Origin of the sequence: Roseinatronobacter ekhonensis, assembly GCF_900499075.1 — a bacterium.
Lineage (GTDB): Bacteria > Pseudomonadota > Alphaproteobacteria > Rhodobacterales > Rhodobacteraceae > Roseinatronobacter > Roseinatronobacter ekhonensis.
Window position 1 is genome coordinate 1 of record NZ_UIHC01000016.1, and the last position, 56412, is coordinate 56412.

55 protein-coding genes (1 of these 55 only partly in view) are annotated in these 56412 nt (G+C 61.6%); 29 read left to right on the forward strand and 26 right to left on the reverse strand.

All coding sequences use genetic code 11. From position 1 onward, the window contains the following. The first annotated feature begins 189 nt into the window (after window positions 1-189). The gene (locus ROE7235_RS09325) at window positions 190-564 is read left to right on the forward strand and encodes a peptidoglycan-binding domain-containing protein (RefSeq protein WP_121094942.1); all 375 of its coding nucleotides are present in this window, start codon (window positions 190-192) and stop codon (window positions 562-564) included. A 68-nt stretch (window positions 565-632) separates the two neighbouring features. Here the strand turns inward: ROE7235_RS09325 and ROE7235_RS09330 are convergent, their stop codons facing one another. The 7 genes from ROE7235_RS09330 to ROE7235_RS09360 form a co-directional block, all read right to left on the reverse strand. After that, the gene (locus ROE7235_RS09330; RefSeq protein WP_121094944.1) at window positions 633-2108 is read right to left on the reverse strand and encodes a Do family serine endopeptidase; all 1476 of its coding nucleotides are present in this window, start codon (window positions 2106-2108) and stop codon (window positions 633-635) included. A gap of 122 nt (window positions 2109-2230) precedes the next feature. Beyond that, window positions 2231-2434, reverse strand: coding sequence for a DUF2065 domain-containing protein (locus tag ROE7235_RS09335; protein ID WP_245963920.1), 204 nt, complete (start codon window positions 2432-2434; stop codon window positions 2231-2233). Between the two features lie 12 nt (window positions 2435-2446). Continuing rightward, window positions 2447-3451, reverse strand: coding sequence for a protease modulator HflC (gene hflC, locus ROE7235_RS09340; protein WP_121094948.1), 1005 nt, complete (start codon window positions 3449-3451; stop codon window positions 2447-2449). Further along, window positions 3451-4590, reverse strand: coding sequence for an FtsH protease activity modulator HflK (hflK, locus tag ROE7235_RS09345; RefSeq protein ID WP_121094950.1), 1140 nt, complete (start codon window positions 4588-4590; stop codon window positions 3451-3453). Before hflK ends, hflC begins: the two co-directional genes overlap by 1 nt. A gap of 65 nt (window positions 4591-4655) precedes the next feature. Further along, complete coding sequence (gorA, locus tag ROE7235_RS09350; protein ID WP_121094952.1) at window positions 4656-6020, reverse strand: glutathione-disulfide reductase; 1365 nt, start codon at window positions 6018-6020, stop codon at window positions 4656-4658. A 9-nt stretch (window positions 6021-6029) separates the two neighbouring features. After that, entirely contained in the window at window positions 6030-6818 is a 789-nt protein-coding gene (rpiA, locus tag ROE7235_RS09355; protein ID WP_121094954.1) for a ribose-5-phosphate isomerase RpiA, read from the reverse strand. Between the two features lie 60 nt (window positions 6819-6878). Next, window positions 6879-7265: a c-type cytochrome gene (locus ROE7235_RS09360; protein WP_121094956.1), complete on the reverse strand. Its 387-nt coding sequence runs from the start codon at window positions 7263-7265 to the stop codon at window positions 6879-6881. Between the two features lie 126 nt (window positions 7266-7391). Here ROE7235_RS09360 and ROE7235_RS09365 point away from each other — a divergent pair, with 126 nt between their 5' ends. From ROE7235_RS09365 to cutA, 3 genes are all read left to right on the forward strand, one after another. Continuing rightward, window positions 7392-8762, forward strand: coding sequence for an L-serine ammonia-lyase (locus ROE7235_RS09365; protein ID WP_121094958.1), 1371 nt, complete (start codon window positions 7392-7394; stop codon window positions 8760-8762). A 131-nt stretch (window positions 8763-8893) separates the two neighbouring features. Continuing rightward, window positions 8894-9865: a GT-B fold glycosyltransferase domain-containing protein gene (locus ROE7235_RS09370; RefSeq protein ID WP_121094960.1), complete on the forward strand. Its 972-nt coding sequence runs from the start codon at window positions 8894-8896 to the stop codon at window positions 9863-9865. Then, window positions 9862-10191, forward strand: coding sequence for a divalent-cation tolerance protein CutA (gene cutA / locus ROE7235_RS09375; protein ID WP_121094962.1), 330 nt, complete (start codon window positions 9862-9864; stop codon window positions 10189-10191). The genes ROE7235_RS09370 and cutA overlap by 4 nt, the downstream gene beginning before the upstream one ends. Here cutA and ROE7235_RS09380 read toward each other — a convergent pair. Next, window positions 10173-10586, reverse strand: a complete 414-nt coding sequence (locus ROE7235_RS09380; RefSeq protein WP_121094964.1) for a VOC family protein — start codon at window positions 10584-10586, stop codon at window positions 10173-10175. The genes cutA and ROE7235_RS09380 overlap by 19 nt on opposite strands. A gap of 209 nt (window positions 10587-10795) precedes the next feature. Between ROE7235_RS09380 and ileS the strand changes: the two genes are divergently transcribed. The 5 genes from ileS to ROE7235_RS09405 all read left to right on the forward strand — a co-directional run bounded on the left by ileS (window position 10796) and on the right by ROE7235_RS09405 (window position 17375). Next, window positions 10796-13672: an isoleucine--tRNA ligase gene (ileS, locus tag ROE7235_RS09385; protein ID WP_121094966.1), complete on the forward strand. Its 2877-nt coding sequence runs from the start codon at window positions 10796-10798 to the stop codon at window positions 13670-13672. Window positions 13673-13733: 61 nt separating this feature from the next. Then, entirely contained in the window at window positions 13734-13940 is a 207-nt protein-coding gene (locus ROE7235_RS09390; protein WP_121094968.1) for a DUF2798 domain-containing protein, read from the forward strand. A gap of 76 nt (window positions 13941-14016) precedes the next feature. Beyond that, on the forward strand, window positions 14017-14682 hold the full coding sequence (locus ROE7235_RS09395) for an SDR family NAD(P)-dependent oxidoreductase (RefSeq protein WP_121094970.1): 666 nt from the start codon (window positions 14017-14019) through the stop codon (window positions 14680-14682). Next, a complete protein-coding gene (locus ROE7235_RS09400; protein ID WP_121094972.1) occupies window positions 14676-16202 on the forward strand; it encodes a cryptochrome/photolyase family protein in 1527 nt (508 codons plus the stop codon). Before ROE7235_RS09395 ends, ROE7235_RS09400 begins: the two co-directional genes overlap by 7 nt. Window positions 16203-16244: 42 nt before the next feature. Then, entirely contained in the window at window positions 16245-17375 is a 1131-nt protein-coding gene (locus ROE7235_RS09405; protein WP_121094974.1) for a pyridoxal phosphate-dependent aminotransferase, read from the forward strand. Between the two features lie 32 nt (window positions 17376-17407). On the opposite strand, the gene ROE7235_RS09410 is transcribed toward ROE7235_RS09405, so the two are convergent. Then, on the reverse strand, window positions 17408-18073 hold the full coding sequence (locus ROE7235_RS09410; protein WP_121094976.1) for a flagellar hook capping FlgD N-terminal domain-containing protein: 666 nt from the start codon (window positions 18071-18073) through the stop codon (window positions 17408-17410). Window positions 18074-18112: 39 nt separating this feature from the next. Continuing rightward, complete coding sequence (locus tag ROE7235_RS09415) at window positions 18113-19561, reverse strand: flagellar hook-length control protein FliK (RefSeq protein ID WP_121094978.1); 1449 nt, start codon at window positions 19559-19561, stop codon at window positions 18113-18115. 32 nt (window positions 19562-19593) lie between these two features. On the opposite strand from ROE7235_RS09415, the gene ROE7235_RS09420 reads away from it, so the two are divergent. From ROE7235_RS09420 to ROE7235_RS09450, 6 genes are all read left to right on the forward strand, one after another. Continuing rightward, window positions 19594-19866, forward strand: coding sequence for a rod-binding protein (locus tag ROE7235_RS09420; RefSeq protein WP_121094979.1), 273 nt, complete (start codon window positions 19594-19596; stop codon window positions 19864-19866). Then, window positions 19863-20204, forward strand: coding sequence for a hypothetical protein (locus tag ROE7235_RS09425; protein ID WP_121094981.1), 342 nt, complete (start codon window positions 19863-19865; stop codon window positions 20202-20204). Before ROE7235_RS09420 ends, ROE7235_RS09425 begins: the two co-directional genes overlap by 4 nt. Before the next feature lie 212 nt (window positions 20205-20416). Further along, entirely contained in the window at window positions 20417-21610 is a 1194-nt protein-coding gene (locus ROE7235_RS09435) for a flagellin N-terminal helical domain-containing protein (protein ID WP_121095068.1), read from the forward strand. Between the two features lie 178 nt (window positions 21611-21788). Continuing rightward, window positions 21789-22166 carry a flagellar biosynthesis regulator FlaF gene (gene flaF, locus ROE7235_RS09440; protein WP_245963924.1) on the forward strand — a complete coding sequence of 126 codons (378 nt, stop codon included), beginning with the start codon at window positions 21789-21791 and terminating at the stop codon, window positions 22164-22166. Next, window positions 22163-22567, forward strand: a complete 405-nt coding sequence (gene flbT, locus ROE7235_RS09445) for a flagellar biosynthesis repressor FlbT (RefSeq protein ID WP_121094987.1) — start codon at window positions 22163-22165, stop codon at window positions 22565-22567. The genes flaF and flbT overlap by 4 nt, the downstream gene beginning before the upstream one ends. Further along, window positions 22564-23361, forward strand: coding sequence for a DUF1217 domain-containing protein (locus ROE7235_RS09450; RefSeq protein WP_121094989.1), 798 nt, complete (start codon window positions 22564-22566; stop codon window positions 23359-23361). The genes flbT and ROE7235_RS09450 overlap by 4 nt, the downstream gene beginning before the upstream one ends. A 148-nt stretch (window positions 23362-23509) precedes the next feature. Here the strand turns inward: ROE7235_RS09450 and ROE7235_RS09455 are convergent, their stop codons facing one another. From ROE7235_RS09455 to ROE7235_RS09470, 4 genes are all read right to left on the reverse strand, one after another. After that, window positions 23510-24607: an ABC transporter ATP-binding protein gene (locus ROE7235_RS09455; protein WP_121094991.1), complete on the reverse strand. Its 1098-nt coding sequence runs from the start codon at window positions 24605-24607 to the stop codon at window positions 23510-23512. 4 nt (window positions 24608-24611) lie between these two features. Further along, the gene (locus ROE7235_RS09460; protein WP_121094993.1) at window positions 24612-25502 is read right to left on the reverse strand and encodes a carbohydrate ABC transporter permease; all 891 of its coding nucleotides are present in this window, start codon (window positions 25500-25502) and stop codon (window positions 24612-24614) included. Then, window positions 25495-26364 (reverse strand): carbohydrate ABC transporter permease, encoded by an 870-nt coding sequence (locus tag ROE7235_RS09465; RefSeq protein WP_121094995.1) that lies wholly within the window; start codon window positions 26362-26364, stop codon window positions 25495-25497. Before ROE7235_RS09465 ends, ROE7235_RS09460 begins: the two co-directional genes overlap by 8 nt. A gap of 99 nt (window positions 26365-26463) precedes the next feature. Continuing rightward, a complete protein-coding gene (locus ROE7235_RS09470; RefSeq protein WP_183073443.1) occupies window positions 26464-27708 on the reverse strand; it encodes an ABC transporter substrate-binding protein in 1245 nt (414 codons plus the stop codon). Between the two features lie 186 nt (window positions 27709-27894). On the opposite strand from ROE7235_RS09470, the gene ROE7235_RS09475 reads away from it, so the two are divergent. Both ROE7235_RS09475 and ROE7235_RS09480 read left to right on the forward strand, forming a co-directional pair. Next, the gene (locus ROE7235_RS09475) at window positions 27895-28626 is read left to right on the forward strand and encodes a response regulator transcription factor (RefSeq protein WP_121094997.1); all 732 of its coding nucleotides are present in this window, start codon (window positions 27895-27897) and stop codon (window positions 28624-28626) included. Next, window positions 28623-30077 (forward strand): sensor histidine kinase, encoded by a 1455-nt coding sequence (locus ROE7235_RS09480; protein ID WP_121094999.1) that lies wholly within the window; start codon window positions 28623-28625, stop codon window positions 30075-30077. The genes ROE7235_RS09475 and ROE7235_RS09480 overlap by 4 nt, the downstream gene beginning before the upstream one ends. A gap of 2 nt (window positions 30078-30079) precedes the next feature. Here ROE7235_RS09480 and ROE7235_RS09485 read toward each other — a convergent pair whose 3' ends face one another. Together ROE7235_RS09485 and acuI are read right to left on the reverse strand one after the other, a co-directional pair. Next, window positions 30080-30973: a c-type cytochrome gene (locus tag ROE7235_RS09485; RefSeq protein ID WP_121095001.1), complete on the reverse strand. Its 894-nt coding sequence runs from the start codon at window positions 30971-30973 to the stop codon at window positions 30080-30082. 97 nt (window positions 30974-31070) lie between these two features. Continuing rightward, window positions 31071-32063 carry an acryloyl-CoA reductase gene (acuI, locus tag ROE7235_RS09490; protein ID WP_121095003.1) on the reverse strand — a complete coding sequence of 331 codons (993 nt, stop codon included), beginning with the start codon at window positions 32061-32063 and terminating at the stop codon, window positions 31071-31073. 184 nt (window positions 32064-32247) lie between these two features. On the opposite strand from acuI, the gene ROE7235_RS09495 reads away from it, so the two are divergent. After that, on the forward strand, window positions 32248-34023 hold the full coding sequence (locus tag ROE7235_RS09495; protein ID WP_121095005.1) for an SLC13 family permease: 1776 nt from the start codon (window positions 32248-32250) through the stop codon (window positions 34021-34023). A gap of 86 nt (window positions 34024-34109) precedes the next feature. Then, on the forward strand, window positions 34110-34928 hold the full coding sequence (locus tag ROE7235_RS09500) for an endonuclease/exonuclease/phosphatase family protein (RefSeq protein ID WP_245963921.1): 819 nt from the start codon (window positions 34110-34112) through the stop codon (window positions 34926-34928). A 63-nt stretch (window positions 34929-34991) separates the two neighbouring features. On the opposite strand, the gene ROE7235_RS09505 is transcribed toward ROE7235_RS09500, so the two are convergent. Next, a complete protein-coding gene (locus ROE7235_RS09505; RefSeq protein WP_121095007.1) occupies window positions 34992-36488 on the reverse strand; it encodes a fused MFS/spermidine synthase in 1497 nt (498 codons plus the stop codon). Window positions 36489-36548: 60 nt separating this feature from the next. After that, window positions 36549-36962, reverse strand: coding sequence for a metallopeptidase family protein (locus ROE7235_RS09510; protein ID WP_121095074.1), 414 nt, complete (start codon window positions 36960-36962; stop codon window positions 36549-36551). Window positions 36963-37028: 66 nt separating this feature from the next. Here ROE7235_RS09510 and gltX point away from each other — a divergent pair, with 66 nt between their 5' ends. Beyond that, window positions 37029-38360, forward strand: coding sequence for a glutamate--tRNA ligase (gene gltX, locus ROE7235_RS09515; RefSeq protein WP_121095009.1), 1332 nt, complete (start codon window positions 37029-37031; stop codon window positions 38358-38360). A gap of 60 nt (window positions 38361-38420) precedes the next feature. Here gltX and metK read toward each other — a convergent pair whose 3' ends face one another. After that, complete coding sequence (metK, locus tag ROE7235_RS09520; protein ID WP_121095011.1) at window positions 38421-39587, reverse strand: methionine adenosyltransferase; 1167 nt, start codon at window positions 39585-39587, stop codon at window positions 38421-38423. A 112-nt stretch (window positions 39588-39699) separates the two neighbouring features. Beyond that, window positions 39700-40419, reverse strand: a complete 720-nt coding sequence (locus tag ROE7235_RS09525; protein WP_121095013.1) for an arylesterase — start codon at window positions 40417-40419, stop codon at window positions 39700-39702. On the opposite strand from ROE7235_RS09525, the gene ROE7235_RS09530 reads away from it, so the two are divergent. The 4 genes from ROE7235_RS09530 (at window position 40418) to ROE7235_RS09545 (ending at window position 44718) form a co-directional block, all read left to right on the forward strand. Further along, a complete protein-coding gene (locus ROE7235_RS09530; protein WP_121095015.1) occupies window positions 40418-41119 on the forward strand; it encodes an ABC transporter ATP-binding protein in 702 nt (233 codons plus the stop codon). The genes ROE7235_RS09525 and ROE7235_RS09530 overlap by 2 nt on opposite strands. Next, a complete protein-coding gene (locus ROE7235_RS09535) occupies window positions 41119-43650 on the forward strand; it encodes an ABC transporter permease (protein WP_121095076.1) in 2532 nt (843 codons plus the stop codon). The genes ROE7235_RS09530 and ROE7235_RS09535 overlap by 1 nt, the downstream gene beginning before the upstream one ends. Window positions 43651-43910: 260 nt before the next feature. Further along, the gene (locus tag ROE7235_RS09540; RefSeq protein WP_121095017.1) at window positions 43911-44168 is read left to right on the forward strand and encodes a YjhX family toxin; all 258 of its coding nucleotides are present in this window, start codon (window positions 43911-43913) and stop codon (window positions 44166-44168) included. A gap of 13 nt (window positions 44169-44181) precedes the next feature. Next, entirely contained in the window at window positions 44182-44718 is a 537-nt protein-coding gene (locus ROE7235_RS09545; protein ID WP_121095019.1) for a GNAT family N-acetyltransferase, read from the forward strand. Between the two features lie 42 nt (window positions 44719-44760). On the opposite strand, the gene dxs is transcribed toward ROE7235_RS09545, so the two are convergent. From dxs to ROE7235_RS09565, 4 genes are read right to left on the reverse strand one after another with little or no spacing between them, the layout of a single operon-like run. Beyond that, a complete protein-coding gene (dxs, locus tag ROE7235_RS09550; protein WP_121095021.1) occupies window positions 44761-46677 on the reverse strand; it encodes a 1-deoxy-D-xylulose-5-phosphate synthase in 1917 nt (638 codons plus the stop codon). A gap of 30 nt (window positions 46678-46707) precedes the next feature. Continuing rightward, complete coding sequence (locus ROE7235_RS09555) at window positions 46708-47583, reverse strand: polyprenyl synthetase family protein (RefSeq protein ID WP_121095023.1); 876 nt, start codon at window positions 47581-47583, stop codon at window positions 46708-46710. After that, window positions 47580-47819, reverse strand: coding sequence for an exodeoxyribonuclease VII small subunit (locus ROE7235_RS09560; RefSeq protein ID WP_121095025.1), 240 nt, complete (start codon window positions 47817-47819; stop codon window positions 47580-47582). The genes ROE7235_RS09555 and ROE7235_RS09560 overlap by 4 nt, the downstream gene beginning before the upstream one ends. Then, window positions 47816-48751 carry a histone deacetylase family protein gene (locus tag ROE7235_RS09565; RefSeq protein WP_121095078.1) on the reverse strand — a complete coding sequence of 312 codons (936 nt, stop codon included), beginning with the start codon at window positions 48749-48751 and terminating at the stop codon, window positions 47816-47818. Before ROE7235_RS09565 ends, ROE7235_RS09560 begins: the two co-directional genes overlap by 4 nt. A 113-nt stretch (window positions 48752-48864) precedes the next feature. On the opposite strand from ROE7235_RS09565, the gene ROE7235_RS09570 reads away from it, so the two are divergent. The 5 genes from ROE7235_RS09570 (at window position 48865) to ROE7235_RS09590 (ending at window position 54481) form a co-directional block, all read left to right on the forward strand. Beyond that, window positions 48865-50337, forward strand: coding sequence for an AMP nucleosidase (locus ROE7235_RS09570; protein WP_121095027.1), 1473 nt, complete (start codon window positions 48865-48867; stop codon window positions 50335-50337). Window positions 50338-50522: 185 nt separating this feature from the next. Beyond that, the gene (locus ROE7235_RS09575; RefSeq protein WP_121095029.1) at window positions 50523-50813 is read left to right on the forward strand and encodes an HU family DNA-binding protein; all 291 of its coding nucleotides are present in this window, start codon (window positions 50523-50525) and stop codon (window positions 50811-50813) included. Between the two features lie 118 nt (window positions 50814-50931). Next, window positions 50932-52101, forward strand: coding sequence for an acetyl-CoA acetyltransferase (locus tag ROE7235_RS09580; RefSeq protein ID WP_121095031.1), 1170 nt, complete (start codon window positions 50932-50934; stop codon window positions 52099-52101). Window positions 52102-52103: 2 nt separating this feature from the next. Continuing rightward, window positions 52104-53672: an acyl-CoA synthetase gene (locus ROE7235_RS09585; protein ID WP_121095033.1), complete on the forward strand. Its 1569-nt coding sequence runs from the start codon at window positions 52104-52106 to the stop codon at window positions 53670-53672. Further along, on the forward strand, window positions 53669-54481 hold the full coding sequence (locus ROE7235_RS09590) for a PPC domain-containing DNA-binding protein (RefSeq protein WP_121095035.1): 813 nt from the start codon (window positions 53669-53671) through the stop codon (window positions 54479-54481). The genes ROE7235_RS09585 and ROE7235_RS09590 overlap by 4 nt, the downstream gene beginning before the upstream one ends. A gap of 98 nt (window positions 54482-54579) precedes the next feature. Here ROE7235_RS09590 and ROE7235_RS09595 read toward each other — a convergent pair whose 3' ends face one another. Both ROE7235_RS09595 and ROE7235_RS09600 read right to left on the reverse strand, forming a co-directional pair. Further along, window positions 54580-55800, reverse strand: a complete 1221-nt coding sequence (locus ROE7235_RS09595; RefSeq protein ID WP_121095037.1) for a CoA transferase — start codon at window positions 55798-55800, stop codon at window positions 54580-54582. Further along, window positions 55797-56412: the 3' portion of an HTD2 family dehydratase gene (locus ROE7235_RS09600; protein ID WP_121095039.1), read on the reverse strand. It continues 266 nt past the right edge of the window; only the last 616 of its 882 coding nucleotides appear in the window; the start codon falls outside the window, past its right edge; its stop codon occupies window positions 55797-55799. The genes ROE7235_RS09595 and ROE7235_RS09600 overlap by 4 nt, the downstream gene beginning before the upstream one ends.

Below are 56412 nucleotides of genomic sequence, written 5' to 3' on the forward strand. Positions count from 1 at the left end.
CGCAAGCCTCAAGCTCGAGGCGGGCTGGTGAGGAAAGAAAGTCAGGGCGGATCATAAGCAATAGCTGAATCGTTCCAAACCCAGCAGTCAAGTCAACAAATTCGGCTTCTGCAGGACTCGGAGTATAACCGATTTATCGCGCTGCACATTGGCGCTGTTGTTGCGCTGACAGCACTTGCAACTGCAGACATGGCACAGGCGACAGATGTCGACGCCTCGCGCGCGCGGGTCGAAACCGCCAGTTTGACACTGCCCGCCAGCCCGAACCGGGCTTGCTGGGCGCGCTACTCTACAAGCGGTGCGGCCCCGACAAATGGCGTGATTGAGGAAACTGCTTTCCGCGTGCCCTGCCCGGAAACGGTGACAAGCGTGTTCGTGGCAAGCCTGCAACGCGCTTTGCAGGCGCGCGACTACTATTCCGGACCAATCACCGGGCGACCGGATTCGGCCACCCGCGATGCGGTCCGCGCGTTCCAGCGCGCGACCGGGTTCGACAGCCCGATCCTCACCTTAGAGACCGCACAACGGCTCGGTTTGTCACCCCGCGACTTCGGCCGCAACTGAGCCTAGAATTTTCGCATGAAAAACGCGCGCCACTCTGGGCGCGCGTTTCTCGTTTCCGTTCGGTGGCGTCACTCTTCGAGGCTAAGCGCCACGAACCGGGGATCACCGCCACGGCGCAACAAGACCAAAAGCGACTTGCGCCCCGCCTCTCGGGCCGCTTCGGCCCGTTCGCGAAGGTCGGTGACGTTGTTCACAGGTTGCTGGTTGGCCTCTGTGATCAGATCACCGGGTAGAATCCCTTTGCTACCCGCGTCGCTGTCAGGCTCGACGGAGCCGACAACAAGACCGCGCATACCGGCGGGCAAATCCATTTCGACCCGCAGCGCATCGGTTATCGGCGCAAGCTCCATCCCCAGAAAGCTCGAGGGTTCGGGGTTCGGCTCTGGCATTCCGGGACCGTCGCTATTGGCCGCCGCCAGTTCGCGTTGACCCAATGTAACGGACACCGTCTGCTCCGAACCATCGCGGAAAACGACCACATCTACCGCGCGCCCCACACCGGCGTCAGCAACCCGACGCACCAGCATGTTGCTATCCGCGACATTGCCGCCGTCAAATTCGAGAATGACATCGCCGGCCAGGATTCCCGCCTCTTTGGACGGTCCATCCATCACCTCTGTGACCATCGCACCGCGGGCTTCTTCCAGCCCGACCGCTTCGGCCATCTCGTCAGAGACGTTCTGGATGCGCACACCCAGCCAACCGCGGCGCGTGCTGCCGAATTCGCGCAACTGATCAACCACGCCGGTCACGACGTTGGAGGACATGGCAAACCCGATCCCGATAGAGCCGCCGGTGGGCGACAGGATCGCGGTGTTCACACCGATGACATCGCCATCCATATTGAACAACGGACCACCGGAATTGCCACGGTTAATGGCGGCATCGGTCTGGATATAATCATCGTAATTGCCTTGCAGCGCACGTCCGCGCGCCGAGATGATGCCGGCACTGACCGAGAAGCCCTGCCCCAGCGGATTGCCGACGGCCATCACCCAGTCGCCCACGCGCGTGGCTTCGGCATCGCCAAAGCCGACATGGGGCAGCTCTTCGTCGTGGTCGACTTTGAGCAAAGCAATGTCGGTCGCCGGGTCGGTGCCCACCAATGTGGCTTCCAGCGTCAGACCAGAGAAAAACTCGATCTGGATCTCATCGGCGCCGTCAATGACGTGGTTGTTCGTCACGATGTATCCCTCGGACGAAATCACGAAGCCGGAGCCCAGCGCCTGACCCTGACGTGGCCGTTGTGGCGCGCCCGGACCGCGTGGATCATCCAGAAAATCGCGGAAGAAATCTTCGAACGGGGACCCTTCGGGCAGTTGCGGACGATCATCCATCCGCGCCGCTACAGTGGTGGTCGTGGTAATGTTGACCACGGCGGGGCTGACTCGCTCTGCAAGATCAGCAAAACTTTCGGGGCGGTCTTGGGCCAACAGAACGGTGGCTTGAGCCAAGGTCAGCACAAGCGCCAGCATGGTCAGACGGACCAGCCGGAACAGCCCCGCGCTGTCATGTTGGCGCGCTATCGCGACGGTGGAAGGCATATGTGAACTCCTCTTTCACTGTCATGATCGGCGGGCATTGGCCCACACTCTGTTGCATAGATATGGCAGATCAGGACAAACGCAATTCGTGAAATGATATTTCAACCAAAGGTGAGAGCAGGTTACGGCGCCGCGATCATCCCGGACAGGGTGAACAGAAGGACGCCCAAAACCAAGGCAAGCGCCCCGATCAGGCGGCGCGCACCTTCTGGCAACTGCGACAGCGCGCGCAACAGGTCTTCAACGCGGGAAGGGGCCAGTGCGAACACCAGCCCCTCCAGAATAAGCACCAATCCAAGGGCAAGGACGAGCGTGGATAAATTCACGCCGACCATCCCTTAATTGCTTATCATATCTTCAAGCTCGCGCACCGACTCCGGCTCTTCCGCGCTGGGTTCAGGCAGGCGTTCGCGCGCGGCTTCGGGGTTCTCCTCCAACTCGCGGGCAAAGGCTTCGGCAGCGGCGAGCGACTCTCCGCTCAGGCCATCCGTGCGCAGGAAGTTGAAGAACTCGCTATCCGGGCTGAGTACCATGGTCGAATTCTCACCCCGCAGCGCCGCCGCGTAGCTTTGCATGGAGCGCGAGAAGGCGAAGAATTCCGGGTCCAGATTATAGGCGTCAGCATAAATCCGGTTGCGTTCGGCATCGGCCTCACCGCGCACGATTTCGGCATCACGCTGCGCGCTCGACACCAGTTCGGTCACGGTCCGATCGGCCAGCGCGCGCACACGCTGCGCGGCTTCGTTACCGCGCGCGCGCTCGTCCGCGGCTTCGCGTTCGCGCTCGGCGCGCATCCGGGCAAAGGTCGCTTCAAGGTTCTCTTGCGGCAGGTCAGTACGCGTCAGACGCACATCGACCACTTCGATGCCCAAAGAGTCCGCCTGACGCCGCGCCAGATCGCGAATGCGGTTCATCAACCCGGTACGATCCTCCGACAGCACAGAGTTGGACGGCACCGAGCCCAAGACTTCGCGGATCGACGCGTTCATGATGCTTTCGATCCGGCCTTGCGCACCGCGCACACCGTCAAGACCCACCGCTTCGCGGAAGTCGCTGACATCGCGCAGGCGCCAGCGCAGGAACGCGTCAACAACAAGACGACGGTCATCCAATGGGGTGACTTCCAAGGGTTGGGTTTGCAGGCCAAGAATACGCGCGTCGTAGCGCACCACTTCCTGAATGAACGGCACCTTGAACCCAAGGCCCGGTTCCGTGATTTCCTGTTTCACCTGACCGAATTGCAGCACAAGCACGTTTTCACGTTCATCCACGATGAACAGCGACGAAAACGCAAGCACCACGGCCACGGCGATGACTGGCAATATAAGACCAGCTTTTTTCATCAGTTTGCACTCCTCTGGCGGCCAAGTTCATTCAGCGGCAGGTATGGCAGAACGCCGGTACCCGACTCGCCACCAGTTACGTTGTCCAGAATTGTCAGGTTCATATCGCCCAGAACCTGTTCCATGGTTTCCAGATACATGCGTTTGCGCGTCACTTCGGGCGCATTGACGTATTCGGTGTAGACAGACACGAAGCGGCTGGCCTCACCCTGCGCGGTGTTGACCACCTGCGCACGGTAACCTTCGGCCTCTTCGCGAAGCTGTGCAGCCTGGCCACGCGCCTCTGCAAGCACGCGGTTGGCGTAGGCATCGGCCTCACGCTCCAGCCGGTCACGTTCCTGACGGGCGGTCTGCACGTCGCGGAAGGCACTGATCACCTGCTCTGGCGGGTCGGCCTTGTCGAAGTTCACACGAATTACGTTGATGCCTGCATCATAGCTGTCGAGCAAATCCTGCACCGCGCCCTGAAGGTCGGCCGCAATGGCACCACGGTCACGGTTCAGAATTGGCGACAGTTCTGTACGCGCGATAATGTCACGCATCGCGGATTCCGCAGACGCGCGCACCGTTTCGCGCGGATCGGCCAAGTTGAACAGGAAGCGCGCGGGATCGGCAATGTTCCAGACAACCTGGAATTCGATATCCACAACCGCTTCGTCGCGCGTCAGCATCAGGCCAGTGTCAAGGTTTGACCGCCCGGTGCCCACTTCGGTCACACGTTCGGTCGTCACCTGCACCACTTCGCTGCTGACCACGGGCCAAGGCGCAAAGTTCAGACCGGGGTTGCCGGTCTGGTAATATTGGCCGAACAGCAGTTCGACCGACCGCTCTTCGGGGCGAACCGTGTAGAACGATGCAAATGCCCAAGCCGCCACCAGCGCGACGAGGCCCAACAACACACCGCGTTTGCTGAAACCACCGCCGCCGCCATCGCCGGACGGGCCGTTATTGCCACCACCGCGACCGCCCATCAGGACGCGCAGTTGTTCTTGGCCCTTCTTCACGATCTCTTCGATTTCGGGAACCTGCTGGCCACCACCACCGCGCGGGCCATTATTGCCGTTGTTGCCGCCATCGCCGCCGCGGTTTCCACCGCCGCGATTGCCGCCTCCCCATGGCCCTCCGTTATTTCCGGACATCTGGACTCCATTCCTGATTTACAGCTTTGTCTGACAAGTGGGTTCATAACCCTCGAATTCAACCCTTAGCGCGCATGGCTGCGGATGGCTTTCCGCATTGTGACCAGTTCCTCGGCCATTGACGGATGCACCGCCAAGGTCGCGTCGAACTGCGCTTTTGTCGCCCCCATGGACACCGCGACGCCGGCAAGCTGGATCATCTCTCCCGCGCCATCCGCGACGATGTGACACCCCAGCACGCGGTCGGTCGTCTGGCACACGATCAATTTCATCATTGCCCGCGAATTGCGGCCTGCAAACAGGCTATGCATGGGGCGGAACGCGGCACAATACACATCGACCGGGCCTTGGTCGCGGGCTTCTTCCTCGGTCATTCCGACAGTGCCGAATTCGGGACGTGTGAAAACCGCCGTCGGGATCAGCCCATGGTCGAAATAGCGCGGCGTGCCACCAAAGACGGTATCGGCAAAGGCATGCCCCTCGCGGATCGCGACCGGCGTGAGATTGGCACGATCCGTCACATCACCCACGGCATAGACCGAGGGGATTGCGGTCTGGCTGTAGTTGTCCACCGGGATCGCGCCGCCCGGCCCAAGCTCCAGCCCCAGCTTGTCCAGCCCCAGCCCGTCGGTGTTGGGCCTGCGCCCCGTGGCGAACATCACCGCATCGTAAGTGCCGTCATGGCCGGTGGTCGCCTTGACGAAGGTCTGGTCGCCCTCGGCGCGCATCTCGACCACATCCGTGCCCAGATGCAGGTCAACGCCATTGGCCGCCATTTCGTCCGCGATATGCCCACGCGCTTCCTCATCGAACCCGCGCAGGATTTGCGCGCCGCGATAGAATTGCGTGGTTTTTACGCCCAGCCCGTTAAAGATGCAGGCAAATTCACTGGCAATATAGCCGCCGCCCACGATCAGCATGGATTTGGGCAGGCGGTCCATCAAGAACACCTCGTTCGAGGTGAGAACATTGTGCCCCTGCCATTGGTCCGGCACGACCGGCGCGCCGCCGGTGGCGATCAGGATATGGCGCGCGGTGATCTTGCGGCCATCGGCCAGTTCCACCGTGTGGGGGTCATCGGGCGTGGCGCGGCAGTCGAAGACCGTCACGCCCGCGCTGTCCAGCCCCTTACGATACGCCGATTCCAGCCGGGTCAATTCCGTATCCAGTTTTGACCGGAACGCGCCCCAATCGAACGCGCCGATCTGCGCATCCCAGCCATAGGCCTGCGCATCGGCCACGCGGCCGGGAAATTCCGAGGCAAACACCATCAGCTTTTTCGGCACGCAACCGCGAATGACGCAAGTGCCACCCATGCGGTATTCTTCAGCCAGCGCGACCTTTGCGCCATGTTCACTGGCGGCAATGCGCGCCGCGCGCACACCGCCGGACCCGCCGCCGATCACGAACAGATCATAGTCGAATGGCATGGTGCCCCCTTAAATGTCGTCGAAGATATTGCTGGCCTCTGCCAGCTCCACCTGACGGTGGCTGACCTGCGCGGACCCGTCCGACAGATCGCGCAACTCTACCGCGCCATCGGGATGTCCGATTATGACCTGATCGGCGATGTCCACAAACAGCCCATTTTCAACCACGCCCGGCACTTGGTTCAGCACCAGCGACAATTGCCGCGCATTGCCGATTCGGCCCAAGGCAAGATCCAGAATGTAATTGCCTTCATCGGTCACATATGGCGCGTCACCATTCATGCGCAGACGGGTTTGGCGGTCCAGAACATCCATGCTGGCAAGAATTTCTTCGATCAAGGCTTTAGACGCCTGCCAGCCGAACGGGATCACCTCTACCGGCAAGGGAAAGGCGCCCAGTGCGTTCACTTCCTTGGCAGGGTCGGTGATGACGATCATCTGGTCCGACGCCGTTGCCACGATCTTTTCGTGCAGCAGCGCGCCGCCGCCCCCCTTTATCAGGGTCAGTTCGGCATCGAATTCATCGGCCCCGTCTATTGTCAGGTCCAGCCAGCGCGCTTCATCCAGCGAGACAACATTTATACCCACCTCGTGCGCAAGCTGCGCTGTCCGGGTCGAGGTCGGCACGGCAATAATACGCAAGCCCTCATTCTTAACCCGCGCGCCCAGACGGCGCACCAGCCAACTGGCGGTCGATCCGGTGCCAAGGCCCACGCGCATCCCATCCTTGACGAAATCTGCCGCGCAATAGGCACTGGCATATTTGGCACGATCAATCGGGGTCATCTGGTCGGTCATGGCGGGCCCTCACAATACTATTGGCCGGGTTATAGGCGCTTTGCCACCAAGGTTTAAGGGCTAATCGCCCGTGCGCTGGATGCTGCGCAGGTAACTGTCCAAAGCAACGATCTTTTCGGGCAGTTCGCGCGACATGCCATCCGGCAATGGCACCCGCGTCAATGGCCCTGTGAGAAGATATCCGAATTCCGGCATCTTGACGCCCGCATAGGCCGCCTGCCCACGGGCATATCCGTCAAGTTTGTCAAGAACCATCACCTGCGGATACGCGCCGCCCGCCCGCAGCGCGATGCCCGTCAGGTCTGGCACGGTATCACCGCCGCGGGCATCCGCGCCGTGGCATTGCACACAGTTTTGCGCGAAAAGACTGCGGCCCGCCTGCGGGCTGGTGGTAGGCGAACAGGCCGCGAGGGCCAAAAGCGGGGCAAGGACAAGCACAGGTTTCATGGCGCAACCCTGCCCCAGCGCGACGCGCCTGCCAAGGGGTCTTGTTTGGAAGGTGACATGTCGTTTCCCGTGTTGGGATTGGTGCAAACTAAGGTTAGCTTTATCCGAGAAAACGAGGGGTGTGCGATGTTTCTGTCGGTGTTCGACATGTTCAAGGTGGGGATCGGCCCGTCATCATCCCATACGATGGGGCCGATGGTGGCCGCCGCGCGGTTTCTGGATCACCTGCGCGGCCTGCCCTTCGGTGTGGCGGGGCTCAAAGCCAGTCTGCATGGCTCGCTCGCGTTTACCGGCGTGGGGCATGCGACGGACCGCGCTGTCATCCTTGGGCTGGCCGGCTTCATCCCGTCGGCCTATGACGCAACCCGCGCCGATGCCGCACTGGCCCGGATCAAATCCGAGGGGACGGTCGAGGTGGAGGGCCTTGGCACCCTGCACTTTGCTCCGGATACCGACCTCATATTCGACTACGGCCCGCCCCTGCCTAGCCATGCAAACGGGCTGCGCCTGATGGCGACCGACGCGCAGGGCGACGTGATCGCGCAAGAGACCTACTTCTCTATCGGGGGCGGTTTCGTTGTGACAGAGACCGAATTGGACGCGGAACCGCCCACGCCCGACGTGGCCTTCCCTTACCCTTTCGCCACTGCAAGCGAGATGCTTGAGATGGCACGCGCCTCTGGCAAGACGATTGCACAGATGAAACGTGCCAATGAGTTGGCCACCATGGGGCCAAACGCGCTGGATGCAGGGCTGCGACGTATCTGGGCGGTCATGCGCGCCTGTATCGACCGGGGTCTGGACAGCGATGGCACCCTGCCCGGCGGGTTGAATGTGCGCCGGCGCGCGAAGGCGATCCATCAATCCCTTAAAGCCGAAGCCGGGCTGAACCTGACCGCGCCGCATGTGATTAACGACTGGATCAGCATCTATGCAATGGCCGTCAACGAGGAAAACGCGGCGGGCGGACAGGTCGTGACCGCTCCGACAAACGGAGCGGCGGGTGTGGTGCCCGCCACGATCCGCTACTGGCTGGACCATGTGCCCGGCGCATCCGAAGCGCGTCTGGGCGATTTCCTGCTGACCGCCGCCGCAATCGGCGGGCTAGTCAAACACAACGCATCTATCTCGGGTGCGGAATGCGGCTGTCAGGCAGAGGTCGGCGCGGCCTCTGCTATGGCTGCCGCGGGGCTGGCTGCCGTTCTAGGGGCCTCGCCCGAACAGGTGGAAAATGCGGCCGAAATCGCGCTGGAGCACCATCTGGGCATGACTTGCGACCCTGTCAAAGGGCTGGTGCAGGTGCCGTGCATAGAACGCAACGGCTTGGGCGCGATCAAGGCAGTCTCCGCCGCATCATTGGCGCTGCGCGGCGATGGCACGCATTTCATGCCGCTTGACAACTGCATCGAGGCGATGCGCCAGACCGGGGCCGATATGTCGGAAAAATACAAGGAAACTGCCTTGGGCGGTTTGGCGGTCAATATCCCAAATTGCTGACACGGCAGGCTCTTCCCGAATTCTGCGCGTTTGGCCGAGACTGCGCCATGAGTATTTATGGCAAGATGAAATCGCTTTTCAGGAATGTGCCCTTGCCCTTACTGTAGCGTGACAAACAAAAAAGGGCGCGTATGGGAACGATCCGCAATATCCTGATTGTGGCGCAGAATGGGCGACTGCAATACGAGGCATTGCTTTTCGCCGCGAGCCTGCGGCATGTCGCGGCGAATAGCGGTTTGCGGCTTGTTGTGGCGGAACCGCAACCGGGGCCGCTTTGGGAAGATGACCCGCGCATCAGTCGCCCCGCGATCCGGCGCGAATTGCGGGCGTTGGGGGCAGAGATCGTGCCGCTGCACAACAAGGTCTTTGGGGCGCGCTACCCGCAGGGCAACAAGCTGGAAGCGCTGGCCCTGCTACCGGCCGGAGAGCCGTTTGCCTTTTTCGATACCGACACGCTTGTCACGGGTCCGATTGCCGACGTGGTGGCGGGGCCACCCACGGCTTCGACCATGGTCGAGCCAACATGGCCGCGCGAGCCGCTTTACGGACCGTCATTGGCGCAGATCTGGGGCGCGCTTTATGACCGTTTCGGGCTGGACATGACGCCCACCCTCGACACGCAATTCGGCGCGGATGACTGGCGACGCTACCTGTATTTCAACGCAGGCTGGTTTACCGCAGAGTGCCCGCATCAGTTGGGCACGCGGCTGTTGCATTACGCGCAGGACATCGCGCGCGATCCGCCGCCCGAGCTGGCCACGCAAACGCTCTACCCCTGGCTGGACCAGATTGTGCTGCCGCTGGCAGTGGCTGCTTTGGGCGGCGGGCGACGGAACACTGGTTTGGACGCGGAAAAATCGCTGCATTACCGCGCACTGCCGGAAATTTATGCCTATGGCTCCGACCATGCGGTGGACATTCTGGAACAGGTCACGCGCGCCCCGCACCTATGGGATATTTTTAACCAGCATGTCGCGTTCCGGCGCATGATCTTCAAGGAAAACGGCCCCAATTTGCGCCAGATCATGGCAGGCACCCCGCCGCCCTTCACATATTGGGGGCGCAAGAAGCGGATCATGGATGCGGGGCATTGGATACGATGACAGGCGTGATAGAGGTGGAAGTGACCTGCCCGGACGAAGACAGCGCGCGCGCTATTGCGCATGCTGCGCTACAGGCGCGGCTGGTGGCCTGCGCCAACATCCTTCCGGGGCTGGAAAGCCTGTTCCACTGGCAAGGGCAAATAGATTCGGAAAGCGAAGTGCTGTTGCGAATGAAAGCGCCCGCAACACGGTTTGACGCGCTCTGCACCGTCATCTCGGCCAAGCACCCCTACGAGTTGCCGGCAATCACTGCCCTTCCGCTCTCAGCCATCGGCCCCGGCGTGGCTGACTGGATCGCCGAAGAATGTCAGGTCGCAAAAACCTGAGCGGCGTCCGGGTAGCCCTTCACCTCTATCGGGTTGCCCGACGGGTCGCGGAAGAACATGGTCCATTGCTCACCCGGCTCCCCCTTGAACCGTAGGGTCGGCGGAATCACGAAATCGACGCCCGCCGCGTCCAACCGCTCGGACAGCGCGCGGAAGCGGTCCACATCCAGTACCAGCCCGAAATGCGGCATCGGCACCATGTGATCGCCGACCTTACCCGTGGGCGCATTGGCGAAGGGCTCTCCCAGATGCAGGCTGATCTGGTGGCCGAAGAAATCGAAATCGACCCATGTGTCGGTGCTCCGCCCCTCCGCGCACCCCAGAACCTTGCCGTAAAAGCCGCGCGCGGCGTCCAGATCATGGACATGATAGGCGAAGTGAAAGGGCATCAGCATGTTCGGTCCTCCTGTTTGTGCCAGTGCTATCCGCAGCGGCCAAAACAGACAAGCACCCCTCTGGACGCTGCGCGAACGCAACCCTATAAGGCGCGCATGGCATATATAGCGATCATCCAGCGAATTAGCGTCCCGGCACTCTGACGCGCCCGGAGTGCCGGGTCAAATTTGCGCTTGCCCGTTCCACAATTTGCGAAAGATCGCCGAAGATGACCGACTACAAAGACACGCTTTTCCTGCCCGAAACCGACTTTCCGATGCGCGCGGGCCTGCCTGCGCGCGAACCCGACTGGCTGGCCCGTTGGGAACGGCTTGGCATTTATGATCGACTGCGCGCTGGTGCCGAGGGTCGCAAGCCTTTCATCCTGCATGACGGCCCGCCCTACGCGAATGGCCACCTGCATATCGGTCACGCGCTGAACAAGGTGCTGAAGGATTTCATCACCCGCAGCCAGCAAATGCTGGGCCGCGACGCGCGCTATGTGCCGGGTTGGGATTGCCATGGCCTGCCGATCGAGTGGAAGATCGAAGAGAAATACCGCGCCGAAGGGCTGGATAAAGATGCGGTCGACGTGGTCGATTTCCGTCAGGAATGCCGCCGCTTCGCCGACCAGTGGATCGACGTGCAGCGCGAGGAATTCAAGCGTTTGGGCATCACCGGGAAATGGGACAAGCCCTACCTGACCATGGATTACCACGCAGAGGCCGTGATCGCGGATGAGTTCATGAAGCTGGTGATGAACGGCTCGCTCTATCAGGGGTCAAAGCCCGTGATGTGGTCGCCGGTCGAAAAGACCGCTTTGGCAGAGGCCGAGGTCGAGTATCACGAGCATACATCGCATACGATCTGGGTGCGGTTCGCGGTGCAGACTAGTGCGCTTGAAGGCGCGTCGGTCGTCATCTGGACCACCACGCCTTGGACCATCCCGCAAAACCGCGCGGTGTGTTTCGGCCCCGGCATCTCTTACGGCCTCTATGAAGTGAGAGAGGTGCCCGAGGGCGCAAAGATGGATGCAGCCGAAAAGGTCATCTTGGCCGATGCGCTGGCCGAAAGCGCCTTTGGGCAAGCCAAGGTCACGGCGCAGCGCTTGCGCGATGTATCGGCGGATGAACTCGGCGCGCTCACACTGGCCCACCCCTTCCGGGGCGTCGAGGGCGCAAACAGCGAATGGGATTTCGATGTGCCCATGCTGCCCGGCGACCATGTGACCGATGACGCGGGCACGGGCTTCGTGCACACCGCCCCAAGCCATGGCGATGACGACTATCAGGTCGGCCTGAAACACGGCCTGCCGATGACCTATAATGTGCTGGAAGATGGCAGCTACCGCGCCGATCTGCCGCTGTTTGGCGGCGAGGTCATCGTCAAACCCGATGGCAAGGAAGGCGGCGCAAACGTGGCCGTCATCAAGCAACTGGCCTATGCCGGCGCGCTTTTCGCCAAAGGCAAGCTGAAACACAGCTATCCGCATAGCTGGCGGTCGAAAGCGCCGCTGATCTACCGCAACACTGCGCAATGGTTCGCCGCCATCGACAAGCCGCTCGATGATGGCATGAATGAGCATGGCGACACGATCCGCGCGCGTGCGCTGGAAAGCATTGATCGGCTGGTGAAATGGACGCCGCAAACCGGGCGCAACCGCCTTTATTCAATGATCGAAAACCGTCCCGACTGGGTGCTGTCGCGCCAACGCGCTTGGGGCGTGCCGCTCACCTGTTTTGTGAAAAAGGGCGCGAAACCGACCGATCCCGATTTCCTTCTACGCGACGAACAGGTCAATGCCCGGATCAAGGCCACCTTCGAGGTCGAAGGGGCGGATGCATGGTATGTGCAAGGGTTCAAGGAACGTGTCCTTGGAAATCTGCATGACCCAGACGCCTATGATCAGGTTTTTGACATTCTGGATGTGTGGTTCGATTCCGGATCGACCCACGCCTTCGTGCTGCGCGACCGCGAAGATGGCAGCCCGGACGGGATTGCCGATCTGTATCTGGAAGGCACCGACCAGCACCGGGGCTGGTTCCATTCGTCGATGCTACAAGCCTGCGCCACCAAGGGCCGCGCGCCCTATCGGGGCGTACTGACACACGGATTCACGCTGGACGAAAAGGGCATGAAAATGTCCAAATCGCTCGGCAACACCGTCGCCCCGCAAGAGGTGATCGACCAATATGGCGCGGATATCCTGCGCCTGTGGGTCGCGCAATCCGACTACACGGCGGATCTGCGGATTGGCAAGGAAATCCTGAAAGGCGTGGCTGACAGCTACCGCCGCTTGCGCAACACGCTGCGCTTCATGCTGGGCAATCTGGACGGCTGGTCGGAAGATGAGCGCGTCGCCCCCGCCGACATGCCCGAACTGGAACGGCTGATGCTACACCGCATGGCAGAGTTGGACGGCATCGTGCGCAAGGGCTACGACGCCTACGACTTCCAAGGCGTGTTCCAAGCCTTGTTCAATTTTGCAACAACGGACCTGTCAGCCTTCTATTTCGACATCCGCAAAGATGCACTTTACTGCGATGCGCCGGATAGCTTGCGCCGCCGCGCCGCGCGCACGGTGCTGGACCTGCTGTTCCACCGCTTGGTGACCTGGTTGGCCCCGATCCTGCCCTTCACGATGGAAGATGTGTGGCTGTCGCGCTTCCCGTCTGACGATGACAGCGTGCATCTGCACGACATTCCGGCAACTCCGTCGGATTGGTTGGACGAAGCACTGGCCGAGCGCGCGAAAACCGTGCGGATGGTCCGCCGCGTCGTCACCGGCGCTTTGGAAGCCGAACGCCGCGCCAAAACAATCGGCGCCAGCCTTGAAGCCGCGCCAATCGTGCATCTGACCGAAGCGCAGGCGCAAATCGTGACCGACCCCGCGACCTTCGCGGACTTGTGCATCACCTCGGGCGTGACGCTGAGCACCGAAACCGCGCCGGACGGGGCTTTCACGCTGGACGATGCACCGGGCGTTGCGGTTGTGTTTGCACGCGCCGAAGGACAGAAATGTCAGCGCTGCTGGAAAATCAGCCCAGATGTGGGCAGCCACGCTCACCCCGACACATGTGCGCGATGCAGCGCAGCTTTGGGGTGACATTCCTTGTCCGATAACATATTCGAACTATTGATTATGTTATCGGACAAGAGAGCAAACCATGAAACTATGCATCTTAACGGGCATGCTAATGGGCACGATCATGTCCTTCATCGTGTCCGGTTTTATCACGGCCGTGAATACCGGGTTGGACGCAGGCTATTTCGGGCGTTGGTCTTATGCTTGGGCGGTGGCTTGGGCAATCGCCGTGCCGCTGGCGGTGCTGGTCGGCCCCTTTGCCCGCAAATGGGCAGAAAGACTGGCCTGATATTGATCAGGCTGCGCTTGCATCCGCTGGACCGTCGCGCCGCCCGTTCTAGCTACCGCGTTGAATAGGAGGCAGCATGCAACAAGCACTGGTGATCGGGGCATCGGGCGGAATAGGCCGGGCGCTGTGCGCGGAGCTGGTTCGGCGCGACTGGCAAGTAACGGGTCTGTCGCGCAGCAAAGACGGATTGGACGTCACCGATGCGGCCACCGTCAATAACCAGATGGGGGCGCTGGAAGGCCCCTTTCAGCGCATAATAATCGCCACGGGCGCGTTGGAGATCGACAAACACAGCCCGGAAAAGGCACTGAAACACATCACCCCCGAGGGCATGGCCGCACAGTTCGCGCTGAACGCGACCGGACCGGCGCTGGTGCTTGCCCACGCTGCGCGCCTTATGCCCCGCGATGCACCCTGCGTTGTGGCCACATTGTCCGCGCGCGTGGGATCAATCGGCGACAATCGCGCTGGCGGTTGGCATAGTTACCGCGCGGCCAAGGCGGCGTTGAACCAGATCATTCGCGGCGCGGCGATAGAGCTGGGACGCTCTCACAAGCAGCTTGCTTGTATTGCCCTGCACCCCGGCACCGTTGCCACGCCCTTTACCGAAAAATACCTTGGGCGCCATCCCGCTGTCGCGCCGGACCATGCCGCCACGCGCTTGCTGGACGTTATGGATACCCTTGGACCTGAGCAGTCAGGGCAGTTTTTCGACTATGCCGGAAAACCTGTGTCATGGTGAAACTGGTATTGGTTCTGGGCGACCAACTGTCGGATGGGTTGTCGGCGCTGTCCCATGCCGACCCGACGCAAGATGTGGTGGTTATGGCCGAGGTCGCATCCGAAGCGTCTTATGTCCCGCACCACCCCAAGAAGATAGCCTTCACCTTTACCGCAATGCGCAAGTTTGCAGCGTCATTGCAAGCGCGTGGCTGGCGCGTTGCCTACACCCGGCTGGATGACACGGAAAACGCGGGTTCGATTCCCGCCGAATTGCTACGCCGCGCCGAAGAATTCAGAACCGACTGCGTGCTGTGCACCGAACCCGGGGAATGGCGCCTGATCTTGGCGCTGCGCGATCTGCCCCTGACACTGACAATGTTGGAGGATACGCGCTTCATCTGCGCCCACAGCGAGTTCGAGGCATGGGCGGAGGGCCGGAAATCCTTGCGGATGGAGTATTTCTACCGCGAGATGCGACGCAAGACTGGCTTGCTTATGGAGGGCGACAAACCCGCGGGCGGCAAGTGGAATTTCGACCATGACAACCGCAAACCGGCCAAGGGCGACCTGTTTCGCAACGCCCCGCCAGAGGCGCAGGGCAATCCCGTTCTAGATGAGGTTCTTGACCTCGTCGAAACGCGCTTTCCTGACAATTTCGGCACGCTCCGTCCCTTGCGTTTCCAGACCGACCGCGCAGGTGCGTTGCGGGTGCTGGACCATTTTATCACGCATGCGCTGCCCGATTTCGGCACTTATCAGGATGCGATGCTGACGGATGACCCGTATCTCTACCACGCGGTGATCGGGCTCTATCTGAACGCGGGGCTGTTGGACCCGCTAGAGGTTTGTGCCCGCGCCGCCAAGGCCTATGACAACGGCAGAGCCCCTCTCAATTCGGTCGAAGGTTTCATCCGGCAGATCATCGGCTGGCGAGAGTTCATGCGCGGCATCTATTTTCTTGAAGGACCAGACTACACCGGCAGAAATACGCTGGCACATGACCGCGTGCTCCCCGACCTGTTTTGGGGCGCGGAGACGCGTATGAATTGCCTGAAGAATGCGGTCGGGCAAACCCGCGATCTGGCTTACGCGCACCATATTCAGCGCCTTATGGTCACGGGAAATTTCGCGTTGCTGGCAGGCGTTGACCCGGCGCATGTGCATGAATGGTATCTGGCGGTTTACGCCGATGCCTACGAATGGGTCGAAGCGCCCAACGTGATCGGCATGTCGCAATTCGCCGATGGCGGTGTGGTCGGATCGAAACCCTATGTAAGCTCCGGCGCCTACATTGATCGGATGTCAGATTATTGCAAGTCATGCGATTACCGTGTGAAAGACAAGACAGGGCCGCGCGCGTGCCCGTTCAACCTGCTGTACTGGCACTTTCTGATCCGCCACCGGGACCGTTTTTCGCAGAATCCACGCATGGCGCAGATGTATCGCACTTTCGACCGTATGGACCCCGATCGCCGCCGAACGGTATTGGCCGAGGCCGACACGTTTTTGCAAAGGCTCGATGACGGCGAAACGGTTTGACACAGGCTTGCCCTGCCGATGTCGCTCGCCTATCCCTGTCGCATGAAAACACCGCGCTTCACCCCGCTGGTCGCTGACCTTCCTGCTACGGTGCCATTTGTCGGACCAGACGCGCAAATGCGCGCCAATGGACGTCCGTTCAGGGCACGAATCGGCGCCAATGAAAGCGGATTCGGCCCGTCGCCCAAAGCAGTCGAGGCCATGCGCCGCGCCGCGCCCGAATCCTGGATGTATGGCGATTCCGAGTGCTATGACCTGCGCGCGGCTTTGGCTGAGCACCATGGTGTGACCCCCGCGCATATCATCATCGGGGAGGGCATTGACGGGCTGTTGGGAATGTTGGTACGCATGCTGGTCGCGCCGGGCGATCCGGTGGTCACATCGGACGGCGCTTACCCGACTTTCAGCTACCATGTCGCAGGCTATGGCGGCGTCTTGCACAAAGTGCCCTATCGCGACGATCACGAAGACCCCGGTGCGCTCCTTGCACGGGCGGATGAGACGGGGGCAAAACTGCTCTATTTCTGCAATCCCGACAACCCGATGGGCACTTGGCACAGCGCCAGAGTGGTGGAACGCATGATCAAGGCCGTTCCCCATGGCACATTGATGGTGCTTGATGAGGCCTATATAGACGCATCTCCCAGCGGCACCGCCCCTGAAATTGACCCGGATAACCCGCATGTTATCCGTATGCGGACATTTTCCAAACTCTACGGACTGGCGGGGCTTCGGGTTGGCTATGGCATCGGCTCGCCGGACCTGATTGCGATGTTCGACCGCATCCGGAACCATTTCGGTATGGGCAGGGTCGCACAAGCGGGCGCGCTGGCGGCACTGCAGGACCAGGCATGGCTGCAGAGTGTTCAAGGTGATGTGGCGCGCGCGCGCGCTCGGATTGCGCAGATTGCGGCCGATTGCGGGCTCTATGCGCTGCCCTCTGCCGCCAGTTTCGTGGCATTGGATACCGGGCGCGACGGTGATTTTGCCCGACGCCTCGTCGATGCTTTGATGGCGCGTGATATCTTCGTACGCATGCCCTTTGTCGCACCGCAAGATCGCTGTATCAGGGTCAGCGCGGCACCGGATGGCCCGCTGGATGCCTTTGAAACCGCTTTGCCAAAAGCGCTCGCAGACTGTGCACACGCCACTAAAGCCCCTCAAAAAACCTGATCCGCCCCTGTCGAACATATGAGCGCCCTCTATTAGGCAGGTGTCGGGGCGGGATCGCGTAGCCCGATCACATCTTCACTGTCGACAATCTGACCACCGTCAAGCACCAGCAAAGTATGCCCGCCATCAGAGCGCGCCTCGCGCACATTGGCATACCCAAGCACAGGGTTCTCGGCGATTTGCTCGTCATCGCGGTAACTCAGCATCGTGAAGCTGTAAAATTCGCCTGTTCCGAAAGCGCCCGCCTCGGGCGGAACCTCAAACAGAATTTCGGTGCTACGAGGGTCCACGTCATATCGGCCGATTTCGCGTCCATTGCTGTCGGTAACCACCAATTCTGCACGGTTCGCCTGCGACACCTCTGGTGGAATAAGCTGCAGGGGCGCACCGTTATATTGCACCGGCGCCGGGCTCAGAACATCGCGCCCCACCCATGCCGCAAGATCCGCCAGGCCCATTTGCGTTGCCAGACGTCCCAACAATTCATTCGTCTGAACCTGTTGTTCCACTCCGGAAAAGGTTGCAAGTTGTGCAGCAAAATCAGATGCTTCGATCGGTTCCAATGGGTTCTGGTTTTGCATTTGGGCCGTGAGCATTGTCAGGAATGTCTGAAAATCCCCCGCTTCGGTCTGATCTGCCGCTGTTTGCGGCACCGCAGAGCGTTGGGGGGTGTTCACAGGAGCAAGCGGGTCCAGCATAGGCAGATTTCCTCTATAAAGTTGCAACGCAGCTGCGGGCTAAAAACGCAGGTCCAAACCGTTCGTTTGGGTTTGGGGCGAAAGGCTTGGCGGCACATCGGTACCAAGCACGGGCATAATCTGAGCGGGCAAATCGGCATCGCTGGATCGCCCGTTATGCTGTCCGTCCTGATGACCCTGTTCGAATTCGAATCGCGCCCCCGCGAAGCCGAGATCGGACAGATCACGAGATAGGGCCGCGATATTTTTACGTAGAAAATCCAGTGTTTCAGGCCGTTCGGTCGCAATCAAAACCTGCAAACCGATCTCGGATTGCTGCAGGTGGATACGGACCCGCCCAAGTTCTTCCGGCGACAGCGTAATCTCGAACACGTCGCCTTTTGTCTGTGCGAGCATCTGGGCGATTTGCGCCGTTGGCGACGGTGGCGTGGTTGGCGCTGCGAAGTTTTGCGATCCGGAGTGGGCAACTTGGTTTGTCGCATGCGGCGTTGCAAGACCGATGGCATCACGCTCCCTCAGCGGCGCGTTATGCCAAGGTTCGGGCACTTCGGGAACCAGCAGCGCCGAAGCAGGCTGGGCTATCGGCTTTGTCCCTATGGTGGCCGGTGCGGTGGCGGCAACAGTGCCCGGCAGGGCTGGTTGCGGCCCCTGAACTGGCACCATGTTACCCGACCGATCCCTTGCAACGCGCTCGAACGACCGCTGGTCTGGCAGGCTTTGCAGTTTGCGCGGCTCTGGAACGAAAGCGTTCAACACAGCCAAAGCTGGCGCAGCAGGTGACAGGCGCGCGACACCTTGCGCCGTATCCGGACGCAGGGCGAGGGGTGCGACGGGAATGTGGCTCTCTGCAGAGCGAAAAACCGTTTCAGACTGCGCATTTTGGATTTTTCTGGTTTCCGAAACCTGTGGCATTTCCACTGCTACACCCTGATCTGGCCCGCCCGATGCGCCTGCGGCTGATCGATGTTCTTGCGGCACCAAGCTCGCTGAACCCTGCGTCAGCGGTAGAACGCGCGCGCCGTCCGCCTCTAGCGGATGACCGCCAACTTTTAGCGACACGTCTTGGCTATTGCCGGAGAGCGCCACTAGCTGCGCGCCGTCCTTCAACACCTCGCCCGACGCTGACAAATCGGTTTTCGCCATTTCAGTTTCACGCGAAGAACCCAAAGTCGGGTCAATCCCCTTCGGCAAGTGCCAGAGCGCGGTGTGAGAATCCCTGCGCGCGCTCCTCCGGTCCGCATCCAAGGTGTCCACCCCATCCTTTTCAACCACCCCGACACGGGTGTGAAGCGCGGCCTGTGGAGTCCCGGCAGCCTGCTCCGGATATAGATGCTGTGCGAAGCCTGTATCTTCCGACGGCTGCGTGTCTGCCTTCGTCTGCCGCCCCCTGTGTGGCGGTGTCAAATCTGTTTGCAATGTGAAATCAGGCATAGGCCCCTCCTCGTCAGCATTTTGACACCAACTGCTTACCGAATCTTTACCGACCATCAGGAAAATGGCTGGGTAAGATGGAGAGAATAATGATCGAATCTGTAACCGCTTTGTCGCGACCGACCCTGCCAGCGGGAAAGCTTCAGACAGTGGCCAACCAGTTTGAGGCTGTTTTTTTGGCTCAAATGCTTTCAGCGGCGGGTGCCGGCAGTGCATCATCGGAGGGTGGAATTGGCGAGGCGCAGTTCTCGTCATTTCTTTTGAATGCCCAAGCCCAGCAAATCGCTGACCGCGGCGGCGTCGGCCTGGCCGAAGTGATCATTCGCCACTACACGTCCGACAGCGTTGAGGGGGGCACATGATGCGCTCCACACCGTTCGAACAGATTCACGCGGTCCTGATGGCGGAGCAGGCCGCGCTTTTGTCGGGTGATATAGAGTCTCTCGATCAGATCGCGGACCGCAAGGACCGTGCGACCCAGCGCCTTGCAGAGACCCATCTTGCACCGGCAGAAATGGAGCGCCTTCGCTCGATCACCCAGCGGAATTCCGAATTGCTCCGCATGGTTGCGGACGCGATCAAGACGGCCCGTGCGCTTGTAACCCGTGACGCGCGCGGTCCTCAGACGCTGGCCTATAGTGCCGATGGAACGCGTCACCCGCTGCAACAATCCACGCGCCAGTTGGTTCAGAAAGCGTGATGGGGTGTGTTAACCATATGGATGAAAAACCACGCGCACTCTTTGTTTGCTTTGGCCCGGTTCACGACTTCTAAACCGTTCATAGCCAATATGAAGCCATCGACCGGACTGTCGACCGACCCAAAGCCGGGTCGCCTGCAGAATGCATCTAACCCGCCCGAAAAGGCGATTTATTTCATCGTGCAAAATGCACTCTTGTGAAAGTAAACACCATGTCAAGCATTCTGACCAACTCCAGCGCGATGGTCGCGCTGCAAACGTTGCGCGGCGTCAACAAAGGGCTCGCACAAACGCAAGCCGAAATTTCTACAGGCAAATCCGTCGGCTCAGCGCGCGACAACGCCGCTGTATGGTCCATTTCCAAAACCATGGAATCGGACGTAAAAGGCTTCAAAGCCATCTCCGACAGCCTGTCACTGGGCTCTTCCACCATAGGTGTGGCCCGTCAGGCATCCGAAACAGTTACCGATCTGCTCACGCAGATGAAAGGGTTGATCGTCGGCGCGCAGGAAGAAAACGTGGACCGCGGAAAGATCCAGACGGATATCGATGCGCTCAGCGAGCAGATCACATCGGTGATCGGTGCGGCACAATTCAACGGCCTGAACCTATTGACGAACAACGCGACCGTTTCCGTTCTCTCGTCGCTGGATCGTTCCGGGTCGGATGTCACGGCCAGTACAATTGATGTTGCTGGTCAGGATATGTCGACGGGCGGCTACGCCGCAAAAGCGGCGTTCTCGCTTGCAACGGGCACAGCATCCACAGACCAGGACCGGGCGGCTTTTTCGCTTGATGGGGCAGGCGGAACCGAAACCCTGACAATCGAAGATCCGACCTATGTCGCAGGTGACAAGATCGGCCTGCGCATCGGTGATCAGTCAGTCTCTTACACGGTCAGTCAAAGCGATGTCGATGCGACCACGACCGCAGACCTAGTGGCAGTCGGCCTGAAGAATGCGATTGATGCGCTCGGTGTCGACGGGCTTGAAGTTGACTATGACAGCGGAAGCCCGGGTGATTTGGTTTTCACCAATAACGGGACCGATGACGTCGCTGTAACCGCGCAATTCAAAAATGCCGGCGCCGGCGATCTTGCAACCCTGAGCACGATTGACGTGGAAACCGATGCAGCAGGGGCACTTGGTACGATCGAAACGCTGATCGAGACAGGGATTGACGCAGCAGCGGCCTTTGGCTCCATCCAAAAGCGGATCGACACCCAGGCCGAGTTTGTCAGCAACCTGACAGACTCTCTGACCACCGGCATTGGCAGTCTTGTAGATGCCGATATGGAAGCGACATCGGCGCGTTTGCAGGCACTTCAGGTGCAGCAGCAGTTGGCAACCCAATCGCTGTCGATCGCTAACCAGCAACCGCAGAACATTCTGTCCCTGTTCCGCTAATAATAACCGTCTGGACCCCAGGGACACCGGGGTCCAGACACCGACTTTCACGGTGAGTTCGACAGACGAAACGGGGCCACAGGCGCCGAAAACTACGAACCGGCACTAGATGGCAGCGTTTTCGACACCATGGCTGGAGGTCGGCACGCCCAATGCAACCATTTTCGGGGGACATGGAATGAACGCCCACGCTCAGGCTCTTGCGGCCTATGGAACACCAAGCAGTTCGCACAAGCCGCCACGGTCCATAGAATACGATGTTTTCGCACAAATCACGGCTCGCTTGCGAACCGCTATCGAAGGCGGGGCTACCAATTTTCCCGCGCTCGCAGAGGCTTTGACCGCGAACCGGCGACTATGGACCGAACTTGCGCTGGATTTGGCATCAGATGCAAACCGGCTGCCCAAAAACCTCAGAGGACAGTTGCTCGGGTTGGCGCAATTCACCATGACGCACACAGAGGCAGTGTTGCGGGGCGACGAAGATGCAGAGGTTCTGGTCGATCTGAACATCGCCGTCATGCGCGGCCTGAAAGGCCAGGGAGGGGTGTCATGACGGGTCTTGTCATAAGGCTGGCCCCGCGCGAACGGGTGCTTCTGAACGGTGCCGTCATCGAGAATGGTGACAAAAGAGCAAGCCTGTCAATTCAAACGCCGAATGCAAAAGTGCTGCGCTTGCGGGACGCGATCCATCCCGATGAGGCGACCACACCAGTGAAACGAACCTGCTACATGGCGCAGCTTCTATTGTCTGGCGATGCGAAGGTCGAAGACCTGCACACGCCGCTTCTGCGCGCGATCGAGCAACTCAGTCAGGTCTTTCTGGACCCTGATAGCGACCGATTGCTGAAAGATGCAACAGAGGCGGCGGTTGGTTTCGAGTTTTACCAAGCTCTCAAATCCCTGCGCGCGCTGTTACCACGCGAGGCACGTCTTTTAGCGGCGCATCGGGTATGAGCTTTCAACCATTTGTCCCGATTGGCGGTCTTGCCGGATGGGCGTTTTTGAAACGCACACAAGCCCGCCAAGAAGCCAGTTTTGCCAATAGCCCGCGAATGGAGCGCGTGACACAGAGCTTTCAGCGCGATTTTTCGGCGATGCGCACAGTTGGTGATCTGGTGGAGAACCTGCAGGCCCTCGATGTTGTGCTGGGCGCTTTCGGGTTGCAAGAGGACCTCGAAAACCGCGCATTTATTCGCAAGGTCATATCGGACGGCACGTCGGATCGCTCTGCCCTCGGCAACCGGCTGGCCGATAAACGCTATCTGGCGCTGGCACGCGAAATGGCACATTTAGCGCCAGGAGGAAGCGGCAGCGCGCCAGAGGGTCTGGCAGACCGATTGATCAGTCAATACCAGACCAAGGAATTCGAAATCGCCGTTGGTGACAGCGAAGAGACGATGCGCTTTTCCTTGGCATTCGAGCGCAGCCTGCCGGAAATCGCGGCTGGCACACGCTCGGACACAGCGCGGTGGTTCGCCGTCTTGGGCGATCCGCCGACGCGGCGCGTCGTCGAAACGGCCCTTGGCTTGCCCAAGGAATTTGCAGCGCTGGATATCGACGATCAAATCATCCGATTGCAGGACGCAGCCAGAAACCGGTTCGGAACCGATAGTATTGCCGAACTGGCCCAACCCGAGATGATCGAAACGATCACCCGGCGCTTTCTGCTGATGGATCAACTTCGCGCCAGCCAAGCGGGGATGAGTGGTGCCGCCGTTGCCTTAAGCCTGTTGTCGGCGACGGGGTGACACCGCAGGCGGATTGCCGCGCAAGGCTTGGAGGCGTCAGACGAGCCGCAAGCACGGATGCCGCGACGCAGTCAGACATTTCAAGCGACCCGCTTTTTGGCGCCGACAAGCCAGGTCCGGGCGATTTGCAAAACGCCCAGCCCCGTGATCAGGCAAGCCTTTCGCCAGTTTCGGGCGCAAAATACGACGCTTTCGACAAATCGAACCCAAATTCGAGCGCTGCGCCCGCACGGGCCTGCGTGTCGGCAGAAAGGCGCGAGGTCACTTCCTTGCCACCCAATCGCGCGACGACATATGTGTCGGCACCAGCAGGCTCCACCACATCGACACGCACGGCGCCGCCCTGCAACGCTTCTCCTGCGCGCGCGGTCGCTTCGTGCATGTCCTCGGGTCGCAGCCCCAAGAGTATCTCTCCGCTCAAACCAGCATGGCGCGGCTCGTCCAGCCGCAGTGGTTCCGCGCCCTCCCGCGCAATTTCGATCACGCTGCCCTGCCCGTTCGGCGTGGCGCGCGCTGGGATCAGGTTCATTGCGGGCGAGCCCATGAAATCGGCGACGAAGGTGTTGGCGGGACGCGTATAAATCTCATGCGGGGTGCCAATCTGCTGGATAATGCCGCCTTTCATGACCACAATCTTGGTCGCCAGCGTCATCGCTTCGATCTGGTCATGGGTCACGTAGACCATGCTTGCCCCGAGGTCTTGGTGCAAGCGCTTGATCTCTGTGCGCATTTCAACACGCAGCTTGGCATCAAGGTTCGACAGTGGTTCGTCGAACAAAAACAACGCCGGGTCGCGCACCAGTGCCCGGCCCATTGCGACGCGCTGGCGCTGGCCGCCCGACAACTGGCCTGGACGCCGGTTCAACAGTGGTTCGATCTGCAACTGGCGCGCCACATCGGCCAACTTGGCGGACTGTGTGGCCTTGTCCACGCCACGCACCTGCATGCCGAAGGTGATGTTCTTGGCCACGCTCATTGTGGGGTAGAGCGCGTAGCTTTGGAACACCATGGCGATATTGCGGTCCTTGGGGCTGACCTCGGTCATGTCCTGTCCCGCGATTCGGATCGCACCGCCGGTGATCGGCTCCAACCCCGCAATGCAGTTCAGAAGCGTGGATTTCCCGCAGCCCGAAGGACCAACCAGAACCAGAAATTCGCCCTTGTCGATGCTGACATTTATGTCTTTGAGGATCTCGGTCGCACCATAGCTTTTGAACAGGCCGTCGACCTCTAGGATATGGGACATGGGATTAACCTTTCACAGAGCCTGCGGTCAGCCCGCGGATGAAGTATTTCCCGGCGACGACATAAACCAGCAATGTCGGCAGCGCGGCGATGATCGCGGCGGCCATGTCGACATTATAGGCTTTCACGCCGGTGGTGGAGTTTACGATATTGTTCAGCGCAACCGTGATCGGCTGGGTGCCCGCCTGACTGAAGGACACACCGAACAGGAAATCATTCCAGATCTGGGTGAATTGCCAAATGACGGTCACAACGATGATCGGCAGAGACAGCGGCAGGAAGATCGACCAGAAGATGCGGAAGAACCCCGCCCCGTCGATTTTTGCAGCCTTGGTCAATTCTGCCGGGATCGTCACGTAGTAGTTACGGAAAAACAGCGTGGTGAACCCGATACCATAGACGACATGCACAAAGATCAGCCCCGGAATGCTACCCGCGATATTCAAGATGCCGAGCGTGCGCGCCATGGGCAACAGCACCACTTGGAACGGAATAAAACAGCCGAACAGCATCAACGCGAAGATGATATTCGCGCCGCGAAATTGCCATTGCGCAACGACATAGCCGTTCATGGCACCAAGAACCGTCGAGATCATGACAGCCGGAACGGCCAGCATGACCGAGTTCCAGAAATAGGGCTGCAACCCTTCGCACTGAATGCCGGTGCAGGCCCCTGACCAGGCGGTGCGCCACGCGTCGAATGTTACTTCGCGCGGAAGGGCGATCAGGCTGCCGGTGCGGATTTCTTCGAGGCTTTTCAACGAGGTCGTCAGCATCACGAACAAGGGCAGCAGATACCAGACCGCGAATACGCCCAGCATTAGGTAAAGCCCCCAGCGCAGCGCGATTTTCAGACCACGAGATTGGGTCGGCGGGGCATAGGATGTATCAGTCATGTTTCGCCCTCAGCTCTGAATAGAGGTATGGCACCACGATCGCGAAGACGATCATCATCATGATCATCGCGCTTGACGCAGCCTGCCCGATATCGCCGCGCGAAAACGCCATGGCATACATGTAGGTGGCGGGCAGGTCGGTCGCGTAGCCGGGGCCACCGCCGGTCAGTGCAATGACCAGGTCGAAGCTTTTGATCGCCAGATGCGACAGCACGATAAAGGCCGACAGGAAGATCGGGGCCATGCTTGGAATGATGATCGCGGTATAGATGCGGTGGGTCGGAATGCCGTCGACCTGCGCGGCCTTGATGATCTCGCCATCGACCGAGCGCAGCCCAGCCAGAAACAGCGCCATCACAAAGCCCGATGCCTGCCAGACACCGGCGATGACCACGGTGTAAATGGCCATGTCGGGATCAGTGATCCAAGTGAAGGAGAAGGTCTCGAACCCCCAGCCGCGCACCATGGATTCCAGCCCCAGACCGGGGTTCAGCATCCATTTCCACGCGGTGCCGGTCACGATCAGCGACAGCGCCATCGGATACAGGTAGATCGTGCGAAGCACGCCTTCGGTGCGAATTTTCTGATCCAGAAAAATCGCAAGAAGCAGACCCAGCAGCATCGCGACGCCGATGAACAGAACACCGAACACGAACAGGTTGTTCAGCGCGACTTCCCAGCGCGGAGAGGCGAAGAGACGCTCATACTGGATGGTGCCAACAAGGTCGTAATTCGGCAGCAAGCGCGAACGGGTGAAGCTGACCCATGCCGTCCAGCCGATAAAGCCGTAGACGAAAAGCAGGGCTGCGATGAAACTGGGTGCCAGAACAAGCTTCGGCACATGGCGTTCAAGCCATTGCATGGGAAGCCTCCCTTCGGTTGGGGAATGGGATGGCGCAAGGCCACTGGCGGCGCGGTGCCGCGCGTGGGCCGGGGGCAGATGCCCCCGGCCCGATTGGCGTTACATCGAGTTGGCGACTGCGTCGGCCAGCATTTGCACAGCATCGTCCGATGACATGTCGCTGTTGAAATGCGCGGTCACAACGTCGGTGATCGCCCCGGCCTGCGCGCCGCGCAGCGCCATGCCATGCGCGTAGGATGGCAGCAGCGAACCGGCTTCGGACGTGGCGGCCATGTCATTGGACGATGTCACAGCGCAAGAATCGAACTCGTCGAGCGACACGTCGCTGCGCACCGGGATCGACCCTTTGTTCAGGTTGAACACTTTCTGGAAGTTCTGACCGACGATCAGCTCTGCCAGCAATGCCTGACCGGCCTGCGCGTCTTCGCCGTCCACTTCGAACATCGCGAAGCTGTCGACGTTGTAAAGATAGCCGTCACCGGGGGTCGAGCCGCAAAGGAAGTCTTCGCCCGGAACCTGACCGGCGGCCAGGAATTCGCCCTTGGCCCAGTCGCCCATGATCTGGAAGGCGGCTTCACCGTTCATGACCATCGCGGTGGCAAGGTTCCAGTCACGGCCTGAGAAATTGGCATCGACATATCCGCGCATGGTGCGCATCTGGTCGAAGGCAGCTTTCATCGTGTCGGATGTCAGCGCGTCCATATCCAGGTCGATCAGCGCCGAGCGGAAGAAATCCGGCCCGCCAAGCCCCAGAACGACGGTTTCAAAAACGGTCGCGTCCTGCCAAGCCTGACCACCATGCGCCAGCGGCGTGATGCCTGCGGCTTGCAGCTTGTCGGCCGCGGCGTTGAACTCGTCCCACGTGGTGGGCATGGCAATACCGTGCTCGTCCAGGATCGCCTTGTTGGCCCAGACCCAGTCCACACGGTGCACGTTCACGGGCGCAGCACACCATGTGCCCTCGCACTGCATGTGACCGGCAATGGATGCGGGCAGGATGTCTGCCCAGCCTTCGGCCTCTGCCACATCGGAAATATCGGCCAAAACGCCCTCAGCGTACCACTCCTGAATGGCGGGGCCTTTCAGTTGCACAGCGGTCGGCGCATTGCCCGACAGCACACGGGCACGCAAGGCAGTCATGGCCGCATCGCCACCGCCGCCGGCCACGGGCATGTCGGTCCATTCGCCGCCACGGCTGGCGAATTCTTGCTGCAACACGGCAACAGCGCGGGCTTCGCCGCCCGAGGTCCACCAATGCAGAACTTCTGCCTGAGGCTCTGCGAGCGCAGCACCGGCCATGCAGAAAGAAGCGACCGACGTCGCAAGAATCGTCTTCATATTCATGATCATCCTCCCAGATGGTTGGCGGGACATCCGCCAGACCCTCGCACCATGACGCAAGCGACGGGCATCACGCAACGGCCTTGCAGTCCGCAATTGACGGATTTTGCGGCACCTTGTTACAGGCTGTTACAAAACCCGTGCGGATGGTGCTACACCAAGCCAGACGCGACGTGCAGGAGAGCGCGAATGGCCATTCCCCGCCTGTTGGTGGTCGATGATGACGAAGACATGTGCGCCATGATGGTCGGCTGGTTGCAACGCAACGGGTTTGCCGTCGCAGGCGCGCGTGACGGCGCGGGTGTGGCACAGCAAATGGCGGCGGGGCGCGTGGACCTGATCTTGCTGGATGTGATGCTGGGCGATGAAAGCGGGTTACGCATCTGCCAGCAATTGCGGCAGGAACACGATGTTCCGATCATCATGGTCTCGGCACTCTCCGCTGATGACAACCGCATGGCAGGCTATCGCTCTGGGGCCGATGATTATATCGCCAAACCCTTCAATCCCGATTTGCTGGTCGCCCGTGTGCGCGCTGTGCTGCGCCGCGCGCGGCGAGCCGCATCGCTCGCTTACCGCAGACAGGCGCGGGTTTACCGGTTTGCGGGCTGGCGCTTCGACACCAGAGAGGCCAGCGCCCACGCGCCGGGCGGCTACGAGGTGGCACTCTCGACGCGCGAACGCCAGTTGTTGCAGGTTTTTCTGGCCAACCCGGAAATCCCTCTTTCGCGCGACGAAATCGCAGAAGCGATGGATGTTCTGGGGGAAGGGGCCACCGACCCCGCTGAAGGCCGCGCCATCGACATGCTGGTGGGCCGCTTGCGCAGCAAGATAGAGGACGCGCCGAAAGACCCGGTCCTGATCCATACTGCGCGCGGTGTGGGCTATGTGCTGGCCTGTCCGGTCGAGGTCGAGGCATGATCCGCAGCCTGCGCGGCTGGGCCAGCCTGTGGATTCTGGCGGCCATGGGTGCAGGCGTCGTAGCAGCCTGGCTGTGGCTCTCCTCGACTCAGGCATGGCGGAGCCATCTGGACAATGCCGCCCAAACAGGCCGCGACTTGGCAGGAACCGTGTTGTTGGGCGCGCCCCTGTCGGGAGAAACGCGGCTGGTCGCACTTGGGCGCAGCGCCCCAACCGCGCCCCCGCCCGGTGCGACAGAGGCCGGGCTACCGTCCTCCGCGCGCATCACATCGCTGGCCTTTCGCCAGCCCGGCCCCGATGGGGCGGGCCAAGGCGGCGGGGTGCGTTTGCAGGTGCAAGTGGTCAGCGCCAGCCTGCAATACCCCGTTGCCGATTTGGGGGCGGAGGCCGGAGCCTATGGCGGCATGGCGGCGCTGTCGCGCAAGCTGGGCCAGCTTTGCTCGGACCCTGTTGTTTTCCTGCGCGCCGACAACGGTCCATGGTGGCGGGTCGAAAGCCCGCTATGGTCCTGCGCCGCTCAACCGCGCGACTGGCGCATCGGGGCCCTGGCACTCGCTGGCGTCGCATTGATGGCGCTGCTGTCGCATGCTGCTGACACTGCGGGCGGATTCCGCGATTTCGCGCGCGGGTTGGCCGCGCGCCGCCGGCCGGGCCAAACCGCAGATCTGGCCCTGACCGGCCCAGAGGAATTGCGCGCCACCATCACTGCCGTGAATGGCTATCTGGCCGACGAACGCGCTCGACTGGCGCGGCGTGCGATGGTGCTGTCGGGCGTCAGCCATGATCTTGGAACCCCTGCCACGCGCCTGCGCCTTCGGGCGGCGCTGATAGAGGATACCGAGTTGCGCGCGCGGTTCGAGGATGATCTGGACCGCATGGGCGCAATGATCGAGGAAGTCCTGACCTTTACCCGCGCCGAGATCGCCGCAGAGGGCGCGCGCGAATTCTGTCTGGCCGCCCTGACCGAAGCCGTGGTCGATGATTATCGCGACACAGGCCGTCCCGTCGGCATGACGCTCGCCGCGCCGGCCAGTATGGACACGGCACAAACCGTCTTTGCGCTAGGGCGCCCTCGCCGCATGGCATTGCCCGAAGCGCGGCGTTTGCTGTTCACCGGCCGCCCTCTGGCGCTGGAGCGGGCGCTGTCGAACCTGATAGAGAATGCCCTGAAATACGGTCGGCGCGCCGACATTACCCTGCGCGCCTATTCAGAGCGCGTGGTGCTGGAGGTGCAGGATGCCGGCCGCGAATTGGATGCTGACAGCCTGCGCCGACTGACAAATCCGTTCCAGCGTGGCGACAATTTAACCGATGCCGATGGCACACCGATTTCGGGTTTTGGCATGGGCCTGAGTATTGTGGCAACCATCGCGGCGCAGCATGGGGGCGAGCTGGAATTTGAGCAACGCCCCCAAGGTTTATGTGCGCGGCTGATCCTGCCGCGTGGCTAGGCTCAGTCCTGCGCTTGCGCAGCCAGAAACCCGATGATGTCGATACGCTCCTGCTCGGAGCGGACACCGGGGTAAATCATGCGATTGCCAGGGAGATAGTCGTCGGGGTTGGTCAGCCATGCATTCAGGCGCTCTGGGGTCCAGACGCCCTCGGCATCCAGCAACGCATCGGAATAACGCCAGTCATCGACCGCGCCGATGTCACGCCCGACAATACCCACAAGATGCGGACCAGCACCGTTGCGTTCATTCTCGTATTGGTGGCAGGCAGAACACTGGCGGAATGCGCTTTCGCCGCTCTCGATATCGGCACTGGCCAGAAAGGTGGACTCCGCCATCGGGTCCGCTGCAGAGGCGTCAGCCTCGGACGTGGCAGCATCCGCTGATGCGGCGTCTGCTTGTGCGACTTCGGCCTCTGCCACCGTGCCGCTCTCCGCCACTTCGGGCTCGGGTGCGGCGGCGTCTGCTTCGGCTGCCATTTCAGTCTCTTCGACCGCTTCGGCAGTCGCTTCCGGCTCGGCACTCTCGGCCTCGGGCGCGGCTTCGGTTGTCTCGGCCTCGGGCGCGGCATCAGCCGTTTCGACCTCCGCTTCTGCAACCTCGACCTCGGGGACTTCCTCGGCCTCAGGTGCCTCGGCAATGTCGGCAGGCTCTTCGGTCGCTTCCTCTTGTGGCGTGGCATCCGCCATTTCGGTCGCCGACGACTCTTCTGCCGTCTGGTCCGGCGCCTCTTGCGAGGCCTCTGCCACTTGCGGCGCGTCTTGCGGGCCGGGACCGTCGCTGAAGCTACGCACGGTCACCAGCAACAACAAGAGCGCGAAACCGCCAAAAGTGCCAACCCGCAGCAATTTATCTGCGGGGCTCATAGAGTTTATCGAATCATGGCGCTGGGGCATTTCATCCTCTGTGTTTACGCGACTGTTAGATAGGTGTTGGGCGAAACTAATCGCCTAAGCCGTTATGTAAACACCAAGCCATGCCCCGAGCCTGATTTTAGCCGTTCACGTCCACCACAACGCGCCCTTTAACCTGACCTTTCAGGATATCCGCGCCAAGCTGCGGCAGATCGGCCAGAGTGGCGGGCTGAACCATCGCGTCCAGCTTGTCCATTGGCAGGTCGGCGGCAATGCGCCGCCACGCGCGCAGGCGATTGTCATAGGGTTGCAAGACCGAATCGATCCCCAATAGGTTCACGCCCCGCAACAGGAAGGGAACCACAGTCGCGGGCAATCCCGCACCGCCCGCCAGCCCCACGGCGGCGACCGACGCGCGGTATTTCATCTGCCCCAACACACGCGCCAGCATGGCACCGCCCACGGCATCGACACAGCCTGCCCATGTTTCCGATTCCAGCGGGCGTTTGACGGTTTCGTTCAACTCTTCGCGCGGGACAATCTGGGTCGCCCCAAGTGCGCGCAGGTAGCCTTCGGTTTCTGGCCGTCCTGTCACCGCCGCGACCTCATGGCCCAGCGCCGACAGGATCGCAACTGCGACAGAGCCGACACCGCCCGCAGCCCCTGTCACAAGCACCGGCCCATGCCCCGGCACCAGCCCGTGATCCTCAAGGGCCATGACGGCGAGCATGGCGGTGAAGCCTGCAGTGCCCACGGCCATCGCCTGCCGTGCGGTGATCCCCTCTGGCAGTGGCACAAGCCAGTCAGCTTTGACGCGGGCTTTCTGGGCGTAGCCGCCCCAATGCGCCTCGCCCACGCGCCAGCCGGTCAGAACAACCGCGTCGCCGGGTTTATAGCGGGGGTCATCCGACGCCTCTACCGTGCCGGCAAAGTCGATGCCCGGCACATGCGGATAGGTCCGCACCAACCCGCCACCCGGCCCAACGCACAGGCCATCCTTGTAGTTCACCGTGGAATACTCAACCGCGACCGTCACCTCACCTGCGGGCAGGCGGTCCTCGGTCATTTCCTGCACGGTGGCCTTGGTCGTGCCGTCTTCCAGCTTGTCGACAACGAGCGCCTTGAATGTCATGCTTGGTCCCTTCCTAATAGTTGTGCGGAGCCTAATGCAGCACATCCGGCAAAGCCATGCCTACCCTGCGACTTTTTGCATCGCGCCGTTTTCCTACCGGTTTCCCTGCCCAATTTGCCATTGTGACGCCCGCCAATTTCAGACTTAACTGCCGAAAACCGCCCTCACATCTCAAAGGCCCTGCATGAGCTTCGAGCAGATCTTCGTCCTTCTGGTTCTGGCGGCTGTGTTGTTCAGCTTCTTCAAGGAAATCTACCCGCCGGAGGTGACGGCGTTGGGCGCATCTGCCGCGATGCTGGTCAGTGGCATCTTGCCGACGGGAGATTTCCTGCAAGTCTTCGCGTCGCCCGCACCGATCACGATTGCGATGATGTTCATCCTGTCTGCCGCATTGGAACGCACCGGCGTGCTGGAGATATTGGGCGCATGGTTGCGGACACAGGCGCGGGGGTCTTACCTGCGTGCCATCGTTCTGATGATGGGCGGGGCCATGGTGGCCTCGGCCTTCATGAACAACACGCCCGTTGTCATTTTGCTGACGCCAGTGATGATTTCTATTGCAGGGTCTATCGGGGTTGCGCCCTCGCGCATGTTGATCCCGCTATCTTATGCCGCGATCTTCGGGGGCACGCTGACGCTGGTGGGCACCTCGACCAATATCCTGATGAGCGGTGTGGCCACGGACGCCGGCCAGCCCCCGATCACCATGTTCGAAATGACCTTGCCTGCATTGGCCATGGCGACGGTGGCCCTGGCCTACATGATGGTCGCAGGCCGCTACCTGCTTCCCGACCGCACTTCGATGGCGTCGATGCTGGGGCAGGACGGCAAACGCAAGTTCATGGCGCGCCTGCTTATCCCGGCCGGATCGACCTATATTGGCCAAACGCTGGCCGACCTGCCCTTCAACAGCCGTGCGGCGCGGGTGCTGGACGTGGTGCGCGGCGAAGTGTCTTTGCGGCGCAAACTGGACGACGTGGTGCTGGAAGCGGGCGACCGCGTGGTTATCAAGACCGACACCGGAGAGATTCTGGGGCTGAAGGAAGACGGCGAGATCGAATTCCGCGACATGGCCGATAGCGGCTTTGCCCCTGTCACCGCCGACCGCACCATCACGATGGAGGCCAGTATCGGTCCCAATTCGCACCTGCGCGGGCGGCCTATCAAGGCGCTGAAACTGCGGCGGCGCTATGGTGTCTACCTGATGGCGGTCCACCGGCAAGAGCGCAACATCTCTGACGAGGTGCAGGAACTGCGTTTGCAGTTTGCCGACACGCTCCTGCTGGAAGGCCCCCCAGAGGGTATTCAACGCATGATCGAGGATGGTGGCATCGTCAATCTGACCCAGCCCTCGGAACAACCGGTGCGGCGCGGCAAGGCCCCGATCGCGATTGGCGTGGTTCTGGGCGTGGTGATACTGGCCGCCCTGAATGTCATGCCCATCGCCGGGCTGGCCGTGATCGGCGCGGTGGCGGTGATGCTAACGCGCTGCGTGGACCCAGAAGAAGCGTTTGACGCGATTGACTGGCGTATCCTGTTCCTGATCTTCGGCATGCTGGGCCTGAGCATGGGGTTGTCTGCAACGGGAACGGCTGAATTGCTGGTCAAGCAAACCGTCGGCCTTGTCGGCGGTCTGGGACCAGTGGCTATTCTGGCGGCGGTCTATGTGCTGACCAATGCGCTGACGGAAATGGTGTCAAACAACGCCGTCGCGGTGTTGGTCGGCCCCATCGTAATCGCACTGGCGCTGGAACTGGGCTACGATCCGCGGCCCTTCATCATCGCGGTGATGTTCGCGGCCTCTGCCAGCTTCGCCACGCCCATCGGCTACCAGACAAACACGTTCGTCTATAGCGCCGGGGGCTACAAGTTCGCCGATTTTCTACGCGTGGGCCTGCCTTTGAACCTGCTCTATGCCGCAATGGCGGTGTTTATCATCCCGCTGTTCTTTCCGTTTTAGGGCTACGTCACTCGATGCGGAATGCCCAAGGTCGGGTCAGAGCCCATCTTGCAGATTTGATTAAATGCAGCGAATGTCAGGTTCGGTTGCTGATCGGGGGCTTTATGGAAATTATGTGCCTAAACGGCTGGGGTGGAAAGCTCCACAAATACCTGCTGCCCTACGTCCAAGCTGCCTCTCCAGAAATTCTATGCTTGCAAGAGGTCGTCCATAGCCCAACCTCGGACAAAGATTGGCTGACGTATCGTGACGGGGACCACATTCTGCAGCAACGCGCAAATTTCTTCCGCGATGTATCCAGAGCTTTGCCAGATCATGTCGCTATTTTCTGTCCAGCCGCGCAGGGCGTTTTATGGGATGAAGACCAGTCCATCCCGTCGCAATGGGGGTTGGCGACATTTGTCCATAAATCCGTTCCGATCATTGGTCAGGTTCAAGATTTTGTACACAAGACATTTTCACCAGTTGGCTACGGTGAACACCCTCGGTCCCGCAGTGCGCATGGCGTGCGCGTGTACGATTACAATTCCAATCGTTCCATCAGTGTTACGCATATGCATGGCTTGCGCGATTTAGATGGGAAAATGGATACACCCGAACGCGCGGATCAGGCGCAGCGCTTGCTTGATCTTTCGGGGCGAGTATCAACGCCAGAGGACGTGCGAGTGATTTGCGGCGATTTCAATGTTGAGCCGGAAAGCGAAACGCTTCAGATTCTAGCCAATGCAGGTTTTTGTGAACTGGTGACAGGACACGGATTTACCAGCACCCGAAACTCTCAATACAAGAAACCGGGCAGATTTGCCGATTATATGATGATCAGCGATGCTGATGTGGTGCAGAAATTTGATTTGGTCTACGATCCAGAGGTTTCAGATCACTGCCCGCTTGTTTTGAACATTTGACAAGAGCAGCCCTTCAACTCTTTGACGCCAACGGCTACTTCGTCGGCAAAGCTGTCATTGCGCCTAGCTGCGCGCGCCCATCAGCCGCGCGATCGGGACATAGTCATCGGTCAGTATAACGGTGCTCTCGCGCGCGACCAGATCACGGATGGACGCTCCGCCCACCCGCACGACCTGCCGCGCTTCAGGGTGCATGTGGGTAAAGCGGCTGACCGGCGTTGGCGCATCGCCTGCCACCATGATGAACACGCGCCGGTCCTCTGACGGGTCATGCAGCGGGTCGGCCCAAACCTCTACCACGTCGAACACCTGCTCGGCGGTGGCGACCACGGATGCCAACGCTTCCAACCGGTCCATATGGTCAATCACGTTCATGATATACGCACCGCCGGTATTGAGCCTGTCATTGACGAGCGAAAAGAACTCGCGGGTGATCAAGTGTTCCGGTACTGCGATGTCTGTGAAGGCGTCGCCAATCACGATGTCATAGCTTGCGTTGTCCTGATACAAGACACGGCGGGCATCGGCATGGATGACATTGGCGGTGTCCGGGTCGAACCAGAATTGTTCCGCCGCGATCCGCGTCACTTCGGGGTCCATCTCTGCCACGGTTGCATCCACGGGTGCGCCATGCGCGGCCCATGCGCGTGGCAGAGCGTAATTGCCCCCGCCGATCAGGAAAGCAGACCAAGCCGAGCGCCCGTCCATCCGCAGGCGGGCAAGACCGTCGAGCATCATGGCATGTGGCGTCAGCATGGCGCGCGGGTCATCCGCGACCGAAACCCCGTGCACCAGATGGTCCAGCACCATCAAACGCTCTGCCACGGCACCAGAGGGTTCGACAACGCGGATACAGAAGTAATTGCTTTCGACGCTACATGGGTCGGGGCGCGTCAGCGTCGCGCCGGTCAGCGCCAGCGGCACAAGCGCGGCGATGGTGCCTTGGGTCATCCAGCGTCCGAACCCGCGCGCTGCCCACAGGCTATGCAGCCCCAAAAGGGTATAGACCACCGTCACCACCACCAGTGTGCCGGTGCTGCCCAGCCAAGAGATGAACACGAACCCTGCCGCCAAGGTGCCAAGAATCGCGCCCCACGCGCCTGCGGCAAACATCGCGCCCAGCGCGCGGCCCGCGCGGTCGGGGTGGCGCAGAACGGCCACATGGCTAAGGATGGGCGCGGGAATGCCGGCAAAGAATGACGGCAGGAAAAACACCAGCGTGGTCAGCACCACGATGACCGCTACAGGGTGTTCAAACGTGGTGATCACTGGACCGGCCACGCCGCGCAACAGGAACAGCGCTCCGCCCGTCGTCAGCGCTGCGGCAAGCATCGCCCAGCCATTCGCGCGCAACGCCTGATCGGGCGACAGTTCCGCCAACCGTCCGCCCGCCCAATGCCCCGCCGAGAACCCCGCCAGCACGACGGCAATGATAGAGGTCCATGTATAAAGCGACATTCCCACATAGGGGGCCAGCATCCGGCCCGCGACAATCTCTACCACAAGGCTCGCGGCGGCGACGGTGGCCTGCACCGCGATCAATATCCAAAGCTTGTGCATACGCGCCCCCAAAAGACCACTCGACGATAGAACCGCCCGCCCGGCCTGACAAGCCAGAGCCTAATCCATCCAAGGCGCGATACGTGCGATATCGGCATCCGACCAGCCAAAATGATGCGCCAGTTCGTGCAGGTAGACATGCGCGACCAGATGACCGAGGGGAACATCCCCCCGCGCGACCCATTCATCCAGAATTGGACGACGAAACAGCCAGATCGTATCGGGGCCAAGCGCCTGCTCGCCCAGTTTGTCGGGCAAGGGCGTGCCGTCATAGAGACCAGTCAACTCGAACGGGTCTTCGATGCCCATTTCGTCCAGAATGGCATCAGGCGCGAAATCGACGACCTGAACCGCGACCGCGCGGGCATGGGCATCGAAAGGCGCGGGCAAATCCGCGATGGCGGTCGTGACCAGCGCCAGAAACGCGGCATCATCCGGGGGCAGGCTGTTGGTCCATGGGGCTTGATCGCTCATGCCCATGGTCTTGCATGCGCGCGGGGCTTGTGAAAGAGGAAAGCGCATAGAAAAGGGGTTTCCACCATGTCCAGCATCGTCACCCGCTTCGCGCCTTCGCCCACCGGGTATTTGCATATCGGCAACCTACGCACCGCACTGTTCAACTACCTGATCGCGCGGAAACAGGGTGGCACATTCGTGCTGCGGCTGGACGATACCGACCCCGAACGCTCCAAGCAGGAATACATCGACGCCATCCAGTTCGATCTTGAGTGGCTGGGCCTGACATGGGACCGGGTCGAACAACAGTCGAAACGACTGGACCGCTACCAGGCCGCTGCCGACAAGCTGCGCGCGGATGGTCGGTTTTACGAGTGTTTCGAGACACCGTCAGAACTGGACCTGAAACGCAAAAAGCAACTGAATATGGGGCGCCCACCGGTCTATGATCGCGCCGCACTCGGGCTGGATGAGTCGGCGCGTGAACGACTGCGCGCAGAACGCGCGGGCTATTGGCGTTTCAAGCTGGACCAAAGCCGGATCGAATGGAACGACGGTATTCTGGGCCCCTTGTCAATCGACGCGGCCAGCGTGTCCGACCCGGTGCTGATCCGCGCGGATGGGCAGGTGTTGTATACTCTGGCCTCGGTGGTCGATGACACGGATATGGGCATTACCCATGTCGTGCGCGGGTCCGACCATGTGACGAACACTGCCACACAAATCCAGATCATCGAAGCATTGGGCGGCACCGTCCCCAGCTTTGCCCATCATTCGCTTCTGACTGGCCCACAAGGCGAGGCGCTGTCGAAACGGCTTGGCGTGCTGTCCTTGCGCGACCTGCGCGCGCAAGGCGTCACGCCGAATGCGCTTTTGTCGCTGATGGCGCGGCTTGGGTCCAGCCAGCCGGTGGAGTTGCGTGCGTCGCTCGACGAAATCGCCGACGGGTTCGACCTGTCGCAATTCGGCTCTGCCCCCACCAAGTTCGATGCCGAAGACCTGTGGCCGCTGACGCGTGGCGACCTGCAAGCGCGGCCGTATGCGGCGGTGGCCGATACCATCCGCGCGCTTGGCGTGCCGGATGACCTCGCCCCCCAATTCTGGGAGGTTGCGCGCGAAAACATCACAACATTGGATGACCTGTCCGGTTGGTGGGCGCTTTGCCGCGACGGGGCCACACCGGTCATCGCCGACGAAGACGCGGAGTTCATCGCTCAAGCCATGACCTTGTTGCCGCCCCCACCCTATGACGCAACGGCTTGGAAAGACTGGACCGATGCGGTCAAGTCCGCCACGGGGCGCAAGGGAAAAGGATTGTTCATGCCCCTGCGGCTGGCCTTGACCGGCCAAGCGCGCGGGCCGGAAATGGCACAGTTGATGCCGCTTTTGCAGCGCGTTCCCGCCCGCGAGGGCTGAACACGAAAAAAGCCGGGTGCAACGCTGCGCCCGGCTCTGCTTTCGATTGAAAAAGCCGCATTATAGCGATTTTTTCAGGGCCTCTGCCAGATCGGTGCGCTCCCAGCTAAAGCCACCATCGGCTTCGGGTTCGCGCCCGAAATGGCCGTAAGCTGCGGTGCGCTCGTATATCGGACGGTTCAGACCCAGATGGGTGCGAATGCCCAAGGGCGTCAGGTCCATGGACTTGGCAACGGCGCGCTCGATCTGAGCGTCATCCACCTGCCCCGTGCCATGCGTATCGACATAGATCGACAGCGGTCTGGCGATGCCGATGGCATAGGACAGTTGCAATGTGCAGCGTGTCGCAATGCCAGCCGCAACGATGTTCTTGGCCAGATAGCGCGCAGCATAAGCTGCGGACCGATCCACCTTGGTCGGGTCTTTGCCCGAGAACGCGCCGCCGCCATGCGGGGCCGCGCCGCCATAGGTGTCCACGATGATCTTGCGCCCGGTCAGGCCTGCATCGCCATCGGGGCCGCCGATTACGAACGTGCCGGTCGGGTTGACCCACCACTCGGTCTTGTCTGTCAGCCATTCGCTCGGCACAACCTCACGGATATAAGGTTCGACCATCGCGCGGATGTCGTCAGAGCTTTGAGCCTCGCTGTCATGCTGGGTCGATAGCACAAGCTGAGTCACTTCGACCGGACGGCCGTTTTCATAGCGCAGGGATAGCTGGGTTTTCGCATCGGGGCGCAGGTGGGGTTCGACGCCGGATTTGCGCGCCTCTGCCAGACGGCGCAAAATCTTGTGCGAATACTGGATGGGCGCCGGCATCAGTTCGGGTGTTTCATCCACTGCGTAGCCGAACATGATCCCCTGATCGCCCGCACCATCCCGATCCACGCCCTGGCTGATATGCGCGGATTGTTCATGCAGGAAGTTCAGCACATGACAGGTATTCCAGTGGAATTTTTCCTGCTCGTAGCCGATATCCTTGATGCAATCGCGCGCGATCTGCGGAATGCGCCCCATGTAATCCTTCAGCCGTTCCGGGTTCGACAGGCCAATCTCTCCGCCGATCACCACCAAGGACGAGGTCGCGAAGGTCTCGCAGGCGACGCGTGCATTTTCTTCTTCCGCCAGAAGTGTGTCCAGCACCGCGTCGGATATACGGTCACAGAGCTTGTCGGGGTGTCCTTCGGAAACAGATTCGGAGGTGAAAATATAGTCGTTCCGCGCCATGTCATTTCCTTCGTCGGGGCTGGATCGCCCACAGGTTCCGCGGCCCGCGCCGCCACAAAGTCCAACGCGGCTTACCAAAGCCCGTTTCAGGCCACAACTGGATTCAGCCGTTTCAGTCGCCCTGCGCGGTTGCCGCCTCTAAAAGCTGCATGACATCTGGACCCATCGCTTCGACAATCAAGTCAACACCCTGCGCGTTCGGGTGGATATTGTCGTCCTGCATCAGGTCGCGAAACGACATGCCGGCATCGGCCTTTTCCGACAGGGGGCGCAAGAAATCGGGATAGAGGGGCACGTCGTATTTCGCAGCCAGATCGACATACATGGCCTCGAACGCGTTCTTGAACTCCGGTCCGTAATTGCCGGGCGCGGGCAAACCGACCAGCAGCGCGGGAATACCTTCCAATTCCAGGCGGTTCAGAATACCGTCAAGGTTCTCGCGGCTGGTGCGAGGGCTTAGGCCGCGCAGCAGGTCATTGCCGCCCAGTGCCACGATCATAGCGTCAACGGGCTCTGCCAAGGTCCAGTCCATGCGCGCCAGACCGCCTGCGGTGGTGTCGCCCGAAACACCCGCGTTGATGACAGTCACATCTGCGCCGCGCTCTTGCAACCATGCTTCCAGCACGGGCACAAACCCTTTGCCCTCGGGCAACCCGTAACCTTGGGTCAGGCTGTCGCCCAGTGCCACCAGCCGGACCGGCTCTGCGATCGCGGGCGCGACGGAAAACGCACAGATTGCCGTTAAACCCAAAACCCCGGCCCGCACGCGGTTGCCAGTGGCGCAGAGCACACCATATGCGAAGGAAGTAAAATGACTCAGGACGATTTTCATGGCTGACTCCGTGCTCTCATTATCAAATGTTGGTTTGACCCTTGCAGGAAATGCGGGGGCGGTCACTATTCTGCGTGACATCACTCTCGACATTGTGCGCGGGCAGACTGTGGGTATGGTCGGGCCGTCCGGTTCTGGCAAATCGTCGCTCCTGATGCTGATGGGCGGGTTGGAACGCGCCACCGAAGGGCAGATCACCGCACTTGGCCACGACCTGACCACGCTGAACGAAGATGCGCTTGCCCGTTTCCGCAGGGATCATATGGGGGTGGTGTTTCAGTCTTTCCACCTCATCCCCACAATGACGGCACTGGAAAACGTCGCGACACCTATGGAACTGGCGGGCAAGTCCGACGCGTTCGACCGCGCAGCAGAAGAGCTGGACACTGTGGGGCTTGGCCACCGGATGGACCATTACCCCGCACAAATGTCGGGCGGCGAGCAGCAGCGCGTCGCGCTTGCCCGCGCCGCTGCCCCGCGCCCCGATATCCTGTTGGCAGATGAACCCACCGGAAATCTGGACGGGCCGAACGGACAGGCGATCATGGATCTGTTGTTCGGGTTGCGCGACCGGCACGGGGCGACGCTTATGCTGGTGACGCACGCGCCCGACCTTGCCGCACGGTGTGACCGCGTCATCCATCTGGCCGACGGGTTGGTTGCGCAGGATAATCCGCGCGCCGCAAAGGCCGCGGAATGATGCGGGTCGCATGGAACATTGCCCGGCGCGAATTGCGCGGGGGGCTACGCGGGTTCTGGGTGTTTCTAGCCTGCCTCGCGCTTGGTGTGGGTGCGATTGCGGCAATCGGGTCCATCCGAAGCGCGATCGACGCAGGGCTGGAACGCGAGGGTGCTACGCTTCTGGGCGGGGATGCAGAGCTGCGCTTCACCTACCGCAACGCCACGGACGAAGAACGCGCCTTCATCGACGACTTCGCCAGCGAAGTATCAGAGGTCTATGATTTCCGGTCCATGGCCGTTGCGGGCACGGGCGGCGAGGATGCCGAGCGCGCGATCACGCAGGTAAAAGCCGTGGACAGCGCCTATCCGCTTGTAGGCGAGTTACGGCTTGATCCGGCCATGCCGCTGGCAGATGCACTGGCAGGCACGGACGACCTGCCCGGCGGTGTGATGGAACCGATCTTGGCCGACCGGCTGGGTCTGGCGATTGGCGACACGTTTCGCCTTGGTGTGCAGGATTTCGTGCTGAGCGCACATATCACGCGCGAGCCCGACGGGTTTGGCGGCAATTTCGGCTTTGGCCCGCGCAGCTTGGTGCGGACATCCGACTTGGCCAATGCCGAACTACTGGGGCCGGGCACCTTGTATGAGGTGAATTACCGCCTGCTGCTGCCCGACAGCGATCTGGATGCCGCGCGCGAAGAGGCCCTTGAAGGGCTGGAAAGCGCGGGGGTTCGTTGGCGTGACAGCCGCAACGCGGCCCCGCAGGTGCGCCGGGTCATCGACCGTGTGTCGTCCTTCCTTGTGCTGGTGGGACTGGCAGGGCTGGCCGTGGGCGGCGTGGGCGTGTCTGCTGCGGTGCGCACCTATCTGGACGGAAAAACCAACGTCATCGCCACGCTGAAAACACTGGGCGCGCAAAGCCGCACCATCTTTACCGTCTACCTGATGCAGATCGGTGTTTTGACAGGCTTGGGTCTGGCCGTGGGGCTGACGCTGGGCGCGTTGGTGCCGTTCATTGTCGCGCCCTTGGTGGCCGACCAATTGCCGGTATCTTTGCAAATATCGCTATCGCCCTCTGCGTTGGCAGAAGCCGCGATTTACGGCGCGCTGACCGCCCTTATTTTCACGCTCTGGCCGCTTGCGCGCACCGAACATGTGCGCGCCGCAACCATTTTTCGCGGCGCGGCAGAGGCCACGCAAAGCTGGCCCCGCCTGCCGTATCTGGTTGTTATCGCCATGCTTGTGGTTGCACTTGTGCTGATCTCTGCGGCTTTTGCTGCGGCGCCGCGTCTGGCCTATGCCACGGCGGGCGGCGTGCTGGGCGCGCTGGTGGTTCTCGCTCTTGCGGCCATTGGCGTGCGGGCCTTGGCCCGGCGCTTGGCACGGTCGCGCGCGCTGCGCGGGCGGACAGCACTGCGCATGGCGATGGGGGCCATTTCCAACCCGCGAGAGGGCGCAGGTGCGGTTATCCTATCGCTGGGGCTAGGCTTGACGGTGCTGGCTGCCGTGGGCCAGATTGATCACAACCTGCGCAACGCCATTGCCACCGACCTGCCCGACCGCGCGCCAAGCTACTTCTTCCTGGATATCCAGAATGCTCAACTCGACGGGTTCCTTGGGCGCCTGGCCGAAGACCCGGATGTCGAAGATGTGCAAACCGCGCCCATGCTGCGCGGCGTCGTCACGGCACTGAACGGCATCCCGGCGAACGCGCACCCCAATTCCGGGCACTGGGTGCTGCGCGGCGATCGCGGCGTGTCCTATTCCGCAGCGCTGCCGGACAGTGCGACGCTGACCGCCGGGGAATGGTGGGCCGAGGATTATTCTGGGCCGCCGCTGATAAGTTTCGCACAGGAAGAGGCCGATGAGCTGGGCCTGACCCTTGGCGATACCGTCACAGTCAACGTGCTTGGGCGCGAAATTACCGCCACCATCGCCAGCCTGCGCGAGGTTGATTTTTCGACCGGCGGTATCGGCTTTGTCATGGTCATGTCCCCCATGCCGATCTCCGCTGCCCCGCACACGCATATCGCAACCGTCTACGCCGCAGAAGCGGCCGAAGGCGCGATCCTGCGGGATCTGTCCAACATGTTCCCGAACGTGACCGCGATCCGCGTGCGCGAGGCTGCCGAACGGGTGACGGAAGCCCTATCGACCATGGCCACCGCGACCAGCTACGCGGCGCTGGCCACATTGCTGACCGGCTTTGTCGTGCTGATCGGGGCGGCAGCGGCGGGCGAACGCGCCCGCGTGTTCGAAGCGGCGGTGATGAAAACCCTTGGTGCCAGCCGACGCGCGATCCTGACCAGCTTTGCCCTACGCTCGGCGCTCATGGGCGCCGCAGCGGGTATTGTGGCGCTCGGCGCGGGCGCGCTGGCAAGCTGGGCGGTCATGCGTTTCGTGATGGAAAGCCCCTACCGGTTCGAGCCCTACTCTGCCCTTGGCATCATCGCGGGAGGGGTGATCGCGACACTTGTTGCAGGGCTGCTCTTTGCCATGCGGCCCTTGAGCGCGCGCCCCGCCAGCATTCTGCGGGCGCAGGATTAACGCGGCCGAAGCCGACTGTCACCTTCGCGCAACAAACGTACCGTTCTGGTGATGGCGGCCAAAACCACGCTGAAACGGTCTAAAATCGGGTGTATCCTAATATCGCGCGGTTATTTGGCCACGCTACGGAGATTTTATGCAAGAGACCCGGGCATAAGCCCGTTCCCGGCCCAAGGCTAGGGGAACGCGAGACCGAGAGGCCACTCAGGCGGAGCGCCGAGTGACCCGTCTTTGTGTGTTCATAAAATCGAGACACTGCCGTGAATATTTCAAAGCACGAACAACGTGTTTTGCACGAACTCGCCCTTGGCGGGATGATCCACCATGAACGGTGCGACCGTGGCAAGATACGCGCCATCACCTGCGTTACACGCGAAGGGTTTGTCCTGTCGGACTGCACCCTCAAGCTGTTTCTTAGGCTGAAAAAACGCCGCTTCATCCGTTCTCAGAACGGTCAGCCCTACCGCGTATCGCGGCAGGGAATCGAAGCCGTGCGCGCCCAACTCAACCAACGCTGAAAAGGAAAACAGAATGGAATTCACAACGGAGACCACCCAAGCACAGGCCATTGTCGACCTGTTTCGCGCCACTTTCACCGACTCGGAAGGGGCGGATGAGGGCGCGGTGATCGGCGATTTCGTCGCGGCGCTTCTGTCCACCACCCCGGCAAGGGACATATTCGTGTTCTCTGCACTGGATGGCGACACGGTGCAGGCCAGCGCCATCTTTACCCGCTTGCGCTTCCAAGACGATGCGCGCACCGCGTTCATCCTGTCGCCCATGGCGGTCGCCACCGACCGGCAAGGCAAAGGGCTGGGGCAAAAGCTACTGCATCACGCCTTGCAACAGTTGCGCGACGCGGGCGTGGCTGTAGCGCTGACCTATGGCGATATCAATTTCTACGGCCGTGTGGGCTTTCGGCAGATAGACGAGACGGTGGCAAAGGCGCCCTTGCCCCTCAGCTTTCCCGAAGGCTGGCTGGCGCAATCGCTGACAGAGGCAGAGTTGACGCCGCTGAAGGGCGCATCCACATGCGTTGAAGCGCTGAACGATCCGGCGCTGTGGTAGAACCAGAGCATCCGGGCACCGCCCGGATGCTTATTGCCGCGCTCAGGCCGACTGCGCGCGGCTGTCTTCGCCCAGAACCGACAGAACCTTGTCCACGATCTGGGGTGCGTTCATGGCGGCCACGTTATACATCGCCGCCGGGCTGGCCTGGTCGATGAAAATATCGGGCAGCACCATAGAGCGAAATTTCAGACCGTGGTCGAACACGCCTTCATCGGCCAGTAGCTGCGCGACATGGCTGCCGAAGCCTCCGATAGCGCCTTCCTCTATTGTGATCAGCGCCTCATGGTCGCGCGCCAAACCCAAAATCATCTCGCGGTCGAGCGGTTTGGCGAAGCGGGCATCGGCCACGGTCGGGGTGACGCCCTTTGCCGAGAGTGTCTCGCAAGCCTTTTGCACCTCTCCCAGACGGGTGCCGAAGGACAGGATTGCCACGCGGCTGCCCTGACGGATCATCCGGCCCTTTCCGATTTCAATCGGCACCCCGCGTTCGGGCATCTCGACGCCCTCGCCCTCGCCGCGCGGGTAGCGAAACGCGATGGGGCCATCATCATGCGCGACGGCGGTGGCGACCATGTGGACAAGTTCCGCCTCATCCGCGGCGGCCATGACGGTAAAGCCCGGCAGGTTCGCCAGATAGGCCACATCGAAACTGCCGGCATGGGTCGCACCATCCGCGCCCACAAGCCCGGCGCGATCAATCGCAAAGCGGACGGGCAGACGTTGGATGGCCACGTCATGCACAACCTGGTCGTAACCACGCTGCAGAAAGGTCGAATAAAGAGCGCAAAACGGCTTCATGCCGCCCGCCGCCAGCCCTGCGCAAAAGGTCACGCCATGCTGTTCGGCAATCGCCACATCGAACATCCGGTCGGGATGGGCGTTCGCGAACAGGTCCAGCCCCGTGCCATCGGGCATGGCGGCGGTTACGGCGACAACATTGGGATCGCGCCCCGCTTCGTCAATCAGCGCCTGCGCGAAGACCTTGGTATAGCCGGGCGCGTTGGGCTTGGCTTTTTGCTGCTTGCCCGTGACCACGTCAAACTTGGCGCGGGCATGGCCGCGGTCAGCGGCATCTTCGGCAGGGCCATACCCTTTGCCCTTTTTGGTCAGCACATGGATCAGTACCGGTTCATCCGCGCGCGCCTGCACAGTGCGCAGAACCCAAAGCAGTTGGTCCATGTCATGCCCATCAATCGGGCCGATGTAATTAAAGCCCAATTCTTCGAACAGGGTGCCCCCGACCGTTGCGTGCTTCAGCAAGTCCTTGGCGCGCCGCGCCCCTTCCTGAATGGGCCCGGGCATGTAGGACAGAGCGCCTTTCACGGCATGTTTGAGGTCTTGCACCGGCTTGTCGGTATAAATGCGCGACAGATAGCTGGACATCGCGCCGGTGGGCGGAGCGATAGACATTTCGTTGTCGTTCAGGATTACGAACATACGTTTGCGCAGGTGGCCGGCGTTGTTCAGCGCTTCATAGGCCATGCCCGCGCTGATCGCGCCGTCCCCGATCACGGCAATCGCATCGCCAAGTGCCGGGTCTGGCGCGCCACCAAGCTCACGCGCCATGGTAAAGCCCAAGGCGGCAGAAATACTGGTCGAGCTATGCGCGGCCCCGAACGGATCATAGGGCGATTCCGAGCGTTTGGTGAAGCCCGACAGCCCGCCTTCCTGACGCAAGCTGCGCATCCGATCACGCCGACCTGTCAGTATCTTATGCGGGTAGCATTGGTGCGAAACATCCCAGATCAGCCGGTCGCGCGGCGTGTCGAACACCGCGTGCAGCGCGACGGTCAGTTCCACAACGCCAAGACCTGCCCCCAGATGACCACCGGTCTGCGACACGCTGGCGATCGTTTCGGCGCGCAGCTCATCAGCGACTTGCCGCAACTGGGCATCGGTCAACCCGCGCAGGTCTGCGGGGCTTTGGACCTTGTCCAGTAAGGGAGTGTCAGGCATCGGTCTTGGTCCTTCGCTGTCGCGCACGTGTCACGCTTTGCGGGCAATAACGAATTGCGCGGCTTGTCGCAAGATATCGGCCCTTGCGCCATACGGGGCAAGGGCATCTTGGGCTTGCGCGACCAAGTGGCGCGCGCGCGTCTTGGCACCCTCGACCCCCAGAAGCGACACGAAGGTCGCCTTGCCCGCTGCGATATCTTTTTGCAGGCGTTTGCCCGCAAGGGCCGCATCACCCTCTATGTCCAGCAGGTCATCGGCAATCTGAAAGGCCAACCCTAGCGCCTGCGCATAGGCTGCAAGCGGTGCGGGATCGGCCCCCGCCATGCGCGCGCCTGCGCAGGCCGACCACGCGATCAGCGCGCCGGTCTTGCCGCGCTGCAAGTCGGTAATTGCGGCCAGGTCCAAAGGGTCGATGGCGGTTTCAGCGGAAATGTCCAACGCCTGCCCCAGCACCATCCCAGCCCCGCCAGAGGCATGGGCGAGCGTGCCGAGCAGCGCCAGCCGTCCCGCATCATCGGGCGCGGCATCCTCACTGGCCAGCAGGCCGAAGGCCAATGTTTGCAGCGCGTCGCCGGTCAGGATGGCGGTTGCCTCGTCCCATTTGACATGAACTGTGGGTTGGCCCCGGCGCAGATCGTCGTCATCCATGGCGGGCAAGTCATCATGCACCAGCGAATAGGCGTGGATCGCTTCGATCGCTGCGGCAGCCGCCACCGCCCGATCCGGCCCGATCCCGTGCAGCCGCGCGCTTTCCAGAACCAGAAACCCGCGCAGCTTTTTGCCACCCCGTGCAGCATACGCCATGGCATCGCGCACAGTGCTTTGCGGCAGCGAAGCGATTTCGGCTTGCAACCGCGTTTCGACCCGTTCGGCAGCCGCGCTCAGGGCGGCGGGGAAGTCGGTCATGGGTTGAACGGTTCCGTGCCTTTGGGAGTGCCGTCTTCGGCCAGCCGGATCGCTTCTACGCGCATCTGGGCGGCGGCCAGACGTGCTTCGCAATGTGCTTTCAGTTTCGCGCCGCGCTCATACAGCGTGATCGAATCCTCCAAAGGCACATCGCCCCGTTCCAGCCGGGTGACAACCTGCTCCAACTCGGCAAGCGCCGCTTCGAAGGTCATATCGTCAATCGGGGTGTCGCTCATGCCGCGCGCTCCATCAAAACCTTGACATGCGCCGCGACGGAACGGCCCAGCGCCGGCAGGTCATAGCCCCCTTCCAACACAGAGACCAGCCGACCGTCACAGTGCTTTGCGGCGATGTCACACAGCGCGCCCGTGACCCATGCGAAATCCTCCTCCAGCAACTCTAGCTGGGCAAGAGGATCGTCGCGGTGGGCATCAAACCCGGCAGAGACACTGACAAGTTCGGGCGCAAAACGGTCTAGCTGCGGCAGAACCGCATCTTCATACACCCGTCGGAAGCTGGCCCCATCAGTGCCCGGCTTTAACGGCACATTCATGACATTGTCATGCGCGCCGCGTTCATCCGCCGCACCTGTGCCCGGCCAGAGTGGCATCTGGTGGCTGGAGATGAAGAGCGCGCCGCTTTCGTCCCACAACAGGTCTTGCGTGCCATTGCCGTGATGCACATCAAAATCCACCACCGCGACACGGCTCAGCCCATACATCTGCATGGCGTATTTTGCGGCAATCGCCACAGTGCCGAACAGGCAAAACCCCATCGGCTTTTCCGTCTCTGCATGGTGTCCCGGCGGGCGCATCGCAACAAAGGCATTTCCCCCTGTCGACCCCATAACACGGTCGACGCCGGCGCAAGCCCCGCCGACGGCACGCAATGCGGCCTGCATCGACATGTTCGAGACATGCGTATCGGCATCCAACTGATAAATTCCAGCGGCGGGCAACGCACGGCGAATACGGTCGATATAGGCTTGCGGATGGCACAAAAGCAGCCGTTCTTCCATCGCAAGCGGCGCGGATTGACGGTCAAGCATAGCAAAATCCGGCGCAGCAAGCGCTTCGGCTATCGCAGCAAGCCGCGCGGGCGCTTCGGGGTGGCCGGGCGGGGTCTGATGCGCCTCGCCATCGGCATGGGTAAAAAATGCGGTTGTCATGGCCAGACGGTATTCGATTGGGATGCGGGGGGGAAGGGCAATTTGTGGCGGCGACCGCTTGTCGCGGGCCGGGCCTTCGGGCAAGCTGCCCGAAAGCCCGAATTGGACATGACATGACCCCTTCCGACATTCTGACGCCACCCGATACGTCCCATGCCAGCTTTACCGATCCTGATGCGGCGGTGGCCCGGCTGGAGGAGCTGTATCACGATGCGCGACACTTCTTGATCACGTCGTTCAATGCGCTGGCAAAAGGCGGCGCGCCGCAGGGGCGCTACCGCGCATTCTATCCCGAAATCCGGTTTGTCAGCACACGGTTCGACAAGGTGGATTCGCGCCTGAGCTTTGGCCATGTGGCCGAACCCGGCGAATATGCCACCACCGTCACCCGCCCCGACCTGTTTCGCCACTACCTGCGCCAGCAGATCGCACTGCTGATGGAAAACCACGGAATGCCGGTCCAGATCGGCCCGTCCGCAACCCCGATCCCGCTGCATTTTGCCATGGCTGGCCGCGGCGATGTGACCCTGCCGGATGGCGGCGAGATGGCCCTGTCCTTGCGCGATGTATTCGATGTGCCGGATCTGGACACGACCAATGACGACATCGTCAATGGCGACCGGGTGCGCAACCCGGACGGGTCGCTGCCCTTGGCGCTATTCTCGGCGCAACGCGTGGATTATTCGCTTGCGCGGCTGGCGCATTACACCGCAACCACGCCAGAGCATTTCCAGAACCATATCCTGTTCACCAACTACCAGTTCTATGTCGACGAGTTCGAGGCCTTCGCCCGAGACATGCTACGCGACGAGAGCAGTGGCTACACCGCCTTTGTGGCGCCCGGTGACGCTGTTATAACAGAGGCGCACGCCCACATACCGACGCTGCCGCGCCTGCCGCAAATGCCCACCTACCACCTGAAACGCGCCAAGGGGGCGGGGATTACGCTGGTGAATATCGGGGTTGGCCCGTCGAACGCGAAAACCGCGACCGACCATATTGCGGTGCTGCGCCCACATGCGTGGCTGATGGTCGGCCATTGCGCGGGGCTGCGCAACTCTCAGGCGCTTGGCGACTTCGTTCTGGCCCATGCGTACCTGCGCGAGGACAACGTACTGGATGCCGATTTGCCGGTCTGGGTGCCCATTCCGGCGCTTGCGGAAATCCAGATCGCGCTGCAAGACGCCGTGGCGCAGGTCACGAAACTGGACGGCTACGGGCTGAAGCAGATCATGCGCACCGGCACGGTCGCGACCATCGACAACCGCAACTGGGAATTGCGCGACCAGTCGGGACCGGTGCAGCGTCTGTCGCAATCGCGCGCAATCGCGCTGGACATGGAAAGCGCCACGATTGCCGCCAACGGGTTCCGGTTCCGTGTGCCCTATGGCACGCTTCTATGCGTGTCCGACAAGCCGCTTCATGGAGAGTTGAAGCTGCCCGGAATGGCATCGAGCTTTTACAAAACGCAGGTCGCGCGGCATTTGCAGATCGGCATCCGCGCTATGGAATTGTTGCGCGACATGCCGCTCGACCGCATTCACAGCCGGAAGTTGCGCAGCTTCAGCGAGACTGCGTTTCTGTGACGCGGGCTTGGGTTTTTGCCTGTCGGACCATCAAAACAGGGCTGATTTGGCCATTTTCCTGACCAAAACCCGAAATTACGCGCTTCAAGGAATTGTCACCACCCCGAAAACAAGGCTAGATGCACCTCGCAAATCAGTTCACGGCTGCGCGAGTACTGCAGCGAAACGCTAACATGGAGAGAAGAATGACCGTCAAACCGATGACCAAGACCCAGCTTGTCGCCGCCCTGGCAGAAGAGATGCACGCCGACAAGAAAACCGCGAATGCCGCGCTGGATGCCATTTCTGCGCTGGTCATGCGCGAGGTCGCGGCCGGTGGCGCGGTCACGCTGCCCGGTATCGGCAAAGTCATGTGCCGCGCACGCCCCGAGCGTCAGGTCCGCAATCCCGCCACCGGCGAGACGATGACGAAAGAAGCCGACCGCGCCGTGAAGGTGACCATCGCCAAGGCCCTGAAAGACGCCGTCAACAGCTAAGCGCTGATTGACACGACAAAGGGCGGGTCAGCGCAAGCGGCCCGCCTTTTGCATGCGCGCGCCCTCTGGCCAAGGGGCAGGTCGCGGTCTAATCTCTGCCCAAACGGGAGGAGCGACAATGACCAAAGCGCAGATCATAGGCTGGAGCCATACACCCTTCGGCAAGTCCGAGGCAGAGACAACCGAAGCCCTCATGGCCGAAGCTCTGCCCCCCGCGTTGGAACATGCGGGCATCGGCGCAGAAGATGTCGACGGCATTTTTGTGGGCGTCTACAACAACGGCTTTTCCCGCCAAGATTTCCAAGGCGCACTCGTCGCCATGGCGGACACGCGTTTCGCCCATACACCCGCCACGCGCTATGAAAACGCCTGTGCAACCGGATCGGCAGCCCTGCATGGCGCGATGGATTTCATCGAATCCGGGCGTGGGCGCATTGCGCTGGTCGTGGGTGCCGAAAAGATGACCGCCACCCCGATTGCAGAGGTCGGTGATATCCTTTTGGGGGCCAGCTACCGTGCCGAGGAAGCCGAGGTTGATGGTGGCTTCGCCGGCCTGTTCGGTCAGATCGCCGCCGGCTATTTCCAGCGTTATGGCGACAAATCCGAAGAACTGGCGATGATCGCCGCCAAGAACCACGCAAACGGCATGGCGAACCCTATGGCGCATATGCGCAAACCGTTTGACGTGGCGTTTTGCAACACGGTGTCCGACAAGAACCCGCGCGTGGCTGGTCCTTTGCGGCGCACCGATTGCTCGCTGGTCAGCGACGGCGCGGCGGTGCTGGTGTTGGCGGATGACGAAACAGCAGCAAGCATGGCCCGCGCGATAGCCTTTCGCGCGCGCGCGCAGGCCAATGACATCATGGCGCTGTCGCGCCGCGATGTGCTGGAATTCAAGGGCGCGCGCATGGCATGGGGGCAGGCCTTGGCCGATGCGGGTGTCACGCTGGACGACCTGTCCTTGGTCGAGTCGCATGACTGTTTTACCATTGCCGAGATGCTGGAATATGAGGCGATGGGGCTGGCGGGACCGGGCCAAGGCGGCCGCGTGATCCGCGACGGCATTACCGCCAAGGATGGGCGCTTGCCGGTGAACCCATCTGGCGGGCTGAAATCCAAGGGCCACCCCATCGGGGCCACGGGTGTGTCGATGCATGTCATGGCCGCGCAACAGTTGACGCAGGATGCAGGCGACATGCAGATCCCAGGTGCGACCATGGCAGGCGTGTTCAACATGGGCGGGGCGGCGGTCACCAACTACGTGTCGATCATGGAGCGGGTGAAGTGAGCATGGACCTGTCGCAAGGCATGACGCCGGTTTCGACCCGCGTGATGAACCTGTCGCATCTGCTGTCTGAGAGCGCGCGCCGCGCGCCCGACGACATTGGGCTGGTCTGGGGTGACCAGTCCTGGACATGGGCCGAACTGGACGCCCGCGCCACCGCCTTTGCCCACGTTCTGGTGCAGGAATATGGCGTGGCCAAGGGCGACCGCGTGCTGGTGCAATCCGCGAATTGCAACCAGATGTTCGAAGCGGTCTTTGGCTGCTGGCGCGCGGGCGCCGTTTGGGTGCCTGCCAATTACCGCCAATCACCAGAGGATGTGGCTTTCCTTGCGCAATCGTCGGGCGCGAAGCTGCTGTTGTGCGGGGCGGAATTCGCGGATCACGCGAGCGCCTGCAACCTGCCAACCATCGCCATCGGGCAGGCCGCGTTCGGGCCGGACTATGACGCGCTGATCACGCCGCATATGGGCCAGCCGCAGCCGGTGGCAGAAGTTTGCCGAGACGATCCGTGCTGGTTTTTCTTCACCTCCGGCACCACAGGGCGGCCCAAGGCGGCGGTGCTGACGCATGGGCAGATGGCCTTCGTCATCACCAACCACCTGTGTGACCTGATGCCCGCGACCGGGCCGGAGGATGCGTCGCTGGTCGTGGCACCACTGTCGCATGGCGCAGGCGTGCATCAACTGAGCCAAGTGGCGCACGGGGTGAAAACCATCCTGCCCGTAGGCGCGAAATTCGACCCGGACGAGTTGTGGGCGCTGGTCGCCAAATGGCGCGTGACCAACATGTTCACCGTGCCGACAATCGTGAAGCTGCTGGTCGAACACCCGGCGGTGGATGCGCATGACCATGCATCCTTGCGCTATGTCATCTATGCAGGCGCGCCGATGTATCGCGCCGACCAGATCCGCGCGCTGGAAAAGCTGGGTCCGGTACTGGTTCAGTATTTCGGCCTTGGCGAGGTGACGGGTAACATTACCGTCCTGCCGCCCGCGCATCACCACATTGATGACGACACCATGCGCATTGGAACATGCGGCTTTGCCCGCACTGGCATGCATGTGCAGATACAGGATGCAGAAGGGCGCGAGGTCGCGGCAGGTGAGACAGGCGAGATTGCCGTCATCGGCCCCGCTGTGTTTGCAGGCTATTTCAACAACCCCAAGGCCAATGCCAAATCCTTCCGGGGTGGCTGGTTCCTGACCGGTGATCTGGGGCATATGGACGAAGCTGGATTCGTCTATCTGACCGGGCGCGCATCGGACATGTATATCTCTGGCGGGTCGAACATCTACCCGCGCGAGATTGAAGAAAAGCTGCTGATGCACCCTGCGATTTCCGAAGTCGCGGTGCTGGGTGTGCCGGACCCGGTCTGGGGCGAAGTGGGGATGGCGGTCTGTGTGTGCACCGGCGCCCCGCCCGCCGACCTGCTGGACTGGTTGTCGGGCAAGATTGCCCGCTACAAGCTGCCGCGCCATGTGGTGTTCTGGGACGCATTGCCCAAATCCGCCTATGGCAAGATCACGAAAAAGATGATCCGCGACGAACTGGACGCGCGCGGACAATTGCCATGATGCGCCACGTTGTGCACCCCGGCCCGGCGGTGGAACCGCGCGCAACTGCACTGCCGGTGCAGGCGCATCCGGTAGAGGTGGTGCTGCGCGCTGGTCTGCCCATTGGGCAGGCGGTGGCGCAGGCGCTGGACGGGTTCGATGGCGGGTTTCTGGACCTGCGCGACGTAGGTATGGACCCGCTGGCCTACGTAATCCCCGGCCCCGCGCAGAACGGTCACGCGGCGTGGTATAGCGAAACGCACATGATGGGTGCGGGCGCAACTATCTTGCGGGGCTGCGTGCATATGGGCTGGCGCGAGGGCGCGCGGTTCACGCATACGCATGGCATTTGGACCGACGCGAGCGGCAGGCGGCATATGGGGCATATCCTGCCGGATCAGGCGGAGGTCGCGCGCGATTGCACGGTGCGTGGATGGGGGCTGTCGGGCGGGTGTCTGGAGGCACGTCCCGACCCCGAAACGGCGTTTACGCTCTTCCGGCCAGAGCCACACCCGCGGCGCACAGGCGGCACCCCAGCGCATCTGGTTACGCTGCGGCCCAATCAGGATATCGGCGCAGCGCTGGTCGGCCTGGGGCTGACTGGCCGCGTAATGGGCTTGGGAAGCCTGATCGGAACACGGATGCAGGATGGCACGGCGTTGGAGAGCTATGCGACTGAGATATTTCTGACCGACGGGCATATCAGCCCAATGGGCGCACAGCTGGATGCCGCCAGCATAGGGTTGGATGGGCGCATGATAGAGGGACGGTTGGCAGAGGGTGTGAATGCGGTTCTGGTCACAGCGGAGCTGTTGGTGCTGACCAAATAGCGGGCTGCGCCCAAGTCTATCGTTTAGGGGGCTTTGCCCCCGTCCGACCCCTGTGCGGGGTCGGACTCCCCCAGGATATTTTTGCAAGGATGAAGGGGCTAGGCTTTGCCCTGCTTGACCACGCCTGCGTCGAAGAGCGACGCGATTTCATTGTCGGGCAGGCCGATCACATCGCCGAGGATTGCTTCGGTATGTTCGCCCAGAACCGGCGCACGCGCGGGCGCTTCGCGCGGGTCGTGGCTGAACGCCATGGGCGTGCCGGGCACGCGGTAGCGCCCGATACCGGGCTGGTCGAGTTCGCTGAACATGGGGTTGTTGAGGGACATGTCATCGTCTTCGGCCACGGCCTCTTTGAAGTTGCGGAATTGCGACCATGTCACGCCCGCATCCTCGAAGGCCTGGGCGAAATCGGCGACCTTTCGGGCCGCGAACCACGGCCGCAGAATCTCGGTGATGGCGTGGCGGTGTTCCCAGCGCGCACCCTCGTCTGCCAGCGAGGTGCCAAGCTGCGCTTCGAGCGCGGCAATTGCCTCTGTCGTGCCGGTGACTTTTTGCAGCCCGCGCCATTGCCGGTCGGTCAGGCCAATGACCATGACGCGCTTGCCATCGGCGCAGAGGAAATCCTGCCCATAAGCGCCGTAAAGCGCGTTGCCGGATTTGGGGCGCGAGATACCGTTGACCTCGACCTCGCCGATCACGCCCAGATGCCCAAGCATGGCGGCGGCGACATCTTTCAGCGCCAGATCAACCGCCGACCCGTGGCCGTGGCGCAGGCGCTTTCGCTCTGCCGCCAGCAGCGCAGAGACGACCATGTTGCCCGCGATGCAGTCCCATGCGGGCAGCGCGTGGGCGACCGGGTCGGTGGAGCCTTCGGGCCCCGTCGCCATGGGAAAGCCCAAGCTGGGGTTGACGGTGTAGTCCACCGCCGGGCGGCCATGACGGTCGCCGGACAGCGTGACCATGCACAGGTCGGGGCGGCGAGCCGACAGCGTTTCATGATCCATCCAGCCGCGCACGCGCAGGTTGGTGATGAACAGCCCTGCATCCTCGCCCGGCGCGCAGATCAGTTCCGAAATGATCTCGCGCCCGCGGGGATGTTTCATGTCGATGGCGATGGAGCGTTTGCCCTTGTTCATGCCCGCCCAGAACATGCTTTGGCCAGAGGCGGCCACGGGCCAGCGCCCGGCATCAAGCCCGCCTTCGATCCGGTCGAAGCGGATGACATCCGCCCCCATCTGCGCCAGCGTCATGCCCGCCAGCGGCACGGCCACGAAAGCCGAGCCTTCGACCACGCGCATACCTTTCAGGATGCCGCTCATGCGGACCACTCCATCCGGGCCTGCATGCATTGATGGTTCGACGTGGCGGCCACGCTGAACAGGTCGACCGCCGGGGCGGCGGCGTCCATCTGGCCGACAAGGGCGGTGTCCTCTGTATGGAACATCGGGTGCACTCCTTTAAAGCGGAAGCGTTTGGGTGTCTGGCCGGTATGGCGACACGCGGCTTCCATCAGCAGGCAGGCCTGCATGGGGCCATGCACGATCAGGGCGGGATATTTCTCGACCTCGCGCGCGTAGGGCATGTCGTAATGAATGCGGTGCGCGTTGAAGGTCACCGCGGAAAAACGGAACAGGCGTGCTTCGTTCATCGGCACGACCTCGCGGAAATCGGGGGTGTCGGGCGCGGGAATGGCACGCGGCGGGCGGAATTCCTCGGGCATGTCCAGGTAGACGATGTCCTGTTCCTCTCGGATGGACCCGTTCTTGCCGTGCAGATCATGGCCCACGCGGACGAAATACATGGACCCGGTGCTGCCCTGTTTTTCGGTCACGGCCAAGATTTCGGAGCGGCGGTGCAGGGTTTCCCCCACCTCTAGCGCACCCGTCCATTCCAGCTTGCCCCCCGCCCACATGCGGCGCGGATAGGGCAAG

Excerpts from the sequence above, each read along its gene's own strand:
- ROE7235_RS09370 (WP_121094960.1), top strand. The coding sequence starts at position 8,894 with ATGGGAACGATCCGCAATATCCTGATTGTGGCGCAGAATGGGCGACTG.
- ROE7235_RS09475 (WP_121094997.1), top strand. The coding sequence starts at position 27,895 with ATGGCCATTCCCCGCCTGTTGGTGGTCGATGATGACGAAGACATGTGC.
- ROE7235_RS09410 (WP_121094976.1), bottom strand. The coding sequence starts at position 18,073 with ATGCTGGACCCGCTTGCTCCTGTGAACACCCCCCAACGCTCTGCGGTG.
- ROE7235_RS09495 (WP_121095005.1), top strand. The coding sequence starts at position 32,248 with ATGAGCTTCGAGCAGATCTTCGTCCTTCTGGTTCTGGCGGCTGTGTTG.
- ROE7235_RS09360 (WP_121094956.1), bottom strand. The coding sequence starts at position 7,265 with ATGAAACCTGTGCTTGTCCTTGCCCCGCTTTTGGCCCTCGCGGCCTGT.
- ROE7235_RS09590 (WP_121095035.1), top strand. The coding sequence starts at position 53,669 with ATGATGCGCCACGTTGTGCACCCCGGCCCGGCGGTGGAACCGCGCGCA.
- ROE7235_RS09405 (WP_121094974.1), top strand. The coding sequence starts at position 16,245 with ATGAAAACACCGCGCTTCACCCCGCTGGTCGCTGACCTTCCTGCTACG.
- ROE7235_RS09415 (WP_121094978.1), bottom strand. The coding sequence starts at position 19,561 with ATGGTCGGTAAAGATTCGGTAAGCAGTTGGTGTCAAAATGCTGACGAG.
- flaF (WP_245963924.1), top strand. The coding sequence starts at position 21,789 with ATGAACGCCCACGCTCAGGCTCTTGCGGCCTATGGAACACCAAGCAGT.
- ROE7235_RS09450 (WP_121094989.1), top strand. The coding sequence starts at position 22,564 with ATGAGCTTTCAACCATTTGTCCCGATTGGCGGTCTTGCCGGATGGGCG.
- gorA (WP_121094952.1), bottom strand. The coding sequence starts at position 6,020 with ATGCCATTCGACTATGATCTGTTCGTGATCGGCGGCGGGTCCGGCGGT.
- ROE7235_RS09465 (WP_121094995.1), bottom strand. The coding sequence starts at position 26,364 with ATGCAATGGCTTGAACGCCATGTGCCGAAGCTTGTTCTGGCACCCAGT.
- ileS (WP_121094966.1), top strand. The coding sequence starts at position 10,796 with ATGACCGACTACAAAGACACGCTTTTCCTGCCCGAAACCGACTTTCCG.
- ROE7235_RS09510 (WP_121095074.1), bottom strand. The coding sequence starts at position 36,962 with ATGAGCGATCAAGCCCCATGGACCAACAGCCTGCCCCCGGATGATGCC.
- ROE7235_RS09595 (WP_121095037.1), bottom strand. The coding sequence starts at position 55,800 with ATGAGCGGCATCCTGAAAGGTATGCGCGTGGTCGAAGGCTCGGCTTTC.
- ROE7235_RS09585 (WP_121095033.1), top strand. The coding sequence starts at position 52,104 with ATGGACCTGTCGCAAGGCATGACGCCGGTTTCGACCCGCGTGATGAAC.
- ROE7235_RS09505 (WP_121095007.1), bottom strand. The coding sequence starts at position 36,488 with ATGCACAAGCTTTGGATATTGATCGCGGTGCAGGCCACCGTCGCCGCC.
- ROE7235_RS09425 (WP_121094981.1), top strand. The coding sequence starts at position 19,863 with ATGATGCGCTCCACACCGTTCGAACAGATTCACGCGGTCCTGATGGCG.
- ROE7235_RS09565 (WP_121095078.1), bottom strand. The coding sequence starts at position 48,751 with ATGACAACCGCATTTTTTACCCATGCCGATGGCGAGGCGCATCAGACC.
- rpiA (WP_121094954.1), bottom strand. The coding sequence starts at position 6,818 with ATGACCGACCAGATGACCCCGATTGATCGTGCCAAATATGCCAGTGCC.
- ROE7235_RS09575 (WP_121095029.1), top strand. The coding sequence starts at position 50,523 with ATGACCGTCAAACCGATGACCAAGACCCAGCTTGTCGCCGCCCTGGCA.
- ROE7235_RS09535 (WP_121095076.1), top strand. The coding sequence starts at position 41,119 with ATGCGGGTCGCATGGAACATTGCCCGGCGCGAATTGCGCGGGGGGCTA.
- acuI (WP_121095003.1), bottom strand. The coding sequence starts at position 32,063 with ATGACATTCAAGGCGCTCGTTGTCGACAAGCTGGAAGACGGCACGACC.
- ROE7235_RS09365 (WP_121094958.1), top strand. The coding sequence starts at position 7,392 with ATGTTTCTGTCGGTGTTCGACATGTTCAAGGTGGGGATCGGCCCGTCA.
- gltX (WP_121095009.1), top strand. The coding sequence starts at position 37,029 with ATGTCCAGCATCGTCACCCGCTTCGCGCCTTCGCCCACCGGGTATTTG.
- ROE7235_RS09325 (WP_121094942.1), top strand. The coding sequence starts at position 190 with ATGGCACAGGCGACAGATGTCGACGCCTCGCGCGCGCGGGTCGAAACC.
- ROE7235_RS09330 (WP_121094944.1), bottom strand. The coding sequence starts at position 2,108 with ATGCCTTCCACCGTCGCGATAGCGCGCCAACATGACAGCGCGGGGCTG.
- ROE7235_RS09435 (WP_121095068.1), top strand. The coding sequence starts at position 20,417 with ATGTCAAGCATTCTGACCAACTCCAGCGCGATGGTCGCGCTGCAAACG.
- metK (WP_121095011.1), bottom strand. The coding sequence starts at position 39,587 with ATGGCGCGGAACGACTATATTTTCACCTCCGAATCTGTTTCCGAAGGA.
- ROE7235_RS09555 (WP_121095023.1), bottom strand. The coding sequence starts at position 47,583 with ATGACCGACTTCCCCGCCGCCCTGAGCGCGGCTGCCGAACGGGTCGAA.
- ROE7235_RS09480 (WP_121094999.1), top strand. The coding sequence starts at position 28,623 with ATGATCCGCAGCCTGCGCGGCTGGGCCAGCCTGTGGATTCTGGCGGCC.
- ROE7235_RS09460 (WP_121094993.1), bottom strand. The coding sequence starts at position 25,502 with ATGACTGATACATCCTATGCCCCGCCGACCCAATCTCGTGGTCTGAAA.
- ROE7235_RS09580 (WP_121095031.1), top strand. The coding sequence starts at position 50,932 with ATGACCAAAGCGCAGATCATAGGCTGGAGCCATACACCCTTCGGCAAG.
- ROE7235_RS09485 (WP_121095001.1), bottom strand. The coding sequence starts at position 30,973 with ATGCCCCAGCGCCATGATTCGATAAACTCTATGAGCCCCGCAGATAAA.
- dxs (WP_121095021.1), bottom strand. The coding sequence starts at position 46,677 with ATGCCTGACACTCCCTTACTGGACAAGGTCCAAAGCCCCGCAGACCTG.
- cutA (WP_121094962.1), top strand. The coding sequence starts at position 9,862 with ATGACAGGCGTGATAGAGGTGGAAGTGACCTGCCCGGACGAAGACAGC.
- hflC (WP_121094948.1), bottom strand. The coding sequence starts at position 3,451 with ATGAAAAAAGCTGGTCTTATATTGCCAGTCATCGCCGTGGCCGTGGTG.
- ROE7235_RS09455 (WP_121094991.1), bottom strand. The coding sequence starts at position 24,607 with ATGTCCCATATCCTAGAGGTCGACGGCCTGTTCAAAAGCTATGGTGCG.
- ROE7235_RS09400 (WP_121094972.1), top strand. The coding sequence starts at position 14,676 with ATGGTGAAACTGGTATTGGTTCTGGGCGACCAACTGTCGGATGGGTTG.
- ROE7235_RS09525 (WP_121095013.1), bottom strand. The coding sequence starts at position 40,419 with ATGAAAATCGTCCTGAGTCATTTTACTTCCTTCGCATATGGTGTGCTC.
- ROE7235_RS09470 (WP_183073443.1), bottom strand. The coding sequence starts at position 27,708 with ATGAATATGAAGACGATTCTTGCGACGTCGGTCGCTTCTTTCTGCATG.
- ROE7235_RS09560 (WP_121095025.1), bottom strand. The coding sequence starts at position 47,819 with ATGAGCGACACCCCGATTGACGATATGACCTTCGAAGCGGCGCTTGCC.
- ROE7235_RS09530 (WP_121095015.1), top strand. The coding sequence starts at position 40,418 with ATGGCTGACTCCGTGCTCTCATTATCAAATGTTGGTTTGACCCTTGCA.
- ROE7235_RS09390 (WP_121094968.1), top strand. The coding sequence starts at position 13,734 with ATGAAACTATGCATCTTAACGGGCATGCTAATGGGCACGATCATGTCC.
- ROE7235_RS09545 (WP_121095019.1), top strand. The coding sequence starts at position 44,182 with ATGGAATTCACAACGGAGACCACCCAAGCACAGGCCATTGTCGACCTG.
- ROE7235_RS09395 (WP_121094970.1), top strand. The coding sequence starts at position 14,017 with ATGCAACAAGCACTGGTGATCGGGGCATCGGGCGGAATAGGCCGGGCG.
- ROE7235_RS09570 (WP_121095027.1), top strand. The coding sequence starts at position 48,865 with ATGACCCCTTCCGACATTCTGACGCCACCCGATACGTCCCATGCCAGC.
- ROE7235_RS09380 (WP_121094964.1), bottom strand. The coding sequence starts at position 10,586 with ATGCTGATGCCCTTTCACTTCGCCTATCATGTCCATGATCTGGACGCC.
- flbT (WP_121094987.1), top strand. The coding sequence starts at position 22,163 with ATGACGGGTCTTGTCATAAGGCTGGCCCCGCGCGAACGGGTGCTTCTG.
- ROE7235_RS09420 (WP_121094979.1), top strand. The coding sequence starts at position 19,594 with ATGATCGAATCTGTAACCGCTTTGTCGCGACCGACCCTGCCAGCGGGA.
- hflK (WP_121094950.1), bottom strand. The coding sequence starts at position 4,590 with ATGTCCGGAAATAACGGAGGGCCATGGGGAGGCGGCAATCGCGGCGGT.